Annotated in this window: 60 protein-coding genes and 2 pseudogenes (2 of these 62 only partly in view); 47 read left to right on the forward strand and 15 right to left on the reverse strand. The window is 60.5% G+C overall.

Annotated elements, in window-relative coordinates:
* The 3 genes from mutS to QF045_RS08615 all read right to left on the reverse strand — a co-directional run.
* Positions 1-1,118, reverse strand: partial view of a DNA mismatch repair protein MutS gene (gene mutS / locus QF045_RS08605; protein WP_306491838.1) — the 5' portion only. 1,474 nt of this gene lie to the left of the window's left edge; 1,118 of the gene's 2,592 nt are visible here — the first part of the coding sequence; it begins with the start codon at positions 1,116-1,118; its stop codon lies beyond the left edge, outside the window.
* Positions 1,119-1,299: 181 nt separating this feature from the next.
* Positions 1,300-1,671, reverse strand: a complete 372-nt coding sequence (locus QF045_RS08610; RefSeq protein ID WP_306491839.1) for a hypothetical protein — start codon at positions 1,669-1,671, stop codon at positions 1,300-1,302.
* Positions 1,664-2,158, reverse strand: a complete 495-nt coding sequence (locus QF045_RS08615; protein WP_306491840.1) for a Panacea domain-containing protein — start codon at positions 2,156-2,158, stop codon at positions 1,664-1,666. Before QF045_RS08615 ends, QF045_RS08610 begins: the two co-directional genes overlap by 8 nt.
* Positions 2,159-2,422: 264 nt before the next feature.
* Between QF045_RS08615 and QF045_RS08620 the strand changes: the two genes are divergently transcribed.
* The 24 genes and pseudogenes from QF045_RS08620 (at position 2,423) to recX (ending at position 18,568) form a co-directional block, all read left to right on the forward strand.
* Positions 2,423-3,157 carry an XRE family transcriptional regulator gene (locus QF045_RS08620; protein WP_306491841.1) on the forward strand — a complete coding sequence of 245 codons (735 nt, stop codon included), beginning with the start codon at positions 2,423-2,425 and terminating at the stop codon, positions 3,155-3,157.
* A 590-nt stretch (positions 3,158-3,747) separates the two neighbouring features.
* Positions 3,748-4,086 carry a phage holin family protein gene (locus QF045_RS08625; protein WP_124357270.1) on the forward strand — a complete coding sequence of 113 codons (339 nt, stop codon included), beginning with the start codon at positions 3,748-3,750 and terminating at the stop codon, positions 4,084-4,086.
* 19 nt (positions 4,087-4,105) lie between these two features.
* Positions 4,106-4,621, forward strand: a complete 516-nt coding sequence (locus QF045_RS08630) for a hypothetical protein (protein ID WP_306491842.1) — start codon at positions 4,106-4,108, stop codon at positions 4,619-4,621.
* A 3-nt stretch (positions 4,622-4,624) separates the two neighbouring features.
* On the forward strand, positions 4,625-5,233 hold the full coding sequence (locus QF045_RS08635) for a phage baseplate assembly protein V (protein WP_306491843.1): 609 nt from the start codon (positions 4,625-4,627) through the stop codon (positions 5,231-5,233).
* A gap of 12 nt (positions 5,234-5,245) precedes the next feature.
* Positions 5,246-5,578 (forward strand): phage baseplate protein, encoded by a 333-nt coding sequence (locus QF045_RS08640; RefSeq protein ID WP_306491844.1) that lies wholly within the window; start codon positions 5,246-5,248, stop codon positions 5,576-5,578.
* Positions 5,575-6,571: pseudogene (locus QF045_RS08645) on the forward strand (baseplate J/gp47 family protein). Before QF045_RS08640 ends, QF045_RS08645 begins: the two are co-directional and overlap by 4 nt.
* The gene (locus tag QF045_RS08650) at positions 6,568-7,296 is read left to right on the forward strand and encodes a phage tail protein I (RefSeq protein WP_306491845.1); all 729 of its coding nucleotides are present in this window, start codon (positions 6,568-6,570) and stop codon (positions 7,294-7,296) included. The pseudogene QF045_RS08645 and the gene QF045_RS08650 overlap by 4 nt, the downstream one beginning before the upstream one ends.
* Complete coding sequence (locus QF045_RS08655) at positions 7,293-7,823, forward strand: hypothetical protein (protein WP_306491846.1); 531 nt, start codon at positions 7,293-7,295, stop codon at positions 7,821-7,823. The genes QF045_RS08650 and QF045_RS08655 overlap by 4 nt, the downstream gene beginning before the upstream one ends.
* 31 nt (positions 7,824-7,854) lie before the next feature.
* Positions 7,855-8,523, forward strand: a complete 669-nt coding sequence (locus QF045_RS08660) for a hypothetical protein (protein WP_306491847.1) — start codon at positions 7,855-7,857, stop codon at positions 8,521-8,523.
* Positions 8,524-8,784 carry a tail fiber assembly protein gene (locus tag QF045_RS08665; protein WP_306491848.1) on the forward strand — a complete coding sequence of 87 codons (261 nt, stop codon included), beginning with the start codon at positions 8,524-8,526 and terminating at the stop codon, positions 8,782-8,784.
* 87 nt (positions 8,785-8,871) lie between these two features.
* Entirely contained in the window at positions 8,872-9,045 is a 174-nt protein-coding gene (locus tag QF045_RS08670) for a hypothetical protein (protein WP_164485557.1), read from the forward strand.
* A 2-nt stretch (positions 9,046-9,047) separates the two neighbouring features.
* Positions 9,048-10,214, forward strand: a complete 1,167-nt coding sequence (locus QF045_RS08675) for a phage tail protein (protein WP_306491849.1) — start codon at positions 9,048-9,050, stop codon at positions 10,212-10,214.
* Complete coding sequence (locus QF045_RS08680; protein ID WP_124385384.1) at positions 10,214-10,720, forward strand: phage major tail tube protein; 507 nt, start codon at positions 10,214-10,216, stop codon at positions 10,718-10,720. The genes QF045_RS08675 and QF045_RS08680 overlap by 1 nt, the downstream gene beginning before the upstream one ends.
* Before the next feature lie 51 nt (positions 10,721-10,771).
* Positions 10,772-11,353 (forward strand): phage tail assembly protein, encoded by a 582-nt coding sequence (locus QF045_RS08685; protein WP_306491850.1) that lies wholly within the window; start codon positions 10,772-10,774, stop codon positions 11,351-11,353.
* Positions 11,350-11,475: a hypothetical protein gene (locus tag QF045_RS08690; RefSeq protein WP_256657658.1), complete on the forward strand. Its 126-nt coding sequence runs from the start codon at positions 11,350-11,352 to the stop codon at positions 11,473-11,475. Before QF045_RS08685 ends, QF045_RS08690 begins: the two co-directional genes overlap by 4 nt.
* Before the next feature lie 6 nt (positions 11,476-11,481).
* Positions 11,482-13,701, forward strand: a complete 2,220-nt coding sequence (locus QF045_RS08695; protein WP_306491851.1) for a phage tail tape measure protein — start codon at positions 11,482-11,484, stop codon at positions 13,699-13,701.
* Positions 13,701-14,084 (forward strand): phage tail protein, encoded by a 384-nt coding sequence (locus tag QF045_RS08700; RefSeq protein ID WP_306491852.1) that lies wholly within the window; start codon positions 13,701-13,703, stop codon positions 14,082-14,084. Before QF045_RS08695 ends, QF045_RS08700 begins: the two co-directional genes overlap by 1 nt.
* Entirely contained in the window at positions 14,077-14,289 is a 213-nt protein-coding gene (locus QF045_RS08705) for a tail protein X (protein ID WP_306491853.1), read from the forward strand. Before QF045_RS08700 ends, QF045_RS08705 begins: the two co-directional genes overlap by 8 nt.
* A 9-nt stretch (positions 14,290-14,298) precedes the next feature.
* Positions 14,299-15,300: a contractile injection system protein, VgrG/Pvc8 family gene (locus QF045_RS08710; protein ID WP_306491854.1), complete on the forward strand. Its 1,002-nt coding sequence runs from the start codon at positions 14,299-14,301 to the stop codon at positions 15,298-15,300.
* 22 nt (positions 15,301-15,322) lie between these two features.
* Complete coding sequence (locus QF045_RS08715) at positions 15,323-15,880, forward strand: glycoside hydrolase family 19 protein (protein ID WP_306491855.1); 558 nt, start codon at positions 15,323-15,325, stop codon at positions 15,878-15,880.
* Positions 15,868-16,368, forward strand: a complete 501-nt coding sequence (locus tag QF045_RS08720) for a lysis system i-spanin subunit Rz (protein ID WP_306491856.1) — start codon at positions 15,868-15,870, stop codon at positions 16,366-16,368. The genes QF045_RS08715 and QF045_RS08720 overlap by 13 nt, the downstream gene beginning before the upstream one ends.
* 81 nt (positions 16,369-16,449) lie before the next feature.
* Positions 16,450-16,950 carry a CinA family protein gene (locus QF045_RS08725; RefSeq protein WP_306491857.1) on the forward strand — a complete coding sequence of 167 codons (501 nt, stop codon included), beginning with the start codon at positions 16,450-16,452 and terminating at the stop codon, positions 16,948-16,950.
* Between the two features lie 83 nt (positions 16,951-17,033).
* Entirely contained in the window at positions 17,034-18,092 is a 1,059-nt protein-coding gene (gene recA, locus QF045_RS08730) for a recombinase RecA (RefSeq protein WP_306491858.1), read from the forward strand.
* Between the two features lie 8 nt (positions 18,093-18,100).
* Positions 18,101-18,568: a recombination regulator RecX gene (gene recX, locus QF045_RS08735; protein ID WP_306491859.1), complete on the forward strand. Its 468-nt coding sequence runs from the start codon at positions 18,101-18,103 to the stop codon at positions 18,566-18,568.
* 61 nt (positions 18,569-18,629) lie between these two features.
* Here the strand turns inward: recX and QF045_RS08740 are convergent, their stop codons facing one another.
* Together QF045_RS08740 and QF045_RS08745 are read right to left on the reverse strand one after the other, a co-directional pair.
* Positions 18,630-19,742, reverse strand: coding sequence for a TIGR00730 family Rossman fold protein (locus tag QF045_RS08740; protein ID WP_306491860.1), 1,113 nt, complete (start codon positions 19,740-19,742; stop codon positions 18,630-18,632).
* Between the two features lie 286 nt (positions 19,743-20,028).
* On the reverse strand, positions 20,029-20,463 hold the full coding sequence (locus QF045_RS08745) for a PA3611 family quorum-sensing-regulated virulence factor (protein WP_306491861.1): 435 nt from the start codon (positions 20,461-20,463) through the stop codon (positions 20,029-20,031).
* A 177-nt stretch (positions 20,464-20,640) separates the two neighbouring features.
* On the opposite strand from QF045_RS08745, the gene QF045_RS08750 reads away from it, so the two are divergent.
* The 3 genes from QF045_RS08750 to QF045_RS08760 all read left to right on the forward strand — a co-directional run bounded on the left by QF045_RS08750 (position 20,641) and on the right by QF045_RS08760 (position 22,701).
* Positions 20,641-21,360 carry a tRNA-uridine aminocarboxypropyltransferase gene (locus QF045_RS08750; protein ID WP_306491862.1) on the forward strand — a complete coding sequence of 240 codons (720 nt, stop codon included), beginning with the start codon at positions 20,641-20,643 and terminating at the stop codon, positions 21,358-21,360.
* A gap of 252 nt (positions 21,361-21,612) precedes the next feature.
* Positions 21,613-22,263 (forward strand): response regulator transcription factor ErdR, encoded by a 651-nt coding sequence (gene erdR / locus QF045_RS08755; RefSeq protein WP_306491863.1) that lies wholly within the window; start codon positions 21,613-21,615, stop codon positions 22,261-22,263.
* Positions 22,264-22,338: 75 nt separating this feature from the next.
* Positions 22,339-22,701 carry a diacylglycerol kinase gene (locus QF045_RS08760; protein WP_003189051.1) on the forward strand — a complete coding sequence of 121 codons (363 nt, stop codon included), beginning with the start codon at positions 22,339-22,341 and terminating at the stop codon, positions 22,699-22,701.
* Between the two features lie 3 nt (positions 22,702-22,704).
* Here QF045_RS08760 and QF045_RS08765 read toward each other — a convergent pair whose 3' ends face one another.
* A complete protein-coding gene (locus QF045_RS08765) occupies positions 22,705-23,631 on the reverse strand; it encodes a LysR family transcriptional regulator (RefSeq protein ID WP_093512263.1) in 927 nt (308 codons plus the stop codon).
* Between the two features lie 124 nt (positions 23,632-23,755).
* Between QF045_RS08765 and fpr the strand changes: the two genes are divergently transcribed.
* A complete protein-coding gene (gene fpr / locus QF045_RS08770; protein WP_003189055.1) occupies positions 23,756-24,535 on the forward strand; it encodes a ferredoxin-NADP reductase in 780 nt (259 codons plus the stop codon).
* Between the two features lie 129 nt (positions 24,536-24,664).
* Here fpr and tsaA read toward each other — a convergent pair whose 3' ends face one another.
* The 5 genes from tsaA to rimO form a co-directional block, all read right to left on the reverse strand.
* Positions 24,665-25,360, reverse strand: coding sequence for a tRNA (N6-threonylcarbamoyladenosine(37)-N6)-methyltransferase TrmO (gene tsaA / locus QF045_RS08775; RefSeq protein WP_306491864.1), 696 nt, complete (start codon positions 25,358-25,360; stop codon positions 24,665-24,667).
* Between the two features lie 68 nt (positions 25,361-25,428).
* The gene (locus tag QF045_RS08780) at positions 25,429-25,890 is read right to left on the reverse strand and encodes a DUF1456 family protein (protein ID WP_005785469.1); all 462 of its coding nucleotides are present in this window, start codon (positions 25,888-25,890) and stop codon (positions 25,429-25,431) included.
* Positions 25,891-25,958: 68 nt separating this feature from the next.
* Positions 25,959-26,669: an rRNA pseudouridine synthase gene (locus QF045_RS08785; protein ID WP_306491865.1), complete on the reverse strand. Its 711-nt coding sequence runs from the start codon at positions 26,667-26,669 to the stop codon at positions 25,959-25,961.
* A 102-nt stretch (positions 26,670-26,771) separates the two neighbouring features.
* Complete coding sequence (locus QF045_RS08790) at positions 26,772-27,239, reverse strand: GNAT family N-acetyltransferase (protein WP_306491866.1); 468 nt, start codon at positions 27,237-27,239, stop codon at positions 26,772-26,774.
* Positions 27,240-27,337: 98 nt separating this feature from the next.
* Positions 27,338-28,678, reverse strand: coding sequence for a 30S ribosomal protein S12 methylthiotransferase RimO (rimO, locus tag QF045_RS08795; protein WP_373424424.1), 1,341 nt, complete (start codon positions 28,676-28,678; stop codon positions 27,338-27,340).
* 287 nt (positions 28,679-28,965) lie between these two features.
* On the opposite strand from rimO, the gene QF045_RS08800 reads away from it, so the two are divergent.
* The 3 genes from QF045_RS08800 to QF045_RS08810 all read left to right on the forward strand — a co-directional run bounded on the left by QF045_RS08800 (position 28,966) and on the right by QF045_RS08810 (position 32,597).
* Positions 28,966-30,867 (forward strand): potassium transporter Kup, encoded by a 1,902-nt coding sequence (locus QF045_RS08800; protein WP_306491867.1) that lies wholly within the window; start codon positions 28,966-28,968, stop codon positions 30,865-30,867.
* A 136-nt stretch (positions 30,868-31,003) separates the two neighbouring features.
* Positions 31,004-32,110 (forward strand): NADH:flavin oxidoreductase/NADH oxidase, encoded by a 1,107-nt coding sequence (locus tag QF045_RS08805; protein ID WP_306491868.1) that lies wholly within the window; start codon positions 31,004-31,006, stop codon positions 32,108-32,110.
* Positions 32,111-32,411: 301 nt separating this feature from the next.
* Positions 32,412-32,597: a hypothetical protein gene (locus QF045_RS08810; RefSeq protein WP_306491869.1), complete on the forward strand. Its 186-nt coding sequence runs from the start codon at positions 32,412-32,414 to the stop codon at positions 32,595-32,597.
* A gap of 125 nt (positions 32,598-32,722) precedes the next feature.
* Here QF045_RS08810 and QF045_RS08815 read toward each other — a convergent pair whose 3' ends face one another.
* Entirely contained in the window at positions 32,723-34,348 is a 1,626-nt protein-coding gene (locus QF045_RS08815; protein ID WP_306491870.1) for a glucan biosynthesis protein D, read from the reverse strand.
* Between the two features lie 302 nt (positions 34,349-34,650).
* Between QF045_RS08815 and QF045_RS08820 the strand changes: the two genes are divergently transcribed.
* The 15 genes and pseudogenes from QF045_RS08820 (at position 34,651) to QF045_RS08890 (ending at position 50,592) form a co-directional block, all read left to right on the forward strand.
* Entirely contained in the window at positions 34,651-35,358 is a 708-nt protein-coding gene (locus QF045_RS08820) for a tellurite resistance TerB family protein (protein WP_306491871.1), read from the forward strand.
* 147 nt (positions 35,359-35,505) lie between these two features.
* Positions 35,506-37,128, forward strand: coding sequence for a methyl-accepting chemotaxis protein (locus QF045_RS08825; RefSeq protein ID WP_306491872.1), 1,623 nt, complete (start codon positions 35,506-35,508; stop codon positions 37,126-37,128).
* Positions 37,128-37,640 carry a chemotaxis protein CheW gene (locus QF045_RS08830; protein ID WP_306491873.1) on the forward strand — a complete coding sequence of 171 codons (513 nt, stop codon included), beginning with the start codon at positions 37,128-37,130 and terminating at the stop codon, positions 37,638-37,640. Before QF045_RS08825 ends, QF045_RS08830 begins: the two co-directional genes overlap by 1 nt.
* Complete coding sequence (locus tag QF045_RS08835; RefSeq protein ID WP_306491874.1) at positions 37,637-38,896, forward strand: CheR family methyltransferase; 1,260 nt, start codon at positions 37,637-37,639, stop codon at positions 38,894-38,896. Before QF045_RS08830 ends, QF045_RS08835 begins: the two co-directional genes overlap by 4 nt.
* Positions 38,893-39,594, forward strand: a complete 702-nt coding sequence (locus QF045_RS08840) for a chemotaxis protein CheW (protein ID WP_306491875.1) — start codon at positions 38,893-38,895, stop codon at positions 39,592-39,594. The genes QF045_RS08835 and QF045_RS08840 overlap by 4 nt, the downstream gene beginning before the upstream one ends.
* Entirely contained in the window at positions 39,591-41,864 is a 2,274-nt protein-coding gene (locus tag QF045_RS08845; protein WP_306491876.1) for a hybrid sensor histidine kinase/response regulator, read from the forward strand. Before QF045_RS08840 ends, QF045_RS08845 begins: the two co-directional genes overlap by 4 nt.
* Complete coding sequence (locus QF045_RS08850) at positions 41,861-42,871, forward strand: chemotaxis response regulator protein-glutamate methylesterase (RefSeq protein ID WP_306491877.1); 1,011 nt, start codon at positions 41,861-41,863, stop codon at positions 42,869-42,871. The genes QF045_RS08845 and QF045_RS08850 overlap by 4 nt, the downstream gene beginning before the upstream one ends.
* A gap of 52 nt (positions 42,872-42,923) precedes the next feature.
* Positions 42,924-43,925 (forward strand): PleD family two-component system response regulator, encoded by a 1,002-nt coding sequence (locus tag QF045_RS08855; RefSeq protein ID WP_306491878.1) that lies wholly within the window; start codon positions 42,924-42,926, stop codon positions 43,923-43,925.
* Positions 43,926-44,065: 140 nt separating this feature from the next.
* Positions 44,066-45,161 (forward strand): peptide chain release factor 2 gene (gene prfB / locus QF045_RS08860; protein ID WP_100226016.1). Its coding sequence is split into 2 segments (ribosomal slippage): positions 44,066-44,137 and positions 44,139-45,161, totalling 1,095 coding nucleotides; the frame shifts between segments, so codons are not numbered across the junction.
* 96 nt (positions 45,162-45,257) lie between these two features.
* Positions 45,258-46,762, forward strand: a pseudogene (gene lysS / locus QF045_RS08865) (lysine--tRNA ligase).
* A 105-nt stretch (positions 46,763-46,867) separates the two neighbouring features.
* Positions 46,868-47,584 (forward strand): TetR/AcrR family transcriptional regulator, encoded by a 717-nt coding sequence (locus QF045_RS08870; RefSeq protein ID WP_306491879.1) that lies wholly within the window; start codon positions 46,868-46,870, stop codon positions 47,582-47,584.
* Positions 47,585-47,631: 47 nt separating this feature from the next.
* Positions 47,632-48,909, forward strand: coding sequence for a flavohemoglobin expression-modulating QEGLA motif protein (locus QF045_RS08875; protein ID WP_306491880.1), 1,278 nt, complete (start codon positions 47,632-47,634; stop codon positions 48,907-48,909).
* Positions 48,910-48,942: 33 nt separating this feature from the next.
* Positions 48,943-49,848 carry an alpha/beta hydrolase gene (locus QF045_RS08880; RefSeq protein ID WP_306491881.1) on the forward strand — a complete coding sequence of 302 codons (906 nt, stop codon included), beginning with the start codon at positions 48,943-48,945 and terminating at the stop codon, positions 49,846-49,848.
* Complete coding sequence (locus QF045_RS08885; protein ID WP_306491882.1) at positions 49,845-50,171, forward strand: hypothetical protein; 327 nt, start codon at positions 49,845-49,847, stop codon at positions 50,169-50,171. The genes QF045_RS08880 and QF045_RS08885 overlap by 4 nt, the downstream gene beginning before the upstream one ends.
* A 244-nt stretch (positions 50,172-50,415) precedes the next feature.
* Positions 50,416-50,592 (forward strand): hypothetical protein, encoded by a 177-nt coding sequence (locus tag QF045_RS08890; RefSeq protein ID WP_306491883.1) that lies wholly within the window; start codon positions 50,416-50,418, stop codon positions 50,590-50,592.
* 29 nt (positions 50,593-50,621) lie between these two features.
* Here the strand turns inward: QF045_RS08890 and QF045_RS08895 are convergent, their stop codons facing one another.
* The 3 genes from QF045_RS08895 to QF045_RS08905 form a co-directional block, all read right to left on the reverse strand.
* Positions 50,622-51,407, reverse strand: a complete 786-nt coding sequence (locus QF045_RS08895; RefSeq protein ID WP_306491884.1) for an OmpA family protein — start codon at positions 51,405-51,407, stop codon at positions 50,622-50,624.
* A 57-nt stretch (positions 51,408-51,464) separates the two neighbouring features.
* Complete coding sequence (locus QF045_RS08900) at positions 51,465-51,890, reverse strand: DUF4398 domain-containing protein (protein WP_124385418.1); 426 nt, start codon at positions 51,888-51,890, stop codon at positions 51,465-51,467.
* 280 nt (positions 51,891-52,170) lie between these two features.
* Positions 52,171-52,515: a pilin assembly protein gene (locus QF045_RS08905; protein WP_306491885.1), complete on the reverse strand. Its 345-nt coding sequence runs from the start codon at positions 52,513-52,515 to the stop codon at positions 52,171-52,173.
* Between the two features lie 164 nt (positions 52,516-52,679).
* Between QF045_RS08905 and ppc the strand changes: the two genes are divergently transcribed.
* Positions 52,680-54,922: the 5' portion of a phosphoenolpyruvate carboxylase gene (ppc, locus tag QF045_RS08910; protein ID WP_306491886.1), read on the forward strand. Its footprint extends 385 nt past the window's final position; only the first 2,243 of its 2,628 coding nucleotides appear in the window; the start codon lies at positions 52,680-52,682; its stop codon lies beyond the right edge, outside the window.

Consider the following 54,922-nt stretch of genomic DNA (forward strand, 5'->3'; position numbering starts at 1 on the left):
TCACGCAAACGCGCCAAATCACGCGGGCGCGCATTGCGCAGGCCGATTCGCGCCAGGATGCGCTCTATGTCGCCGATTTCTTTCAACTGCGGCTGCAGCTTTTCAAAGCGATAGCTGTCCAGCAGGCAGGTAATGGACGACTGGCGCGCTTGCAGCACGCTTAAATCGCGCAACGGGCGGTTCAGCCAGCGGGTCAGCAGGCGGCTGCCCATGGCGGTCTGGCAGCGGTCGACCACCGACTGCAGGGTATTGTCACGCCCGCCCGCCAGGTTGGTATCCAGTTCCAGGTTGCGACGACTGGCGCCATCCAGTACCACGGTGTCGTCCAGACGCTCATGGCGCAGGCTGCGCAAGTGCGGCAAGGCAGTGCGCTGGGTTTCCTTGGCATAACTGAGCAAGCAACCGGCCGCGCCAATGGCCAGGGTCAAGGTCTCACAGCCGAAGCCCTTGAGGTCCTGCACGGAAAATTGCTGACACAGGCTTTTCAGTGCCGAATCGCGTTCGAAATCCCACGGTGCGCGCCGCTTGGTCCCACGCCGTTTCTCCGCCGGCAAGTCCTTCGGCCAGTCGTCCGGGATCAACAGCTCCACCGGATTGATACGCTCCAGCTCCGCCAGCAGGTTCTCCCAGCCCTTGATCTCCAGCACGCTGAAATTGCCGCTGGTGATATCCAGTACCGACAGGCCGAACAAACGCTCATCACCCAGAACCGCCGCGATCAAGTTATCGCGCCGCTCATCCAGCAGCGCCTCGTCGCTCACGGTCCCCGGCGTAATAATACGCACCACCTGGCGTTCCACCGGCCCCTTGCTGGTTGCCGGGTCGCCGATCTGCTCACAAATCACCACCGACTCGCCCAGCTTCACCAGTTTGACCAGATAACCTTCCAGCGAGTGGTGAGGAATCCCACACATCGGAATCGACTGACCCGCCGACTGCCCACGGGCAGTCAGGGTGATGTCCAGCAACTTGGCGGCCTTCTTCGCATCCTCATAGAAGATCTCGTAGAAGTCGCCCATGCGATAGAACATCAACTGATCAGGGTGCTGGTTCTTCAGGCGCCAGTACTGCTGCATCATCGGGGTGTGGGAGGACAGATCGGAGGTGTTTTTACTCATTGGGTAATAGGCAAATTCGTTGAAAGTGATGGGGCAAAGGGGGCGCTTGGCCCAGCATTTTTTGCGATGGCGGCAAGGTTAACATGCGAGGTCGGGGGTTCGCAGGTTGCAAAAGGGGGGGAGTACGCAGTAGGAAAGCGGTTATGCGTAAAAGGCGCCCGAAGTGGGTTCTGTAGTACCGTTACTTGGACCGGCGCCCACTGGCAGGAAACAAACCTCTGATGACCCCTAGAAAAGCGGCAAACAGATTGATGGACGTTGCCGTGGTGATGGCAATCAATACGTTATCCGAGAACGGCGCTTTCCCGGAGTAGTAGGTAGACCAGCCATTCCACACCAGAAGAACCGCCCAGAAGATCACGCCACAGGCAGCAAACCAAAAGGCCCGGCCTGCATATTTCTTGCGCAGTTGCCTTTCGGCCTTTTGGTCTTTCAGGTTCTGGCTTCTTTCATCGTCCATGCCTACCGCGTGCTCGCCGCCAGGTTGGGAGTCCTGGTCGGGTCCTGTCGCCAGGGGCAGGGTGAGCCTGAGGTTGTCGAGCTCCTCACTCACGGTTGCGGCTCTGCGGGTGAATGAGTTCGGCCATTTCTTTCCAGTCCATTGCGGATCCGTCGGCACCCCGGAGCGCCCAGGCTGTGCCGTCTTCGTGCGACAGGTTGGACAGCTGGGTTCCCGACCATTTGCCGTATTTGGCGATGATTCGGTCGATCAGGCGATGGGCATAGGTGTCGCTGTCGGGAATCCTCGGTGTAACGAAGACAATGTCTTCATCTTCGGCGTCAGGCTTCAAGTTGCTGAGCAGCGAAGTCACCGGACGGCTGCCGTAGGATTTCAACTCATGGTACAGCGATGGAATGACCGGGCCGTATTGCCAGCGGGCAAAGTGGTCATCCATAAGCGGTTTATCACGCTCGCGCAGGTGCCACGACTGCGTATAAAACAGCAGTTTCTGCAGCTTCATCGGCGTCAGGTCGGAAAGTTTGCCTTCCTTCGCACGTTCAATGAAGGCGTTAGCGACAGCTAGCGCTGAATAAGCCATGAGCACCTCCGTCTTTGCTAGCTAGGTTGTTACAGAGTTTTATACATAGGCCCGAAATTGTCGACAAGCAAGGGTGACTCTCAATCTGCGGCGTGTTACAGCCGGTTGTCCTGCGCGTAACTTGAACTGCACGCAATAGTAAAGACTGTATGACTGTTCGTATATACAGTAATTTGTTTCTTTTTCGTCTCACTCGATGGTTAAATGCATAGATATGCAAATTAGCATTTGCCAACCTCAGAAACTCCCGTCACTATCCACTTTATGCAAAAACGCAACGTTTCTATCGTCTTGAAAGAGCTGCTGGATCGCGACCGAATCTCTCCTACAGAGCTTCATCGGCGCACTGGCGTGCCTCAATCCACACTGTCCCGGATCCTCAGCGGCAAGATCGTTGATCCGTCGGACAAACACATCTCTCGAATCGCCGAGTACTTTCGCGTCAGCACCGATCACCTGCGCGGGCGCGCAGCGGTGGGGGCTTTGCGCGATGATGGGCGCGACCCGATGCATTCGGAACTCAAGGACATAAGCCTGTGGGACGACGACACGCCCGTTAATGATGACGAGGTGTCGATCCCCTTTCTGCGCGAGGTTGAATTGGCTGCTGGATCAGGAAGATTCGTCATCGAGGAAAGCGAGAAGGCCAGCCTGCGCTTTGGAAAGCGCAGCCTGCGGCATAACGGTGTGCAGTTCGACCAGGCCAAGTGCGTGACGGTGCGCGGCAACAGCATGTTGCCGGTGCTGCGCGATGGCGCGACGGTGGGGGTCAATGCCGGCAAGAGCGGGATTGGCGACATCGTCGATGGTGACCTCTACGCCATCAATCACAATGGCCAGCTGCGGGTTAAACAGCTCTATCGCCTGCCTACCGGTATTCGCCTGCGCAGCTTCAATCGTGATGAGCACCCGGATGAAGACTACAGCTTCCAGGATATTCAGGATGAGCAGATCAGCATCCTTGGCCATGTGTTCTGGTGGGGCATGTACGCCCGTTAACCTCACCGCGTAAGACAGAGCCCGCCATCGAGCGGGCTTTTTTTCGGCCGCAGAAAACCGGCAAACCCTGTGCCTGCGCGGCATTGCATGCGGTGGTGCATTTGTACGGTGAAAATAAATGCATTTGTGCATTGACTGTATATGCATACATGCATATTCTTCACCTCAAGCCAGCCAATAAGGCCTGGTGGAGGCGGCAAGGATGCTGCCAAGGAAGACAAGGACGGCACGCAACATCGGCAAGGACGCCATCGAAGCGATGGCAGGGATGCCAGGCAACACCGGCAAGGATGCCGACGCTCTTTAGTGGTACCGCTTCAAAAACAGGCAGCGATGAACCGGCCTTAACGGTTCAGAGGGTTGGCAACTGACCCGGGTGTGCAGCGTAAAGCACCAGAAGCAGTTATCCGGCAGACAGGGATCGTGGTCGGAAAAACATTGAGGAAAGGACCGTACCGCGCCAGTAGCGCCGACAGTCCGAGGACATCATTACTGAAAAGCCCGGGCAACCGGGCTTTTTGGAATGCCTACCTATCGAAGTATGTGTAAGTGAAAAACGGACTATCCAATGTTCAGCCAGGAGGCGTGACATGACAAACGAACAACAAGCGTTAGCGGAAATGCCTATCTGGCTGGTGATCATATTGGCCTTGATTGGCGGGGTTTCCGGCGAAATGTGGCGCGCCGACAAGGAGGGCGCCCGCGGCTGGTCGCTGATCCGGCGCCTGGCACTGCGCTCCGGGGCGTGCATGGTGTGTGGGGTTTCGGCATTAATGCTGTGCTACGCCGCCGGTATGTCGATCTGGACGGCCGGCGCCATTGGTTGCCTCACCGCCATGGCCGGTGCCGATGTGGCCATCGGCCTTTATGAGCGCTGGGCGGCCAAGCGCATCGGGATCAACGAAGGTTCCCGTCAGGACCCGCAGTAACTGCAAGGACGCTACTCACATGACCCTTATCGAAAAGCCATCCCAACTCCCCCAAGCCATCGGCGTGGCGCTGCATGCGGCCTTCCCTGACCTCAGGATCGGCAGTCACCGGGATTTCCTCGGCGGCGAGGACAACACCGGTGTGATGGTCATGGTTGAAGGCAACGGCCCGGGCATTCGTTCTCGCGAAGGCCGCAAGGCGCACGTCCTGTCTATTTCGCTCAAGGCCATGGTTGCCCCCGGTGCACTGCCGTTCGATGCCTGCGACCTGGCCAGCCAGTTGATGGATCTGGTGCTGGATAACCGTTGGAACCTGCCGCAGTCCCAGTGCGATGTGCCAGCGAACATTGTCGCTGCGCCCTCTATGCGCACTGCGGCGGCAACGGACTACGACACCTGGACTGTGTCCTTCACCCAAACCCTCTACCTGGGACCTGCGTTGCTCAACGATCCTATAGGCCAACCGCTGTTCGCCTGCACCTGGGACGTCTTGAACATCGACGACCCCGACCAATACAAGCCACTGGCGGAGTAACCCATGTTCGACGCGCTGTTACGCATGCAACTGGGGCCTATCGTCGAGCGCCTGGCGGAGATGGAAGCCCAGCTCGAAGACCTCTACCGGCGCGCTGAAAGCTTCTGCCGGATTGGTGTTTGCCAACAGGTCGATGCCGCCAGCAATACCTGCCGGGTCAGCCACGGTGACTTGCTCACACCGGCCATCCGCTTTTTCAACCCCAGCGCCGGTGCGCAAACCGAAACCCGTATCCCTTCAGTGGGCGAACAATGCCTGCTGCTCAACTACGGTGGTGGGGAAGGGGGCTCGCAGTCCGTGGCTTTGTTCGGCCTCAACAGTAGTCTCTTTCCGCCAGTCTCCACGGTTGCCTCCTTGACCCGACGACGTCATCAAGACGGCACGCAGAGCGATTACGACGACGCCAGCCACACCTTCAACTGGGCCAACGGGCCAACCACGTTCAGCGGTTCCCGCGAACAGGTCGACCTCAAGGTCGGCGCCGCCAGCCTGACCCTCAACCCGCAGGGCATTACCCTGCAGATCGGCGGCACCGCACTGCTGCTGGATGTTGGCGGTGCTCACTTCAGCGGCCCGGTAATAGACCACCAGGGTCGGGTCATCAGCCCGTGATAAGGACCTCCAATGATCGGCATTGATCGCAACACGGGGGCAGCCGTCGATGACTGGCTGCAGTTCGTGCAGCGCGCCACCCGAGCGCTGACCACACCCGTGGGCACGCGGCAGAAGCGTCCGCTGTATGGCTCGCTGATCCCGCAACTGCTCGGGCAAAACCTTAGCGATGACTTGCTGCTGCTCGCCCAGAGCCATGCCGCCCAGGCGTTCTATAACGCGCAGAACGGCATCGGCGACTTTCAGCCCCAGGTCATCGTTGCCACCCGCCAGGGCGCCGGGCTGCTGCTGCGCTTTGCCGGCACTTGGAAAAACCGCCAACAATCCTTCGAGGTCGTGACATGAGCATGCTGATCCCTGGCCAGAACCAACTGGCCGAGCCGGCGATTATCGCGGTCGATGAGTTCGAGCCGCTGCTCGCCGAATTCAAGGCATTCGTGGTCGACTACGTCGCCACCCGTGCCCCGCAAAGCGCTGCAAAACTCAAGGTCAGCCTCGACAACGAAAGTGAACTGCTGACGTTGGTGCTTGAAGCGTTTTGCGTGCGCCTGCAAACCCATGAGCGCAAATACAATGCGCGTATCAAGCAGATGCTGGCGTGGTGGGCTACCGGCAGCAACCTGGACGCACGCCTGGCTGACATGGGCCTGGAGCGCCAAGTGCTCGACCCCGGCGACCCGGCGGCTTTCCCGCCCGTGCCGCCGACGCTGGAAAGCGACGACGACGCCCGCTTGCGTTACTACCTTGCACCCCACGCTCCAGCAGCGGGCTCGCGGATGCAGTATCGCCGCGAAGTGTTCACCCTCGGCGAGCGACCCACCGTAAAGGTTCAGAGCGCATCGCCGGGCGTGGTGACCGTCAACTATACCTTCGACCCGGACGGCTATGCGGCGCAGGTCAAGGACGGCAACGGCCGCCGCACTGCGCCCGGCGAGGTGATGGTCACTGTGCTGTCTCGTGAGGGCGACGGTACCCCATCTGCGGATTTGCTTGACGGTGTACGCCGACATTTCGCACGGCCCGATGTACGGCCGGAAACCGATCTGGTCACAGTCCAGGGCGCACAGATTCAGCCCTACAAGATCCGCGTCATCGCCAAGATCAACGCCGGGCCGGACTCGGGCCCTCACCCAGGTGGCGGCGCAGCAGTTGCTGCAAAACTACGCGGACTCCTGTCATCGCCTGGAAGGGCGCGTCGACCCCAGTTGGATCGACTACGCCATCCACAGTGCAGGGGCGGCGCAGCTGCAAATCCTTGAACCACTGGCGCCGATCGTCAGCAACGCGTTCCAGGCACCGTATTGCACGGGTGTCGAGGTGGAGGTGCGTACGCTATGAGTGAATCCGACGCGAGTTTGTTGCCAGCCAACAGTTCACCGCTGGAAAAGGCTCTGGACCTGGGCTTCGGCAAATTGCTTGAGCGAGTCACGCCACCTTTTCCAGCGTTGATGAACCCACTGCAAACCCCCAGCGAATTTCTGCCTTACCTGGCCGCTGATCGGGGTGTCAGCGAATGGGATGCCGACGCCAGCGAATCGGAAAAGCGCCTGACCGTGGCCTTGTCCTGGCAGATCCAGCGTCAGGCCGGCACACCCAAGGCCTTGAGCTATGCCGTGGAGTCACTGGGCTTCACTCCCAATATCAGCGCCTGGTATCAACAGCGACCAATCGGCACGCCCTATACCTTCGACGTGCAGGCGATCATTGGGCGCAGTTGGTCCAGTGGCGATCACAACCGGCTGATCCGTCGCATCAACGCGGCCAAGAGCGAGCGAGACCAGGCCACGATCACCGTCGTGCATGAGACCACCCAAGGCCTGCGACTGGCCGGCGCGGCGGATCCTGGGTTGAGCATCGGCGAAGACAGCCCTCCCGGCGCCTTGCCCGAAGTGAAGCTACACGGTGCGTTCTCCCTCAACAGCGCCGCTCATACCCCCCTGAGCGATGGCGAGCTGCTGCTTGAAGGCGTGCTGCCGGAACTCGGGCTTGGCGCCCGGCTAAACAGTGCCGGGGTTGCCCGGCACTACACCATTAACGACTACGACCTCAGGGCGCAGCCATGACAGATGACATCACGCGCCTGGTGCGCTTCACCTCCAAGGGTTTGGATGAAGTGCTGCAGGCAAAGAATCAGGGCCTCAAAGGCGAAATCACCCACATCGGCGCCGGTACCGGCCGCTACAACCCCGACGGCACGGAAGAGGCCTTGCGCGATGAGCGCCAACGGGTCGCCATTGTGGATTACGAAGACTTGGGCGAACGCCAACTCCGCATGGCCGCGCTGTTTGACGGCGACGATGAGTACGAGATTGGCGAGTTCGGCTTTTACCTCGCCAGCGGGACCTTGCTGGCGGTGTATTCCGTGGCAGGGAAGTTGCTGACGTATAAAGCGGCGGCGGCTCGGGTACTGCAGAAGTTTACGCTGAATATTTCGCCGTTGCCGGTGGATAGCGTGACGGTAGTTGTAGGGTCGGAAAATCTGAATATTCTGATAGCTGAAGAGTTGGCGTCTGTGGCGTCGGCAAATATTGATAATATGGCTCGGCATCTTAGCGTGCTGTTTCGCGTCATGAAGCTTGAGTCTAAATAGGCCTTAGCGTTAATCAATAGGTAGCTGTGCTATGGCTTTCTATGACGCTATGTCCTTGAGTAAAACAAGGGGAGTAAATATTTTGAGCACGGAAACGCAAATTGCAAGTCTTGTCCAGGCTTCTAATAACCTGACAAACGCTGTAAACGGTAAAATTGGTTCTATCGATGCACGAATGGATCAGGCGCGTGCAGAGTTTGATCAGTTTCGCTCTCTCAAAGATGTTGTAGGCGAGGCTGGCGCGCCCGGCACGTTGCTAATGAGCGTCTTCCAAGGCCTTATTTGGGGAACAGGCGCTCCTTATGACGTTGGCGCAACGGGCGGGATGGTTGCGACAGACTTGGGATCGTCGATGAATGTTTATGCACATTTTAAATTGCCATTCTCTATTAATACCGATGATCAGATGTTTTGGCTGAATGTTCGTGGCTACAGTTACGGTAGTTCGTTGGTGCTTGATGAAACGTTCGCAGGTTATGTGTATTCGCCCCAGCGGGCAGTGCTTAATCAGTCATGTTTCGGGAAGTTTGATCCTGCTATTTATGCTGACGCTGCTGGTAATGCTGTTTGTAGGATCAAAATCCCTAATGTATATGTGACGTCGCTACGAATTGATACGATGCAGATCGGCCGCTACCGCTCGATTAAACTTGGGGATATCAGGTCAAAACTTTCTCTTTCTCCGACGGTGGAATTTTAAATGAGCGACGTTTCTATGGATGTTTTTCCGTCTCTTTTGATTAGTAAAGAAGGGTTGGAGCTTTTGGAGTGGTCTTCCATTCGAGTTCGTCGTGATCGACTGTTGCGCGAAACTGATCACACCCAAGTTCAAGACAGCCCACTGACTGAGGCCCAGCGTGCTGAGGCCGCTACATATCGCAAATTGTTGCGAAACGTCCCGCAAGATGTAGGAGATCCCTTCATCGTTGTATGGCCAGATAAGCCAAGTTTTCTTAAATAAAAATAACCGCGAAAGCGGTTTTTTTTCGCCTCCCCGAAGCCCCTCCCCGCAGGGGCTTTGGCGTTTCTCACCCGGAGAATCCTACCCATGCCCACCCGCCAAACCTACACCGTCCTCATCCCGTTCCCCATCGGTAACGGCCATTGGTCTACCGCTGGCGAGGAGCTGGAACTGCTGGACGTCGAAGCATCCGCCCTGCGCATCGCTGGCCGTCTGGAACTGACCAGCGTCCTCAACTCCACCCCCAAGAAGGCTGACTAATCATGGCTGAGGTTTTGAACTTCGAGCACAACGGCATCACTGTGAATGCCACCGAATCTCCCGAGGCCATGGGTGGCCTGGGCGATAACGTCATTGGCCTGGTGGGTACCGCCCCCAACGCCCATGCCTCGATCCCCAAAAACGCCCCGTTCCGCATCAACAGCTTCACCACCCAGGCCTTGCTGGACCCTACCGGTACCGAGTCGGGCACGCTGTTCCAGGCGGTGTACCAGATCCTCAAGGTGGTGAAGGTGCCGGTTTATGTGGTCATCGTCGAAGAAGGCGCCACCCCGGCTGATACGATCAACAACGTGATCGGCGGCAACGACCCCGTCACCGGTCGCAAACTCGGCCTGGCGGCCCTGAGCAGTGTGCCTGAAGACCTGACCATCATCGGCGCCCCAGGCTTCACCGGCACCAAGGCCGTGGCCGGCGAGTTCGCCTCCTTCGGCAAGCGCATCAAGGCCCGTGTGGTGCTGGATGGCAAGGACGCTTCGGTCGCCGATCAGGTTACGTACAGCGGCGAACTGGGCGGTGCCGACCTCGGCTTCGACCGTTGCCTGCTGGTGCACAACATGCCGTCGGTGTATTCCAAGGCGGCGAAGAAGAATGTGTTCCTGTCGCCGTCCTCGTTGGCCATCGCCGCGCTTGCCAAGGTCAAGCAATGGGAAAGCCCAGGTAATCAGGTGACCTTCGCCGAAGACGTTTCCCGCGTCGTCGAGTACAACATCCTCGACACCTCCACCGAAGGCGACCTGCTCAACCGTTACGGTGTGAGTTACTACGCCCGCACGGTTTTTGGCGGTTTCTCGCTGCTGGGCAACCGCTCCATCACCGGCAAATTCCTCAGCTACGTCGGCCTGGAAGACGCCATCAGCCGCAAACTGGTCAAGGCCGGTCAGAAGGCCATGGCCAAGAACCTCACCAAGTCCTTCATGGACCAGGAGGTCAAGCGCATCAACGACTGGCTGCAAACCCTGGTCGCCGACGAAACCATCCCTGGCGGCAGCGTGTACCTGCACCCAGAGCTGAACAGCGTCGAAAAGTACAAGAACGGCACCTGGTTCATCGTCATCGACTACGGCCGCTACGCGCCGAACGAACACATGGTTTATCAACTCAACGCCCGCGATGAAATCATCGAGCAGTTCCTGGAGGACGTTCTCTAATGTTTACCAACCGAGTCAGACAGGCCATTGCGGCCACCCTTCAAGGCCTGCCGTTGTCGGCCACGGTCGATTCCTTTACGCCGCCGAAAATCGAGTTCGAAATGGACGCGATGACCGGCGGGCGCTTTATCGCCGAAGAGGTGGCCAAAAGCGCCAAGGTGCTGGGCGCAACCTTGGTGCTGCAAGGAGTTGGCGCACAAGTGCTGCTGGCGCTCGGCGTCACGCAGGGTGATGACATCCTGTTGAACGTGCGAGAAGCCGGTCAGGACCAGGACGGCAAGACCTACTTCACCTACCATACCGTAGGCGGCAAGTTGAAGTCACTGACCGAGACTGCGCTGACGATGAATGCCAAGCCCGTCACCACCCTGGAACTGTCCTGCCGCACTTACAACCGTCTGGAAAACGGTATTCCGGTGATCGACATCGACGTGCGCACCCAGAAGTTCGTGCTCAACGGTGTCGACATTCTCGGCGACGCCCGCCGCGCCGTGCTGATGCCGTAAAACCCCGGGGGCGGGTCAGCTCGCCCCCATACCTGATCAAGGAATCACTCCATGGCCTGGATGCCTGCGCTACACGTCCTGCTGTCCCCGATCACCGCCGACACCGGTGCAGTGATCGAGCAGATTCAACTCAAACCCTTGTTCTACGCGCCACAGAAGGAAGCCCTGGCACGCGCCGGTGACGACGAGGATGACCAGTTCTTCGAACTGGCGAAACTCGCCACCGGCCTGTCGGAAAAAGAACTGGACCAGCTCAAGCGTCCGGACTACGTCAGCATTGCGCAATACGTACATGAGATGTCGACGCAGCCTGCATCGTTCTTTCTCAATCAAGCTGCTGTGCCACGAGGATCGTTGACGGCCGAGCAGGTCGCGCTGCTGCTTCCCCTTCAAGCGAGCGGTCGCACGCTGACCCACATCACCCTGGAAATGCCTGCGCTGCGCGCCACCAAAGTGATGAAAAAACTGCCCACCAACAAAGAGCGTGCCGAGTTCATCACCGCTCATTGCGCCGGCCTGATGATTCCTGACCTTGCCGGGCTGACCGTGCCCGACTGGACCGAACTGCAGGGGCGCATCGACGATTTTTTAAACAAACCGGCGGACTTCTTTCGGAGCGCGACATCGAAGTGATCCTCGATGTAGTGCCGCTGGTTTACTCGGTAAACGAAGCGGAAATTCTCGATTGGGACGCCGGGAAAGCCTTGCGCCGCTACGACATCGCGATCAGTCGCCTTGGCGTCAAACAGGAGTAGAGCGGGATGGCAGACAGTAATCATGCGGCTGAGTCAGCCATCGTCACGGAAGGCCCGCTGACTCACGGTCCACTGGAAAAAAGTAGTGCGCAGGCCAGCCTCAAACCTATCGCACAAACGCTGGCGAGCCCGTCCGAGGCTGTGCCGGGCAGTGCTGGCAACCTGGCGTTGGCATTGGCTGATGCCAGCCTGGAGATCAACCTTTTGGCCACCGGCCAGGCGCGGCTGGTGGACACGCTCGAGCTGTTCAACGCCTCGTTGCTCAAGCTGATGGACGCCCGGCAAATCGACGCCGCCGATGCGGCGGGGGCGAGCGATACGCCTGCCCAAAAGGCGGCCGACTCGGTCACACCGTCGCAGGCATTGGACGCCGCGATGACCGACCTGGACCAGCTGTTGCAGTTCGCCGTGCGCGAGCGCAAGACGATGCGCGAAGCCAACCTCGCCATGGCATCCGAGCCGATGGTGGCGGCCAGTGGCGCGAGCGCCGTTGACCTTGCGAAGGTCGAGTATGTGGCCGCCAAGTCGGGTATCGGCAGCGACCGGGTTGACGCCTCTGGCAATATTGACAAGGCCGGGCGCCAGGCAGACTTGCAACAGTTCGCCCGCGACGCCGCAATAATGGCGACGGCCTTCAAGATCGATATTAAGAGCGCCGGCGAACTCATGGGGGGCTGGCGCGAGTCGATGCACCTCGACCGTGCACAAACCTTGGATTTGGCCGACGCCACAAACGTGTTGGGCAACGTGGTCGCGCTCAAGGCCGAGTCGGCGGATATCGCGGCGATCGTACAACACCAGGGCGCTGCCGCGACGCAGGCGGGCATGAGCCCCGCGCAGGCGGCGGCGCTGTCGGCGGCGTTGCTGAGCGCGGGTAACAGCAAAGGTGCTGCTGGCCTCGGCCTGGAAAAAATCAGTACCGCCCTGGCTAAAGGCGACAGCGCCTCCCCTGCGCAGCGCACTGCCTGGGCAGCGCTCAAACTTGATCCCGAAGCCTTGGCCGTCGGGATGAAACACGATGCTGCACAGACCCTGGTGACCGTGCTGCAAGCGCTCAAGTCGCAACCGGCCGAAAGGCAGGCGGCGCTGGCGACGCAAGTGTTCGACGGTAACCAAGCGGTTCTGAGCCTGGTACCAACTATCGACCGCGTGAAGCAGGCTTTTTCGCTGGTGGCCGAACCCTCCAGCTACGCCACCTCGGCGCTGGGGGATCAAAGCTCTGTTGCTCGCCTGGCAGCGGTTCGCGCCGATTCCACCCAGGCACGCCGGCAGGCTTACGAGGCCAGCACCACTCGCCTGGATACCGCCACCGACGCCGCCCTGGCGCCCCTTGTGGATACCTCGCTGACGGCGATGACCGGTTTGGTCAACGCTGTGAGCTGGTTGGCCGAAGCCCTGCCTCAGGCCACCGCCGCGGTCACGTTGGCGGGCGCTGCGCTGGGGCCTTTGATTGCCGGCGTGTTCGATGCCGTGAAAGACAAGGTATTTGAAAAGGTCGCGGGGAAAATTTTTGGCGAGGGCGCTGCCGGCGGCAACTCGTCCACCCGCTCGCAGCCCTCCGGGGGTAACGACGCACCTACAGGCAAACGCACGCCGGGTTCGGCGCCCCAGAGCCCGCGTAAAGCGGGGAGGGCCAGCAAAATCACCAGACAGGTTTCGTCGGGGTTGTTGCTGGCAAACGCCGCAGTCGATGTCGTCCAGGGCGCGCGGTCGGGGAATCTGGGCGAAGCGGTTGGCACCAGCGTGGGCTCGATAGGCGGCGGTGTCGCCGGTGGTTTTGCCGGTGAATTCGCCGGCATGGCGCTGGGCCGAGCGGTGGGTACGCTTGCGGGAGCCGTGGTCGGTTCGGTGGTGCCGGGTGCCGGCACCGTGCTGGGTGGTGTCATGGGCGGCGTTGCTGGCGGTGCCATCGGCAAAGTGGTTGGCGGTGCCGTGGGGACGTTCGTCGGCAGCGACGTGGGCGCCTGGCTGGCTGAAAAAGTCATGGGCTCCGAGGATCGCTTGCCGCCTCCGTCGCAGGTCAGCGACACCCTCACCAACCCTCAAGCCGATAACCGCCAAATCAACTTCGCCCCGCAAATCACTATCAACGCGCCGGAACAAGCCAGCTATGAACAATTGGCGACGCTCGTGGTGCAACAGATCGAAGCGCAATTTACGCCGCTGTCGATGGATAACCTGCTGGCGACGCGACGTGGTTCGGCACTCACCGATGGAGCTGTGTGATGCGACAACAGATGGTGCTGGGCACTTTTATTTTCGGGCTGTCACGCGGGTTCGCCTACGACACCCTTGACCGTGGAAGCAGTGGAGGCTGGGTCAACCTGGGCATCATCGCCGGCAAACCCAAGTCCAGCCAAGTGGGGCAGGACCTGGAAACGTTGACCTTGGGCGGCAAGGCGGCGCGTGCCAAGGGCATGCAGCGCCTGGATGAGTTGCGTGCCCTGCAAGATCTGCGGGCACCGTTGCCGCTGGTGGACGGCTTAGGACGTAACTGGGGATTGTGGACGATCAAATTGGTCACCGAAAAACAAGCCGGCGTGATCGACGACGGTACGGCAATGGCGATCGCTTGGTCGCTGGTATTGGAGGAGTTCGTCAATGCGTAGGGTCCGAAGTATTGCTGGCGACTCGGTGAACCTGCTGCTCTATCGAGAGCTGGGGCGTTGTGATGATGCCGCGGAGGAAGCGCTGTGGCGCTTGAATCCGGAACTGGCGGAAAAAGGCGCGGTATTGCCCGCAGGCGTCAGCGTGCTGGTGCCTGAACTGGCGGCGCAACCGGTCGCGAGCCGGCCGGTTTCAGCCTGGGATTAAGGAGCGATCATGGCACTTGGATTCACACCCGCAGTGGAGCTTTATGGCGCCAATGCCGCGTTGTTCAACGAGCGGCTGGTGGAATGGGAACATACTGACGTAGCCGGATTCGTATCCGACCAACTCACGTTGACCCTGGATATCGAGGGCCTTGAAGGCTTGCCCGATCTGGGCGGTAAGATCGGCTTGCGCGTGGGTTACCTTGAGTCCGGCCTGGTGGATAAGGGCGTCTTCACGATCACTCAGCGTACACCGTCACTCTTCCCGATGCGGCTGGTGCTGGTGGCCACCGCGGCTCCGTTCGATGAGCCATCCTTCAAGCAGCGCCGCACCGCCAGCCATGGGCCGATAACCTTGGGCGCACTGTTTCGCCAATTGACCAGCCGCTACGGGTTTTCCCCGCGTGTGGCGCCTGAACTTGAGGGCGAGCAGATCGCGCATATCGATCAGACCAATGAAAGCGACATGGCCTTTCTGACCCGGCTGGCCAAACGCTTCGATGCGGTGGCCAAGCCTGTCGACGAGCTGTATGTGCTGGGGCGCAAAGGCCAGGTCAAGTCGTTGTCGGGCAAGGCGCTGCCGGATGTGCGGTTGTCCGTAACCCATGACAATCGCCCGGGTGACCGCGCGTTCATCAGCGCCAAGCTTACCGACGCCAGCCGCGCCAAATACGGCGGCGCGCAAGCGTCCTGGTGGGATGCGGCGGCCGGCAAGAAGCAGGTCGTGGAAGTGGGCATTGCACCCTTCAAGACAATCACTCAGCGCTACCAGAGCGAAGACGAAGCGCGCTCAGCGGCGCAGGGCGAGATGCGGCGCGTGTGGCGAGAAGGGCTGCTGATCGATGTGGTATGTCCCGGTAATCCGTCGTTGGCCGCTGAAGGGTTGCTGCTGCTGGACGAGTCATGGCCGGGCTTTATGCAGGGGCGCTGGTCGATCAAGAAGGTGACGGCCAGCGGTAAACGAGCAGACGGCTATCGGTGCACGATCCAGGCCAGCGGTTTGTCGGTGTAGCCACTTATTCAGAGTAAAGCCAATGCTGATGACACTTGCCCAGCTTCTGGGTGTGATGCCTGGGGCCCGCCTTCGAGCGGGCATTTTTTTGTCCCCTTTAAATGCAGCCTTCGTTCGGTACGAGATTAACACTGCCAAACGCATCGCCGCCTTCCTCGCCCAAGTCGGCCATGAATCCGCCGAGCTGCGCTATGTGCGTGAACTGGGCAGCGATCAATACCTCAGCAAGTACGACACCGGCACCCTGGCGGCACGCTTGGGCAATACCCCCGAGGCGGATGGCGATGGCCAGAAATACCGGGGGAGGGGGCTGATTCAGGTCACCGGTCGCCGTAACTACCTGTCCTGCAGCCAGGCATTGTTTGGCGATGATCGCCTGCTGCAACAACCGCAGCTGCTGGAGCAGCCCGAATGGGCCTGCGAGTCCGCCGCCTGGTTCTGGCAAACCAACGGCCTCAACGAATTGGCTGATAAGGATCAGTTCACCACCATCACCCGGCGTATCAACGGCGGCTTGAACGGGCTGCAGGACCGATTGCAACTTTGGGAACGGGCGAAGGCGGTGTTATGCGTTTCCTAGACTGGTGGCGTTGGGTTGGCGTTTGTCTGCTGCTTGCGTTGGTCTGGCAGGTGCAGGCCTGGCGCTATGGTGCGCAGCTTGAGCGTCAGGCGGCCGGGCATGCGCTGGCGCTCAGCCAGCAGAGCCAGGCCGCGCTCGCACAGCAGCAGGCAGACCAGCAAAAGCGTCTTGCCTTGGAACAGCAACTTAACGCCAACGATCAACACCATGCTCAGGAGTTGAGCGATGCCCAACGTAACCAAGCTGCTCTGCGCGACCGCCTGGCCACTGCTGATGTGCGGTTGTCAGTCCTTCTCGACGCCACCGACCCCGCCAGCTGCGTTGCGCTGTCCACCGCCGCCACCCCCGGCGGCGTGGTTCATGCAGCCCCACGAGCCCGACTTGACCCGGCGCATGCTCAACGAATTATCCGCATCACCGACGACGGCGATAACGCCTTGATCGCCTTGCGTGCCTGCCAGGCCTACGTGCAGGCCGTCGCGCGTTAGTCTTTTGATGCACTCTGCAACTTGCATGGCCGATGGGCTGCTGTAGGGTAGGCGAACCCCCGCCCATTCCTGGAGACGACCGTGAAGGAAATCACTCAACTGGCTGCTGAACTGGGGCGCCGCTTGCAGGTGCTCAATGCCCATGTCACCACCGCCGAGTCCTGCACCGGCGGCGGGATTGCCGAAGCCATTACACGGATACCAGGCAGTTCGGCGTGGTTCGAGGCGGGTTATGTCACCTACTCCAACCGGCAGAAGACCCGGCAGTTGAATGTGCCGGAAAAGCTGTTTGCCAAAGTGGGCGCCGTCAGCCAGGAGGTGGTTGAAGCGATGGTGCGGGGCGCACAGGAAAAAAGCCTGGCGCGCTTTGCCGTGGCGGTCAGCGGCGTGGCGGGTCCGGACGGCGGTTCGCCGGACAAGCCGGTGGGCACGGTGTGGCTGGCATTTGGCGTGGGCGACGAGGTCACGGCCGAGCTTGCGCACTTTTCCGGCAACCGCGATGAGGTTCGTCGACAAACGGTAAAGGCTGCGCTGGAGGGCTTGTTGCGACGAGCTGCAGCAGAAATAGACAATCAGGGGTAGGCGATCTTCGATCTTTGTGGAACAATACTGTCTACTTATACAGGTGTTGGCCGTCAGGCCTTATTGATTACGTGAGGACTTTAATGGACGACAACAAGAAGAAAGCCTTGGCTGCGGCCCTGGGTCAGATCGAACGTCAATTCGGCAAGGGTGCCGTAATGCGTATGGGCGATCACGACCGTCAGGCGATCCCGGCTATCTCCACTGGCTCTCTGGGTCTGGACATCGCGCTCGGCATTGGCGGCCTGCCAAAAGGCCGTATCGTTGAAATCTACGGTCCTGAATCTTCCGGTAAAACTACCCTGACCCTGTCGGTGATCGCCCAGGCTCAGAAAATGGGCGCCACCTGCGCGTTCGTCGACGCCGAGCACGCCCTGGATCCTGAATACGCCGGCAAACTGGGCGTCAACGTTGACGACCTGCTGGTTTCCCAGCCGGACACTGGCGAGCAAGCCCTGGAAATCACCGACATGCTGGTGCGCTCCAACGCCATCGACGTGATCGTGGTCGACTCCGTGGCGGCACTGGTACCGAAGGCAGAAATCGAAGGCGAAATGGGCGACATGCACGTGGGCCTGCAAGCCCGTCTGATGTCCCAGGCGCTGCGTAAAATCACCGGTAACATCAAGAACGCGAACTGCCTGGTGATCTTCATCAACCAGATCCGTATGAAGATCGGTGTCATGTTCGGTAGCCCGGAAACCACCACTGGTGGTAACGCCCTGAAGTTCTACGCTTCGGTCCGTCTGGATATCCGCCGTACTGGCGCGGTAAAGGAAGGTGACGAGGTTGTCGGTAGCGAAACCCGCGTTAAAGTCGTGAAGAACAAGGTAGCTCCACCTTTCCGTCAAGCAGAGTTCCAGATTCTGTATGGCAAAGGCATTTACCTGAATGGCGAGATGATCGACCTGGGCGTGCTGCACGGTTTCGTTGAGAAGTCCGGTGCCTGGTATGCCTACAACGGCAGCAAGATCGGTCAGGGCAAGGCCAACTCGGCCAAGTTCCTGGCGGACAACCCGGATATCGCCGCCACGCTTGAGAAGCAGATTCGCGACAAGCTGCTGACCGCAGCGCCAGACGTCAAGGCAGCGGCAAACCGCGCGCCAGTTGACGAGATGGAAGAAGCCGACACTGACGTCTGAAGCAAACGATGACTGTTGTACTGGATACACTCGTCGCCGTTCGGCGCACTGCGATGGACCTGCTCGCACGCCGCGAGCATGGTCGAGTCGAGCTGACACGCAAATTACGTCAGCGCGGCGCAGAGCCTGAAATGATCGAAACAGCCCTCGACCGCTTGACGGAAGAGGGTTTGCTGTCGGAATCCCGATACCTCGAAAGCTTTGTGTCCTACCGCGCCCGCTCCGGTTATGGCCCTGCGCGAATTCGCGAAGAGTTGAGCCAGCGTGGCCTGCAACGTGCCGATATCGACCTCGCCTTGCGTGAGTGCGGTATCAGTTGGCAGTCGCAGTTGGAAGATACATGGCGCCGCAAGTTTTCAGGTCATCTCCCTATAGATGCTAAAGAGCGCGCCAAGCAAGGGCGCTTCCTGAGCTATCGCGGGTTTTCGATGGACATGATCAGTCGCTTGTTAAGCGGCCGAGCCATGGATGATTGAACGCCACAAAACCAAAGGCCCACTATGAAAATAGTGGGCCTTTTTTTTGCTCGCAGAAAACTCACGCGGGCTGTGGCACCACCCGCTGCTGCGCTTCACCTTGGGCCTGAACCCAGTTTTCCGGCAAGTTGATGTAGTCCACCAACTCGCGTAACCGCCCCTGATCGCGGCCGTTGAAGTTGAATACCAGCCGGGTCAAATGACTGAACTTTGGTTCGTCATGGTCTTCACCGGTGTAGGCAAGCTGCTGGAAATCTCCGCTCAGGCGCAGGCTGGCGAACTCCTCCTGCAAATGCGCGAGGGCTCGATCACTGAGCGCATGATTCATGCGCACGACAAACTCGCGTTTGAGCCAGCGCGTTGAATGGAAGTTGGCATAGAACCGGTTGATCTCATCCACTGCTTCTTCTGCGCTGTACACCAGGCGTATGAGCTTGAGATCGGTCGGCAGGATGTAGCGATTAGCCTCCAACTGGCTGCGGATAAAGTCCAGGGCGCCTTGCCAGAACCCGCCACCTGGTGCGTCCAGCAGCACCACCGGTACCAGCGGGCTTTTGCCGGTCTGGATCAGGGTCAGCACCTCCAGGGCTTCGTCCAGGGTGCCAAAACCGCCTGGGCACAGGATCAATGCGTCGGCTTCCTTGACGAAGAACAGTTTGCGGGTAAAGAAGAAGTGGAACGACAGCAGGTTATCGGTGCCATCGATGGTTGGATTCGCATGCTGTTCAAACGGCAGGGTGATGTTGAATCCCAGGCTGTGTTCCAGGCCCGCGCCTTCATGCGCCGCAGCCATGATGCCGCCGCCACCGCCGGTGATGACCATCATGTCGGAGCGCGCCAACGTCGCGCCGACTTCTCGAGCCAATGCATACAGCGGGCTTTCTATTGGCGTACGTGCCGAGCCGAATACCGTGACTTTGCGTCGTCCCTTGAACTGTTCGAGTACACGAAAAGCGTGATCAAGCTCACGGATGGCGCGCAGTGTGATCTTGGCGTTCCAGCGATCGCGATCGTCTCGGGCCATACGCAGAACGGTGAGAATCATGTCGCGATACAAGGGAATATTGACGCTGTCGGGGGCGATCAGCTGGAGTTGCGCGTCAATCTGCTGTGTGAGGTCGGTGCCGCTTCGTTCAAAAAGGTCGAGCAGCGGGTCATTCGATTCATAAGGCATTCAACTTCTCCTTCTTCACAGGGCCTGGGTAGCCGACGGGAGTCGGCAGGGGCCACGACACTGCATGTGTCGCTGCTTGCCGCGGGAGGGCAGGCCTCTTTTGCCCTGAAAGTGTTACAGAACAGCATTGGATACTGCTGCGGGCGGGCGGATGGAATGATGCGATCATGGGCCGAAAAACCCATGGCTGGCAACCGCTTATTGGTCGCTCGTCATGGTGTAGGCACGGGGTGGAGCGGGGGAGTGCGCGCCGCAAGGCAGCGACGCGCGAAAGGCAAGCCAGGGGTTACTTTTTCTTCTTGGCTGGAGCCGGGCAGTCGGCTTCGGCGAATTTTACCGAGGCTACAGGGCGGTTGGTTTTGTTCTCGGTAATTTCGTAGCGCATAACTGCGCCCTTCGCCATCAGTTCGCGGTAGCCAGGGTTGGTGCATACGCTGCGGCCCAGCTGGAAATACACCGCCTTGGGGTTGGCACGCATCTGTTCGGCGCGGTCAGGTTGCACGCTCAGATGATCGATCAACTGCATGCCTTCAACCGTGTAGGCCACTTCCAGGGTTTTTTCATCGATTTCCCGTGGCAGGTCCTTGTTGCTTTCGGTCGCGACGCTTTGCAGCTTCCGGTTCATTTGAGCCTCCAGCAGCGAGGCTGCGTGGGCGCCCATAGGCAAGGCCAGCGCGATAGCGACGGATGGGGCAACGAGGCGCAGCATGGAACGCAGCATCAAACTCTCCTGATTCGGTTACTGGTGCATAGACCAGCCACTGCGCTGTGCGTTCAGTGGCGCGCAATTATAGGTGAGCGCTGGCCACTACAGCCAGGCGTATCGCTGTAAACTGCGGCCACTTCAATTGCTCTCGAGTTACCCCGTGTCGATCTACCCGTTTCCATGGCGCATCCAATGAGCCACGCTGTCTCCCGCTTGCGTGCCCAGCGCCTGGCCCGAGCCGTCAGGCCTTTCCTCAATCGTGGGTCGCGTGCCGAGCGGTGCGCAGGTTGCCGAGTGATTCCCGAGTATTGCCTGTGCGCCTGGCGACCAAAGGTCGAGGCCAAGTCAGCAATGTGCCTGTTGATGCACGACGTCGAGCCGATGAAGCCCAGCAACACCGGCTGGTTGATTGCCGATGTGATCGACGACACCACCGCGTTCGCCTGGTCGCGGACCGAAGTCGATCCGGACCTGCTCGCCTTGCTGGCCGATCCGCAGTGGCAGCCCTACATCGTGTTTCCTGGCGAATTCGGGGCGCCTGAGCGAGTGGTCAGCGCAGTGAGCGCAGAGGAGGGCAGGCGCCCGCTGTTCATCCTGCTCGACGGTACGTGGAGCGAAGCGCGCAAGATGTTTCGCAAGAGCCCGTATCTGGAGCATTTGCCGGTGCTGAGTCTGGCGCCGGAGCAATTGTCACGTTACAAGTTGCGCCGCTCCAAGCGTGATGATCACTTTTGCACCGCCGAGGTTGCCGCGCTGTGTCTGGAGTTGGCCGATGATCAGCTCGCCAGCGAAGTCCTGGATGCTTACCTCGATGTATTCAGCACGCACTACCTGGCCGCCAAGTTTCAGCTGCCTTTGAATGAGACGGACAGTGTCCACTCCCGTTTGGCGCCCTTTATTCCAGCGGTATGACCAGACGACGTTTGCATGATGGCACCTTAATCGTGCAACCCGCTAAAATCCCCTTGGGCGTAGTGCTTGACCCCCCAGGCCGCGCTGGGCATGCTGAGCGCCGATTGGGGCGCAAGCTTGGTTTTTCGACGTTGTTTGGCGTGTTTTTGACGTTGAGCGTGCTCCGTGGCGATGGCTGCCTAGCCGTTGCCTTGTGTACTGGCGAACCCTGAACCCATCAGGGCTCCCCTAAAAAACAGGATCATTTAATCAATGGCCACATACGAAATCCTGATAGCCGATGACCATCCGCTGTTTCGCAGTGCGCTGCATCAGGCCGTAACCCTGGGTCTGGGCCCTGACGTCCGACTGGTCGAAGTCGCCAGCATTGCCGAGCTGGAAGCCCGCTTGACCGAAAAATCCGACTGGGACCTGGTGCTGCTCGACCTGAACATGCCCGGTGCCTATGGTTTTTCCGGATTGGTGTTGCTGCGCGGGCAATATCCGCAGATCCCGGTGGTGATGGTTTCGGCCCAGGAAGAAGCTGATGTGGTGGTGCGCTCCAAGGAGTTCGGCGCCAGCGGCTTCATTCCCAAGTCCAGTGCGATGCAAGACATCCAGAAGGCTGTGCGTGCTGTATTGGACGGCGATGTGTCCTGGCCACCGCAAGCGTTTGAAGAAATCAACGTGTCCGACGAAGCCAAGGCGGCACGTGATGGCCTGGCCAGTTTGACGCCTCAGCAGTTCCGCGTGTTGACCATGGTCTGTGAAGGTTTGTTGAACAAGCAGATTGCCTACGAGTTGAGCGTGTCGGAAGCCACTATCAAGGCGCATGTCACCGCGATTTTCCGCAAATTGGGGGTACGCACGCGCACCCAGGCGGCGCTGCTCCTGCAACAACTTGAGTCAATTTCGCAGCATTAAGCTGTCACCGATTCACGCTTTTTTGACTTTGCGTGCTCTAGCTTCCCCACTCCTTTGGTTCAGTTGCCTACATCTATGTCGCCTTTCAAGGGTCAAACCGGTATCAAACGTATCTTCAACGCAGGGGGCTATTCCCTGGATGGCCTGCGCGCGGCTTTCACTGGCGAGGCGGCGTTCCGTCAGTTGGTACTGCTGAACGTCATCCTGATTCCGTTGAGTTTTTTCCTGCAGGTCAGCCGCGTCGAGCGGGCCTTGCTGATTGCTGTGTGCCTGCTGGCCCTGATCGTTGAATTGCTCAATTCTGCGGTGGAAGCGGCGATCGACCGCATTTCCCTGGACCGCCACCCGCTGTCGAAAAACGCCAAGGACATGGGCAGCGCCGCGCAATTCGTGGCCTTGACCATGATCACGCTGGTCTGGGCGGTCATCCTGATCTAGCGATCAGGCAATGCTCGGCAGCACGATTTCGTCGCTGCGCTGAACGCCGGCGGTAAACGCGCGGCACAGCTCCAGGAACTCGCGCATCGCCGAAGTCTGGTACTTCTGTTTGTGCCAGATAAAGTAGAACTGCCGGGCCAGGTCCAGGTCCGGGGTCTCTACCGGCACCAGGCTGCCGCGACGGAACGCATCGCGCAGCGCCAACCGCGAAATACACCCAATCCCCAAGCCTGACTCCACTGCCCGTTTGATGGCCTCGGTGTGTTCCAGCTCCAGGCGGATATTCAGTGCGCTGCGGTGATGGCGCATGGCCTGGTCAAACGTCAGGCGTGTACCCGAGCCTTGTTCCCGCAGGATCCACGCCTCATGGGTCAACTCGTCCATGCTCGCCATGCCGCGCTTGGCCAAATGGTGCTGGGGCGCGCAAAACACCACCAGTTCATCCTCTACCCAGGTTTGCACCTCGATGTCCGGATGGCTGCAGTCGCCTTCGATTAGACCCAGGTCAATTTCGTAGTGCGCCACCTGATGCACGATATGCGCAGTGTTTTGCACATGCAGTTTCACCTGGCTTTCCGGGTGCTGCTGCATGAAGCTGCCGATCAGCAGGGTTGCCAGGTAATTGCCGATGGTCAAGGTGGCGCCCACTGCCAGTGAGCCAAAGCCGGATTTGCCATTGAGCAGGTCCTCGATCTCCTTGGCCTGGTCCAGCAGTGCCACCGCTTGAGGCAACAATTGATGCCCGAGCGCATTGAGGCTCAGGCGTTTGCCGGCGCGGTCGAATAATTGGCAGCTGGATTGACGCTCCAGCTCGGTAATCGACGTGCTGGCGGCGGATTGAGATAAGGCCAGCAGGCCAGCAGCGCGGGAGACGCTTTCCTGCTGGGCGACGGCGACGAAGACTTGCAGTTGACGGAGAGTGAATCGCATATCGATATAACCGATAACCCTTATCTTAATAATCCAGTTAACAGATATTGTCGCCGCCATTAGAATACTGTGCAATTGCGCACTTCACATTTGGCGCAGGCCCATTTCCAGGAGTCCCCCGTACATGAGCAACATGAACCACGAGCGTGTCCTCAGTGTTCATCACTGGAACGACACTCTGTTCAGCTTCAAGTGCACCCGCGATCCGGGTTTGCGCTTCGAGAACGGTCAGTTCGTGATGATCGGCCTGCAACAGCCCAACGGCCGCCCGCTCATGCGCGCCTACTCCATTGCCAGCCCGAACTGGGAAGAGCATCTGGAATTCTTCAGCATCAAGGTGCCGGATGGCCCGCTGACTTCCCAGTTGCAGCACTTGAAGGAAGGCGACGAGATCATCATCAGCAAAAAACCGACGGGCACCCTGGTGCTTGACGATCTGAAGCCTGGCAAACACCTTTACCTGCTCAGCACCGGTACGGGGCTGGCGCCATTCATGAGCGTGATCCAGGACCCGGAGACCTACGAGCGCTTCGAAAAAGTGATCCTGTGCCACGGCGTGCGTTACGTCAACGAAGTCGCCTACCGCGAATTCATCACCGAGCACCTGCCGCAGAACGAATTCTTCGGCGAGGCCCTGCGTGACAAGTTGATCTACTACCCCACCGTGACCCGCGAGCCGTTCGAAAATGAAGGCCGCCTGACGGACCTGATGCGCAGCGGCAAGCTGTTCAGCGACATCGGCCTGCCGCCGATCAACCCCGAGGACGACCGCGCCATGCTGTGCGGTAGCCCGAGCATGCTGGATGAGACCAGCGAAGTGCTGAACAGCTTCGGCCTGAAAGTTTCGCCGCGCATGCGTGAGCCGGGCGATTACCTGATCGAGCGCGCGTTCGTCGAGAAGTAATCAGCCAATACACAGATGCAAAAAAAGTGGGAGGGGGCTTGCCCCCGATTGCAGCGTGTCAGTACCACATACAGTGGCTGATACACCGCTATCGGGAGCAAGCCCCCTCCCACATTTCTGTGTTCCGGTTTATCTGGCCGGTACCACTTCAAGCACGCAAATCAGCCCAGCCTCGGGATAGTGCCAACGCACATCCACATCCCAGAACTGTGCGCCGTACTCACGCTCAGGCCCGGGTGTCTGGTAGGCCGGGCGCGGATCCTGCGCCAGGCACTGATCAATCAATTCCACCAGCGGTTCACCCAGACGCTGTGCATGGTCCTGCGCCTGTTGCAGTGCGGTCTTGAGCCACTGCACGTCAATCAGCTGCGGCGCGCCGCTGGCGATGTGGTTGGTCGCGGTATCAACGCTATCGGCATAGGGTACATACGGCTTGATATCCAGCACTGGCGTACCGTCGAGCAAGTCGATCCCGGAAATCCACAGTCGCCCCGGTTCCACCTTGTCCAGCTTCACCACCGATTGGCCGATGCCGTTTGGACGATGTGTCGCGCGCGTGGCAAACACCCCCATGGAGGTGTTGCCCCCCAGGCGGGGCGGGCGCACTTTAAGGCGTGGCTTGTCTTCCAGCGCCTGGTGGAACAGAAACAGCAGCCACACATGGCTGACCTGCTCCAGCCCCTGCACCGCATCGCCGCCATCGAACGGCGCCACCAACTCCAGCACACCACGGGCGGCCGGCGCCAGGTGCGGCTGACGCGGGATAGCGAACTTCTCCTTGAAGCAGGAGCGTACGAAGCCGACGGGCGCGACGGAGTAAGCCATTTCTGAGCCTCAAGTGGCGAGCTGCAAGCCGCAAGCTTTAACTTGCCGCTCGAAGCTCATAGCTGTTCTTAGGCTCTGACGCGCAGCGTCAGCCCCTTAAGGAAGTTGCGCAGCAACTGGTCACCACACGTGCGGTAGTTGGTGTGGCCGAACTTGCGGAACAGCGCGCTCAGCTCAGGCTTGGACACCGGGAACTCGGCAGCCTTGAGGATGGCGTGCATGTCGTCTTCCTTCAATTCGAAGGCGACGCGCAGTTTTTTCAGAATGATGTTGTTGGTCACCGGCGTTTCAATCGGCTGCGGCGGACGGCTCTCATCCTTGCCGCGCTTGAAAATGACCAGGCCATCGAGAAAATGTGCCATGACCTCATCCGGGCAGAACACAAAGCCTTCTTCCTCATCTTTCTTGAGGTAAGTCAGCAAATCTTCCTTGGTCACGTCCATGCCGCCGAGCTTGATGATCTCGACCATCTTGTTGTCGCTGATGTCGAGCATGTAGCGCACGCTGCGCAGTACGTCGTTGTGAATCATGGTGGGCAATCCTGGTTTTCAACGGGGTAGACACCGCCATCAGGCAGTGTCGGGAAAAGGGTAACGGCCTAGAACTTCTCTTTGCCGGACAGATAACGCCATTGGCCCACCGGCACCTTGCCAATGGAGACGCCGCCGATGCGGATGCGACGGATGGCGATGACTTTCAGGCCAACGGCTTCGCAGAAGAGCGCGATCACCCCCGGCTGCGGGTTTTTCAGCGCAAAACGCAGGCGGTTTTCGTTCTGCCAGCTGGCTTTCACGGCTGGCAGCTCCTTGCCTTTGTAGGTCAGGCCGTGGTTCAGGCGGTTGAGGCCGTGGGCCACCATGTCGCCTTCGACTTCAACCACGTATTCCTGCTCGATCTTGGCGGCATCGGCGGTCAACTTGCGCAGGATTTTCCAGTCCTGGGTGAACACCAGCAGGCCGCTGGCCTTGGCTTGCAGGTCGGCGCTGGCGGTCAGGCGCAGGAAGTGGCCCTTGAGCGGGCGCTTGCTGAAGCGGTGTTCTTCCGACAGGGTCTCGGCGCTGATCGACGCCATGGCGGTCTCGGCATCCATGCCAGCCGGGGCGTGCAGCAGGATGGTCACCGGTTCCGGCGGGGTGGCTTTGGCGTCGGGGTCGAGCTCGACCTTCTGGGTCGTCACCTTGAACTGCGGTTCGTCGATCACTTCACCGTCCACCGAGACCCAGCCGCCTTCGATAAACAGCTCAGCCTCCCGACGGGAGCAACCGACCAGCTCGATGAGGCGTTTGGAGAGGCGTATGGGGTCAGTCATGACAAGGGCCGTAACAAAATGGGGCAGCTATTGTACCTGTGTAAGGCCGGTTAATCCCGGCCCCATTTCAGTGCTGGCGCTTTTTGTGGAAGCTGCATTGCGTCAGCCACTGTGCGCCTGCTGCTGGCGCAGACGCATGTGGAGCAGCGGGTAGGGCTGGCCCAGGCCATCATGTTCCGTGCGTCCGATCACCTCGAAGCCCAGCTTGAGGTAAAAGCCCAGTGCCTGCGGGTTCTGCTCGTTGACTTCAAGCTCATCGGCATTCAGATGCTCGATCGCATAGTGCAGCAATTGCCGTCCAAGCCCCTGGCCTCGGTAGTGCGGGTCGATGAACAGCATTTCGACCTTGCCTGCGGCCACACCGGCAAACCCGGTGATGCGTTGGTTCGTGTCCCTGGTGCAGATCAGCATGACCTTGTCCAGGTAATGCGTCAGCACCAGGTTCCTCAGCAGCTCTATGTAGCTGTCCGGCAAGAAATCGTGGGTGGCCCGGACAGAGGACTCCCAGATGTCCGTCAATCGTTGATAATCACTGGTTTTTGGTGTGTGGATAACCGAATGCCGACGCATGCTCGCTGCCCCTGCCGATGAATGGCGATTTGGCAAACGATAGACGTAAAAAAGCCCCGCATCTTGATCAGGTGCAGGGCTTTTTACGTTATCGGCAATCAGTCTCGCTTTTCAGCCCACAAGTCGTACTCGTCGGCATCGGTGACGGTGCACCACACCTTGTCGCCCGGCTTCAAACCACTGGCATCGTCGATAAACACGTTACCGTCGATTTCCGGCGCATCGAAGAAGCAACGGCCAACGGCGCCTTGTTCGTCGACTTCGTCGATCAGCACTTCGATTTCCTTGCCGATGCGCAGTTGCAGGCGTGCCGAGCTGATCGCCTGCTGGTGCGCCATGAAACGCTCCCAACGGTCCTGCTTGACGTCATCCGGCACCACGGCCAGGTCCAGCAGGTTGGCCGGAGCACCTTCCACCGGCGAGTACTGGAAGCAGCCGACGCGGTCCAACTGGGCCTCGGTCAGCCAGTCCAGCAGGTACTGGAAGTCTTCTTCGGTTTCGCCGGGGAAGCCGACGATGAAGGTCGAGCGGATAATCAGTTCCGGGCAGATTTCGCGCCAGTTCTTGATGCGCGCCAGGGTCTTGTCTTCGAAGGCCGGACGTTTCATGGCCTTGAGCACTTTAGGGCTGGCGTGCTGGAACGGGATGTCCAGGTACGGCAGGATTTTACCGGCGGCCATCAGCGGGATCAGCTCGTCCACGTGCGGGTACGGGTAGACGTAGTGCAGGCGCACCCACACGCCCAGGCTGCTGAGGGCTTCGCAGAGTTCGGTCATGCGGGTTTTCACCGGCGCGCCATTCCAGAAGCCAGTGCGATATTTCACGTCGACGCCATAGGCGCTGGTGTCCTGGGAAATCACCAGCAGCTCTTTCACGCCGGATTTGACCAGGCGCTGGGCTTCGTCCAGCACGTCGCCGACCGGGCGACTGACCAGCTTGCCGCGCATCGACGGAATGATGCAGAAGCTGCAGCTGTGGTTGCAGCCTTCGGAAATCTTCAGGTAGGCGTAGTGGCGCGGCGTCAGCTTGATGCCCTGCGGCGGCACCAGGTCGATCAGCGGGTTGTGGTCCTGACGTGGCGGCACCACTTCGTGCACGGCATTGACCACTTGCTCGTACTGCTGCGGGCCGGTCACGGCGAGTACGCTTGGGTGAACCTTGCGGATATTGCCTTCTTCCACGCCCATGCAGCCGGTCACGATGACCTTGCCGTTTTCCTTGATGGCTTCGCCGATCACTTCCAGGGACTCAGCCTTGGCCGAGTCGATGAAACCACAGGTGTTGACCACCACCACGTCAGCGTCCTGGTAGGTGGACACGACGTCATACCCTTCCATGCGCAGTTGCGTGAGAATGCGCTCGGAGTCGACCAGAGCCTTCGGGCAACCCAGGGAAACAAAGCCAACCTTGGGGTTGGCTTTTGCGATGGTGGTGGACATGTCTAACCTCGGTATCGAATGACGCCGCCACCGTGAAGGGCAGGCAGCGGACGGGCGCTCGGTGCGCCTCTGATCAAAAAGTGCGCAATTCTAGCGGCGGGCAACGCGCTTGACCAGCTTTATGCAGGGAAATGCGACGAGTGCTGCGCTATGCTTCGCGCCGTTGCGCGCAGGTAAAATCCTAACGTCAACAAAACGTCTGTTACGAGAAGTAAAACAGCGCATGCTAGGGTCAGTTTGAGCACGTTGTTTATAAGAGACCTCAGGTCAAAGGGCAGGAGTGGTTGATGGGTCAGGCAAGCAGTCAGGCAGCGGGTGCCGAGCATTCGAACGCTAAACCGATTGGCATGCTGGTAGCAGCTGTCGGGGTGGTATATGGCGATATCGGGACCAGCCCGCTCTACACCCTTAAAGAGGTGTTCAACGGCGGTTATGGGGTGCAGGTCAACCATGACGGCGTATTGGGGATCCTGGCGCTGATCTTCTGGTCGCTGATCTGGGTCGTATCGATCAAATACATGCTGTTCGTGCTGCGCGCCGATAACCAGGGCGAGGGCGGCATCATGGCGTTGACCGCCCTGGCACGCCGCGCGGCAGGCACGCGCAGGAAATTGCGCAGCTTTCTGGTGGTGTGCGGCCTGTGCGGCGCGGCGCTGTTTTACGGCGACAGCATGATCACTCCGGCGATCTCCGTGTTGTCGGCAATCGAAGGCCTGGAGCTGGCATTCGACGGCCTGGAAAAATGGGTCGTGCCCATGGCGCTGGTGGTGCTGGTGGCGCTGTTCCTGATCCAGAAACACGGCACCGACCGTATCGGCAAGCTGTTCGGGCCGGTGATGGTCACCTGGTTCCTGGTGCTGGGGGGCCTGGGCGTGTATGGCATCACCTTGCACCCCGAAGTGCTCAGCGCGTTGAACCCGATGTGGGCGGTGCGCTTCTTCGAGGCTCACCCTGGCATCGGCGTGGCCATCCTTGGCGCGGTGGTGCTGGCACTGACCGGTGCCGAAGCGCTGTACGCCGACATGGGCCACTTCGGCCGCAAACCCATCGCCCGCGCCTGGTTCATCCTGGTGTTGCCGGCGCTGGTGCTCAACTATTTCGGTCAGGGCGCCATGCTGCTGGGCGATCCGGAAGCGGCTCGCAACCCGTTCTACCTGCTGGCGCCGAGCTGGGCGCTGATCCCGCTGGTGGTGCTGTCGACCCTGGCCACGGTGATCGCCTCCCAGGCGGTGATTTCCGGTGCGTTCTCGTTGACGCGCCAGGCGATCCAGCTGGGTTATATCCCACGTATGCACATCCAGCACACCTCCAGCGCCGAACAGGGCCAGATCTACATTGGCGCGGTGAACTGGTCGCTGATGGTCGGCGTGATTCTGCTGGTGCTGGGCTTCGAATCCTCCGGTGCGCTGGCCTCAGCCTATGGCGTGGCGGTGACCGGCACCATGCTGATGACCACCATCCTGGTGTCCGCGGTGATGCTGCTGCTATGGAAGTGGCCACCGATACTGGCGGTGCCGGTGTTGCTCTGCTGCCTGTTGGTGGACGGGCTGTACTTTGCCGCCAACGTGCCGAAGATCATCCAGGGCGGCGCCTTCCCGGTATTAGCGGGGATCGTGCTGTTCGTGCTGATGACCACCTGGAAGCGCGGCAAGCAACTGCTTGTCGAGCGCCTCGACGAAGGCGGCCTGCCGCTGCCGATATTCATCAGCAGTATCCGCGTGCAGCCGCCCCACCGCGTGCAGGGCACGGCGGTGTTCCTCACCGCGCGGCCCGACGCCGTGCCCCATGCGCTGTTGCACAACCTGCTGCACAACCAGGTGCTGCACGAGCAAGTGGTGCTGCTGACGGTGGTTTACGAAGACATCCCGCGTGTGCCCGCGACGCGGCGTTTTGAAGTGGATGCCCATGGTGAAGGTTTCTTCCGCGTGATCCTGCACTTCGGCTTTACCGATGAGCCGGATGTGCCCGAGGCGCTGAAGCTGTGCCACCTGGATGAACTGGATTTCAGCCCGATGCGCACCACCTACTTCCTCAGCCGTGAAACCGTGATCGCTTCGCGCATCAAAGGCATGGCCCGTTGGCGCGAAGCGTTGTTCGCCTTCATGTTGAAAAATGCCAACGGCAACCTGCGCTTCTTCAAACTCCCGGTCAACCGGGTGATCGAGCTGGGCACCCAGGTCGAAATGTAACGCGCTGCACTGCGGGAGCCGGCAATCGGCTCCCGGTTTACTTCTGAACCCTGTGCAATCGGTTGTTGTCGACTAGGCTCTAAGCACCATGCAAGAGAGCCTTGGAGCTTGCCCACAGAACCCGAAGAGGTGCGCCATGAGTCAGCTGCTGGAACCCTATACCCTACGTCAACTCACCCTGCTCAACCGCATCGCGGTGTCTCCGATGTGCCAATACTCAAGCGATGACGGCCTGGCCAACGACTGGCATCTGGTGCATCTGGGCAGCCGCGCCGTCGGTGGTGCCGGGCTGATTTTCACCGAAGCCACCGCCGTGACCGCCGATGGCCGCATCACTGCCCAGGACCTCGGGTTGTGGAAAGACGAACAGATCGAACCGTTGCAACGCATTACCCGCTTCATTGCGGCGCAAGGCGCGGTGGCCGGTATCCAGTTGGCGCACGCCGGGCGCAAGGCCAGTACTTATCGGCCGTGGCTCGGCAAGCATGGCAGCGTCAAGCCACAAGACGGCGGCTGGGTGCCGGTAGGCCCATCGCCCATCGCATTCGACCCGCAGCACACCCAACCCCTACCGTTGGACGAAGGGCAGATCCAGCAAGTGATCGCCGATTTTGTCGCCGCCGCCAAGCGTGCATTGACGGCCGGCTTCGAAGTGGTGGAGATCCATGCCGCCCACGGCTACCTGCTGCATCAGTTCCTGTCGCCCATCAGCAACCAGCGTCAGGACCAGTACGGCGGCTCGTTCGAAAACCGCATCCGCCTGGTGCTGGAGGTGACCCGCGCGGTACGCGAAGTCTGGCCTCAGGACCTGCCGCTGTTTGTGCGCGTATCAGCCACCGACTGGGTGGAAGATGGCTGGAACCCGGATGAAACCGTCGAACTGGCGCGCCGCCTGAAAGACCTCGGCGTGGACCTGATTGACGTGTCCTCCGGGGGCACCGCCGCCAACGCCGAAATCCCCACCGGCCCCGGCTACCAGACGCGCTTTGCCGAGCGTGTGCGCAAAGAGTCGGGTATCGCCACCGGCACGGTTGGCATGATCACCGAACCGGCCCAGGCCGAACACATCCTGCGCACCTGTCAGGCCGACATCATCTTCCTCGCCCGCGAGCTGTTGCGCGACCCGTACTGGCCGCTGCATGCCGACGATGACCTGGGCGGACGCAAGGCGACCTGGCCGGCGCAATATCAGCGGGCAACGCACCGCGACCAGCCAATTCATGAGTCGGATCTCAGGGATTGACCCCACGCTTTTTCGTACAGAGCCCACTTTGATCCGGTGGGTTTTTTTTGCTCGTGTAGATGAAGAAGGCTGATTTAAGCCGCGAATGCGTGGGAATCGACTGTAGGTATTTATTACCAAAGTAATTATTTAAGTGAATACTCTAAAAAAATCCCACACGTAACCAGATTGTTTCTACGCTTTAAGGTAAGCCTGACTTCCAGCCCAGGAAGTCAGTCGGTTCGCCCATGGAGCAGTGCGCTTCACGGCAGGCGGGTATGGGCAGCAGGAGTATTGGGATCGATATCAGGAGAAGCAGTCCATGGCCAAGTCCTATGGTGTAGCGGGTGTGGTGGTATCTTTTCTGACCCGCAGGATGTCCTTGCGTGGCCGCAGGTTGAGTTCGGATGAGGTGGAATTGCTGGCGCATTATCGCGCCCTGACCGAGAACGACCAGGTAGCGATGCGCTATCTGATCGGGGCGATGAAAACCGTGTCGCGGTTCTGAATGACGAAGCGGGCTCACCACGATGCCCGTCAGTCAAGGGAACACCGTATCTGTGGCGAGGGAGCAAGCTCCCTCGCCACAGATGATTGCTCGCTTTTGCTGCTTCTTAACTGACTGGCAGGATGTCAGGTGTACTTGCGCTTGTCCGGCGCGGGCGGGAAGTACTGATACAGCCAGGTTTCACTCAAGGTGCGGTCCTGGGTACGGATAAACAGGCGCAGCTCCACCGGCTCGACGCTGTCGCTGGTGGGGTACCAGTCGAACAGAATGCGATAGCCCTTGATGTTATCGAGCACCAGCACGCTGAAATCCTTGACCTCGCCGTGGGAGCAGGTGACCACCGGCTCGATGCCCGTGCCGGCTGGCAAACGGTCCAGGCCGCCGCCCTTGAAGTCCACGGCAAAGCGGCGTGCCCAAACCTCTGGGTAATGCTCGCCCGGGGCCCAACCTTCGGTGAATCCGCCCATCCCTGAACGGGTCGCGTCGACTTGGGCCAGCGGTGTGCTCACCGGCGGCAGGGCGCTCCAGTAGAGCTTATAGCCGTAGTTGAGCGAATCACCGGCCGCCACGGGTTTTTTCGGGGTCCAGAAGGCCACGATGTTATCCAGGGTTTCGCCGGTGGTCGGGATTTCCAGCAAGTCGATCGAGCCTTCGCCCCAGGCGGTGGTGGGTTCTACCCACAGGCTTGGGCGCTTGCTGTACCAGTCCACGGTGTCCTGGTAGCTGGCGAACTCATGGTCGGTCTGCACCAGGCCAAACCCCTTGGGGTTGGTGTCGGCGAAGGCGTTGAATTGCAGTTTGGCCGGGTTATTCAGTGGACGGCAGATCCACTCGCCATTGCCGCGCCACATGGCCAGGCGGTCCGAGTCATGGATTTGTGGGTGGATGGTGTCGCACATGCGGCGTTCGTGGGTACCGCAACTGAACATGCTGGTCATTGGCGCGATACCCAGTTGTTCGATGGCGGTGCGCGCGTTGATATGCGCGTCGATGGCCATCACCACTTGATTGGCCTGACAGTCGATGTCGAAGCGGTAGGCGCCGGTTGCGCTGGGCGAGTCGAGCAGGGCGTAGACCACGAAGTGGGTGGCGTCCTTGTCTGGGGTTTCGAACCAGAACTGCGTGAAGTCAGGAAACTCTTCACGTTTTTTCGCGTAGGTATCAATCGCCAAGCCGCGCGCCGACAGGCCGTACTGGCCGGTGGAATCCACGGCACGGAAGTAACTGGCACCCAGAAACGACAACACGTCATGACGGTCCAGTTCGGGCGCCTTGAACAGTTTGAATCCGGAAAAACCCAGATCGCCGGTCAGCTGTTGGGTGTCGACCGTGGTTTTTTCATAGTTGAACAGCGAAGGGCGGAAATGCACCTCGCGGGCCTCGCGGGTCTTGGGGTCGACGCTGTGCATGCGCACCGGCGTCTTGAAACCCATGCCGACGTGGAAGAACTGAACGTCCAGTTGGCCCTTCAGCTCCTTCCACAGCGAGTGGTTGCCGTCGTAGCCAATGGCGTTGAAATTTTGCGGCGTCATGGTCGCCAAGGTCGGCGGCAGCACCTGTTTGGTGTCTTTGTACGCGGTGCCGGCGAGCTGCTTGGCCTGGGCTTTGAGCGCTTCGAAATCGAATGCCACCGCCTTGCCATCGGCGGCACGGTTCCCGGCCCAGGCCTGCGCGGCCAGCAGGCCACTGGCCGACAAACCGGTGTAAGCCGCAATGGCCATGGATGCTTTGAGCAAATTCCTGCGATGCATAGAGACAACCTGTCGTGAGCAAATCCCGCGCCGTTCCTGGCACGTAATGGATCAGAAATAACGGTTCGGACATGCCTTCGGCCAAACGCAACGGACAATAAACAGACGCCGGATAGCTTAAGCGGTTCGATGATGAAGGAAAAATCATTGATGGCGGGATGATGGCGTCGCAGTGCAACAAGACATTTCAGATGCAGGGTAGGACGTTACATCTGGAAGCACTCTAGATAGGGGCTTTTTGGCACTTAGTTTTACGCTGGGGGCCTATTGGTCCTACGAACCCAAGTGTCTGGAGGTTGTGAATGAACACCCGTGGATTGCTCGATCAGTTGCTCAAATCTGGTCAGGACATGTTGCAGAACAAGGCTGGCGGCCAACGCCCATCAACCGACAAAGGTGCGCTCGGCGGGCTGCTTGGCAGCGGTGGGCTTGGTAGTTTGCTCGGTGGCGCGGGCGGTGGTGCGCTGGCGGCGGGCGCCATGGGTTTGCTGCTGGGCAATAAAAAAGCGCGAAAATTCGGCGGTAAGGCCCTGACCTACGGAGGCCTGGCCGCCTTGGGGGTGATTGCCTACAAGGCTTACGGCAATTGGCAGGCGCAGCAGGCCAGCGCACCCCAAGGCGAGCCACAAACCATCGACCGCCTGCCGCCAGCCCAGGTCGAGCAACACAGCCAGGGCATTCTCAAGGCGCTGGTCGCTGCCGCCAAGGCCGACGGGCATGTGGATGAGCGTGAGCGTGCCTTGATCGAAGGCGAGTTCACCAAACTCGACAACGACCGCGAACTGCAAACCTGGCTGCACGCCGAATTGAACAAACCCCTCGACCCGGCCGACGTAGCCCGTGCCGCCAGCACGCCGGAAATGGCCGCCGAGATGTACATCGCCAGCGTGATGTTGGTGGACGAGGAAAACTTCATGGAGAAGGCCTACCTGGACGAACTGGCGCGCCAACTGAAGCTGGAGCCGGGCTTGAAGGTAGAACTGGAGAAGCAGGTGCGTCTGAGCATATAACCCGTTTTCGCACGTGGGTCAGGGGCGTCTGCTGCAATGGCGGCGCTACTGCCCACAATGTTCTCCACGGCCCGAAAACCATTGATTAATAGACGCCACTGCTCAGCTATACTCTCCTCCATTTGAACGGCCCTGCGAGGAATTACTGTGAAGAACTGGACCCTGCGCCAACGGATTTTGGCGAGCTTTGCGGTAATTATCGCGATCATGCTGTTGATGGTCGTGCTCTCGTATTCGCGGCTGTTGAAAATCGAAACCAGCGAGAACCTGGTCCGCGACGACGCCGTGCCTGGCGTGTTTTTCAGCTCGATGATTCGCAGCGCCTGGGTCGACAGCTACCTGCAAACCCAGGAGTTGGTAGGGATTCACAGGAATCAGGGCATTTCCGACGACGACAAACAGGACTACAAAGCGTTCGAAGAGCGCCTTGAGCAATACATGGTGAGCTACACCAAGACGGTCAGTTTGGGGCAGGACCGTACCCAGTTCGATGCCTTCGAAAAAATGCACCAGAGCTATAATCAGGCCCTCGCCAAAGTGCTTGAGGCGCAGCAGAGCAACAACGCCGCCGAAGCACTCAGGTTGTTCAACGAGCAGTTGACGCCCGTCTGGGTCGCAGGCCGCACCAAGCTCAATGACATTATCCGGGAAAACAAACAGGTCGCCGACGACGCCACTGCGGCCATCGACAATGCCGTCGAGGCGGCAAAGATCAGCATGGGCGTCTCGCTGCTGCTGGCGATTCTCGCCGCTGCGCTGTGTGGCCTGTTGTTGATGCGCGCGATCATGGCGCCGATGAAGCGCATCGTCGACATCCTCGAAACCATGCGCACCGGCGACCTGAGCAAGCGCCTGAACCTGGAGCGCAAGGATGAATTCAACGCGGTCGAAACCGGCTTCAACGACATGATGACCGAGCTGACCGCCCTGGTGTCCCAGGCGCAGCGCTCGTCGGTGCAGGTCACTACGTCGGTGACCGAGATTGCCGCCACCTCCAAGCAGCAACAAGCCACCGCCACCGAAACCGCCGCCACCACCACCGAGATCGGCGCCACGTCCCGTGAAATTGCCGCCACCTCCAAGGACCTGGTGCGCACCATGACCGAGGTGTCTACCGCCGCCGACCAGGCTTCGGTTGCCGCCGGTTCCGGCCAGCAAGGCCTGGCACGCATGGAAGAAACCATGCACTCGGTCATGGGCGCGGCCGACCTGGTCAACGCCAAGCTGGCGATCCTTAATGAAAAGGCCGGCAACATCAACCAAGTGGTGGTGACCATCGTCAAGGTGGCTGACCAGACCAACCTGTTGTCCCTCAACGCTGCTATCGAGGCCGAGAAGGCCGGTGAATACGGGCGCGGTTTTGCCGTGGTCGCCACCGAAGTACGCCGCCTGGCCGACCAGACCGCCGTGGCGACCTACGACATCGAGCAGATGGTGCGTGAGATCCAGTCGGCGGTGTCGGCGGGTGTGATGGGCATGGACAAATTTTCCGAAGAAGTGCGCCGAGGCATGTTCGAAGTGCAGCAGGTGGGCGAACAACTGTCGCAAATCATCCATCAGGTGCAGGCCCTCGCGCCGCGCGTGCTGATGGTCAACGAAGGCATGCAGGCCCAGGCCACCGGCGCCGAGCAGATCAACCACGCTCTGGTGCAACTGGGCGATGCCAGCAGCCAGACCGTGGAGTCCCTGCGCCAGGCCAGCTTTGCCATCGATGAACTGAGCCAGGTTGCGGTCGGTCTGCGCAGCGGCGTGTCGCGTTTCAAAGTCTGATGAGCGACCTCGCGGCTAAACGCGGCGCCGTCCCGGCAGCGAAAAAGGCGTTGTTCCTGGTGTTCCACATCGCCAGTGAACGCTTTGCCCTCAAGGCGACCGAAGTGGTCGAAGTGCTGCCGCGCCTGCCGCTCAAACCCATCGCCCATGCCCCTGTGTGGGTGGCGGGCATCTTTGCCCACCGCGGCGCGCTGGTGCCGGTCATCGACCTGAGCGCCCTGACATTCGGCGCCGCGGCCCAAGCCCGCACCAGCACGCGGCTGGTGCTGGTCAATTATCAGCCACAGCCCTGGAGCGATCCGCGTTGGCTGGGGCTGATCCTGGAGCAGGCCACCGACACCCTGCGTTGCGACCCCGCCGAATTTCAGCCTTATGGCCTGGATAACCGCCAGGCGCCCTACCTGGGGCCGGTGCGAGAGGATGCGCTGGGCTTGATGCAATGGATTGGCGTGGCCGAGCTGTTGACCGATGACGTGCGCGCCTTGCTGTTTTCCAATGAGTTGAGCCTATGAGCAGTGATCCGCGCTTCTCGGCCTTCCTGAAGGAACGCATCGGCCTGGACGTCGCCTCGGTGGGCGAGGCGATCATCGAGCGCGCGGTACGCCAGCGTTGCCAGTTGTCTCAGGCGCAGACGGCGGATGCCTACTGGCAGCTCTTGCACAGCTCCCATGACGAGCAGCAGGCGCTGATCGAAGCGGTGATCGTTCCCGAAACCTGGTTTTTCCGCTACCCCGAGTCCTTCGCCACCTTGGCCCGCCTGGCGCAAGCGCGGTTGGCCGAGATCAAGCAGATGCGTGCCTTGCGCATTCTGAGTCTGCCGTGTTCCACCGGCGAAGAACCGTATTCGATCGCCATGGCCTTGCTCGACGCCGGGCTGGCGCCGCACCAATTCAAGGTGCAGGGAATGGACGTCAGTCCGCTGTCCGTGGAACGCGCCCGCCGCGGCGTGTACGGCAAGAACTCGTTTCGCGGCGCCGATATCGAGTTTCGCGGCCGCCATTTCACTGAGGACGGCGGTGCTTACCGCATCAATGACCGGGTGCGTGAACAGGTGCGCCTGCAAGTCGGCAACCTGCTCGACCCGGCCCTGCTGGCCAACGAGCCCACCTACGACTTCGTGTTTTGTCGCAACCTGCTGATCTACTTCGACCAGCCCACCCAGAAGCAAGTCTTCGATGTGCTCAAGGAACTGACCCATGTCGACGGCGTGCTGTTTATCGGCCCGGCCGAAGGCAGTTTGCTGGGGCGCCACGGCATGCGCTCGATTGGGGTGCCGCAGTCCTTTGCCTTCAGTCGGCATGTGGAGCCGGTCGCCCCCGCCCCGGTGTTTGTACCGACGCCGGTCCCCAGGCCGCAGCGCAGTTCGGCGCCGGTAGCGCTCAAGTCGCGCCCGTTCAGTACGCTCAGCGCCCAGCCGACGCCGGTCAAGGCGCCGCACACGGAGGCCGGCGAGTTACTCGACCAGATCGCCAGCCTGGCCAATGAAGGCAAAAGCGCCGAGGCCCGTGCTGCCTGCGAGCGCTATTTGAGCAGCCATCCGCCGGCTGCACAGGTGTTCTACTGGCTGGGCTTGCTCAGCGATGTAGCCGGCAGCGCACAAGAAGCCCAGAGTTATTACCGCAAAGCCTTATACCTGGAACCGCAGCATCCGCAGGCCTTGATGCACCTGGCCGCGTTGCTCGACTCCCAGGGCGACAGTGCGGGGGCGCGCCGTTTGCAGGCGCGCGCCGCGCGTAGCGAGCGAGCTGACAGTGAGTCCAAACGATGAGTAGCCCTGACGCGCTCGATACCTCAGGTCTTGACCTGACCCTGGCCGAAACCCAAGCCATTGACGACTGCTGGAACCGCATCGGCATTCATGGCGATAAATCCTGCCCGCTGCTGGCGGACCACATCCATTGCCGTAACTGCTCGGTGTATTCCGCCGCCGCCACGCGCCTGCTCGACCGCTATGCGCTGCAACAGGATGACCGTCGTGCGCAGGCGGCTGAAGCCGTCGATAACCAGGTGGTCACCCGCTCGTTGCTGATGTTCCGCCTCGGCGAAGAGTGGCTTGGCATCGCCACCCGCTGCCTGGTGGAAGTGGCGCCATTGCAACCGATCCACTCGTTGCCGCACCAGCGCTCCCGGGCATTGCTGGGGGTGGCCAACGTTCGCGGGGCATTGGTGGCCTGCCTGTCGCTGGTGGAGTTGCTCGGGCTGGACAGCAGCGGTACCGGCGCCACTGGCGGGCGCATCATGCCGCGCATGCTGATCATCGCCGCGCAGGATGGCCCGGTGGTCGTGCCGGTGGATGAAGTGGATGGCATCCATGCCATCGATGAGCGCACCTTGAACGCCGCGTCGGCCTCCGGTACCCAGGCCAGCGCGCGCTTCACTCAAGGCGTCTTGCAGTGGAAAGGCCGCAGCCTGCGCTGGTTGGACGAGGCCCAATTGCTGTCCGCCGTGACCCGGAGCCTCGCATGACCCCCGACCAGATGCGCGATGCCTCGCTGTTGGAATTGTTCAGCCTGGAAGCCGATGCGCAAACCCAGGTATTGAGCGCAGGCTTGCTGGCCCTGGAGCGCAACCCGACCCAGGCCGACCAGCTCGAGGCCTGCATGCGCGCCGCGCATTCGCTCAAGGGCGCGGCGCGGATTGTTGGCGTGGACGCAGGCGTCAGCGTGGCCCATGTCATGGAGGATTGCCTGGTCAGCGCCCAGGAAGGCCGGTTGTACCTGCAGCCCGAGCATATTGACGCGCTGCTGCAGGGCACGGACCTGCTGATGCGTATCGCCACCCCGGGCAATGACGTTGGGGCGGCGGATATCCAGGCCTATGTGGCGCTGATGGAGCGCTTGCTCGACCCGTCGCAGCCTGCCGCCATGGTCGCGCCGAAACCCGAGCCAGCGCCGGCGCCGGAGATCGAAGCACTGCCGCCGGAACCTCAGCCTGCGCCTGCCGTGATGAGCGAGCCGCCGCGCCAGGGCAAGCGTATGACCGAGGGCGGTGAGCGCGTGCTGCGGGTCACGGCCGAGCGCTTGAACAGCCTGCTGGATCTGTCGAGCAAGTCGCTGGTGGAAACCCAGCGACTCAAGCCTTACCTGGCCAGCATGCAGCGCCTCAAACGTCTTCAAAGCAACAGCCTGCGCGCCTTGGACGTCCTGGATGGCCACCTCAAGGTCGTCGATTTGAGCCTCGAGGCCCAGGAAGCGCTGGCCGATACCCGCCGCCTGTTGAGCGAAGCCCAGGCGCTGCTGGCGGAAAAGAACGCCGAGCTCGACGAATATGGTTGGCAGGCCGGCCAGCGGGCCCAGGTGCTTTACGACACCGCATTGGCCTGCCGCATGCGCCCGTTTGCCGATGTGCTGGCCGGGCAGGTGCGCATGGTGCGCGACCTGGGTCGCAGCCTGGGCAAGCAAGTGCGCCTGGAAATCGAAGGGGAGAAGACTCAGGTCGACCGCGACGTGCTGGAAAAGCTTGAGGCGCCACTGACGCACTTGCTACGCAATGCCGTCGACCATGGCATCGAAATGCCCGAGCAGCGACTGCTGGCGGGCAAACCGGCGGAAGGCTTGATTCGCCTGCGTGCGTCGCACCAGGCCGGCCTGCTGGTGCTGGAATTGAGTGATGACGGTAACGGCGTCGACCTCGAGCGGCTGCGCGGCACGATTGTCGACCGGCATTTGTCCCCGGTGGAAACCGCGCTGCGCCTGAGCGAGGAGGAACTGCTGACGTTCCTGTTCCTGCCCGGTTTCAGCTTGCGCGACAAGGTCACCGAGGTATCCGGTCGCGGCGTGGGCCTGGATGCGGTGCAGCACATGGTGCGTCAACTGCGCGGCGCAGTGGTGCTGGAGCAGACGGCGGGGCAGGGCAGTCGCTTTCATCTGGAGGTGCCGCTGACCTTGTCGGTGGTGCGCAGCCTGGTGGTGGAAGTCGGCGAAGAGGCTTATGCCTTCCCGCTGGCGCACATTGAGCGCATGTGCGACCTGGCGCCTGAAGACATTGTGCAACTGGAAGGTCGCCAGCATTTCTGGCACGAGGGCCGACATGTTGGCCTGGTCGCCGCCAGTCAGCTGTTGCAGCGCCCACCGGGACAAACCCCTTCGGATACTTTGAAAGTGGTGGTGATCCGCGAGCGCGATGCGGTGTACGGAATTGCCGTGGAACGCTTCATTGGCGAGCGCACGCTGGTGGTGTTGCCGCTGGATGATCGCCTGGGCAAGGTCCAGGACATTTCCGCCGGAGCCTTGCTCGACGACGGCTCGGTGGTGTTGATCGTCGACGTGGAAGACATGCTGCGCTCGGTGGACAAACTGCTCAACACCGGCCGCCTGGAACGTATCGCCCGGCGCAGCCAGCAGGCCGCCGAGGCACCACGCAAGCGGGTGCTGGTGGTGGATGACTCGCTGACCGTGCGTGAGCTGCAGCGCAAGTTATTGCTCAATCGCGGTTATGAAGTGGCGGTCGCGGTCGATGGCATGGATGGCTGGAACGCATTGCGTTCCGAAGATTTCGACCTGCTTATCACTGACATTGATATGCCTCGCATGGATGGTATTGAATTGGTCACACTTTTGCGCCGTGACAGTCGCCTGCAATCGTTGCCGGTGATGGTGGTTTCCTACAAGGATCGTGAAGAAGACCGACGCCGTGGGCTCGACGCCGGCGCCGACTATTACCTGGCCAAAGCCAGCTTCCATGACGACGCCTTGCTCGACGCGGTGGTGGAGTTGATTGGGGGCGCCCGGGCATGAGGATTGCGATCGTCAATGACATGCCCTTGGCCGTCGAGGCGTTGCGTCGCGCCTTGAGTTTCGAACCGGCCCATCAAGTGGTGTGGGTGGCCGGTAATGGCCTGGAGGCGGTGCAGCGGTGCGCCGAGGTGACCCCCGACTTGATCCTGATGGACCTGATCATGCCGGTGATGGACGGTGTGGAAGCCACCCGTCAGATCATGGCCGACACGCCTTGCCCGATTGTGATCGTCACCGTGGACCGTCAGGCCAATGTCAGCCGTGTCTTTGAAGCCATGGGACATGGCGCATTGGATGTGGTCGACACGCCGGCGCTGGGCGTGGGAAACCCCAGGGATGCGGCAGCGCCGTTGTTGCGCAAGATCCTCAACATTGGCTGGCTGGTCGGCCAGCGTGGCAGTCGCGTGCGCGCCGAAACCGCACCGCAGCGCAGTACCAGCAAGCGGCAAAGCCTGGTGGCCATTGGCTCGTCTGCGGGTGGCCCGGCCGCCCTGGAAATGCTGCTGAAGGGTTTGCCGCGTGACTTTCCCGCCGCCATCGTACTGGTGCAGCACGTGGATCAGGTGTTCGCCGCCGGTATGGCCGAGTGGTTGAGCAGTGCATCCGGCCTGCCTGTGCGCCTGGCCCGTGAAGGGGAGCCGCCGCAAAGTGGCGTGGTGTTGCTGGCCGGTACCAACCACCATATTCGCTTGTTGAAAAATGGCACGCTAGCCTATACCGCAGAGCCAGTGAACGAAATCTACCGGCCTTCGATCGATGTGTTTTTTGAAAGTGTCGCCAGCCATTGGAACGGTGACGCCGTCGGCGTATTGCTGACCGGCATGGGGCGCGACGGGGCCCAAGGCCTCAAGTTGATGCGGGAACAAGGATATTTGACCATCGCCCAGGACCAGCTCAGCTCGGCGGTGTATGGCATGCCCAAAGCAGCGGCGGCGATTGATGCCGCTGTTGAAATTCGCCCATTGGATAGAATTGCGCCCCGATTGCTGGAGGTCTTTGCAAAATGATCGACAACCTCCCGCCGTGCTGGTTTGCAGGTAGTAATTCAGGTGACTGCACATGAATGATTTACAGCTCGACGACTTCAAGACCGACGAAAACGCCGCCATGGTGTTGTTGGTCGACGACCAGGCCATGATCGGCGAAGCCGTGCGGCGCGGCCTGGCCCACGAAGAAAACATCGACTTCCACTTTTGCGCCGACCCGCACCAGGCGATCGCCCAGGCGATTCGCATCAAGCCGACGGTTATTCTGCAAGACCTGGTCATGCCCGGCCTCGACGGCCTGACCCTGGTGCGTGAGTACCGCAATCACCCGGCAACGGCCAACATCCCGATCATCGTGCTGTCCACCAAAGAAGACCCGCTGATCAAGAGTGCAGCGTTTGCGGCAGGGGCCAACGATTACCTGGTCAAGCTGCCGGACAATATCGAATTGGTGGCGCGTATTCGCTATCACTCGCGCTCCTACATGACCCTCCTGCAGCGGGACGCGGCGTACCGCGCGCTGCGGGTCAGCCAACAGCAATTGCTGGACACCAACCTGGTGCTGCAACGGCTGATGAACTCTGACGGCTTGACCGGGCTGTCCAACCGCCGGCACTTCGATGAATACCTGGAGCTGGAATGGCGTCGTGCCATGCGCGATCAGACCCAGCTCTCCTTGCTGATGATCGACGTGGATTTCTTCAAGACATTCAACGACAGCTTCGGTCACGTCGAAGGCGACGAAGCCCTGCGCAAGGTCGCCGCCACCATCCGCGAAGCCAGCAGCCGTCCCTCGGACCTGCCGGCACGCTACGGCGGCGAAGAATTCGCGCTGGTGCTGCCCAATACCTCGCCGGGCGGTGCGCGACTGGTCGCCGAGAAACTGCGCATGGCCGTGGCCGCGCTGAAAATCCCGCATATCGCGCCGGCTGAAGGGGCGAGCCTGACCATCAGTATTGGCTTGTCGACCCTGACGCCGGTGCAAGGCACCGATTGCCGACAATTGATCATGGCGGCGGACAAGGGGTTGTATACGGCCAAGCACAATGGGCGCAATCAGGTGGGTATCGAATAACTCAAGGCCGGCTCAAAGCCAAATGTGGGCTTGGGATTGTGTACAAATCCCTGCCTTTTCGACCAGGCGGACTGCCGTTTCCAGCCGTTTGCCGGTATACTCGCCGGCTTTCAAAAGTTCGCCAACGAGTGCTGCCCGCCATGGAAATCAACCCGATCCTTAACACCATCAAGGACCTGTCCGAGCGCTCCGAAACTATTCGGGGGTATCTTTGACTACGATCAAAAGCATGAGCGTCTGACCGAAGTCAATCGCGAGCTTGAAGATCCGAGCGTCTGGAACAAACCTGAATATGCCCAGGAACTGGGCCGCGAGCGCGCTGCGCTGGCGCAGATCGTCGACACGCTCGACGAACTGAACACCGGCCTGGCCGACTGCCGCGACTTGCTGGACATGGCCGTCGAAGAAGATGACGAAGGCGCAGTGGGCGATGTCGTCGCCGAGCTGGCCCGTCTCGAGGAAAACCTCGCCAAGCTCGAATTCCGCCGCATGTTCAGTCACGAAATGGACCCGAACAACGCCTACCTGGACATCCAGGCCGGCTCCGGTGGTACCGAGGCCCAGGACTGGGCCAACATCCTGCTGCGCATGTACCTGCGCTGGGCTGACAAACGCGGTTTCGACGCGACCATCATGGAATTGTCGGCCGGCGAAGTTGCTGGCATCAAGGGCGCGACCGTACATATCAAGGGTGAATACGCCTTTGGCTGGTTGCGTACCGAGATCGGCGTACACCGCCTGGTGCGCAAGAGCCCGTTCGACTCCGGCAACCGTCGCCATACCTCCTTTTCCGCTGTTTTCGTTTCGCCAGAGATCGACGACAAGGTGGAAATCGAGATCAACCCGGCCGACCTGCGTATTGACACCTACCGCTCCTCCGGTGCTGGTGGTCAGCACGTAAACACCACCGACTCGGCCGTGCGTATCACCCACGTACCGACCAACACCGTGGTCAGCTGCCAGAACGAGCGTTCCCAGCACGCGAACAAGGACACCGCCATGAAAATGCTGCGGGCCAAGTTGTACGAGCAGGAAATGCAGAAGCGCAACGCCGCTTCCCAGGCGCTGGAAGACACCAAGTCGGACATCGGCTGGGGTCATCAAATCCGTTCTTATGTGCTCGATGCGTCGCGCATCAAGGATTTGCGCACTAACATCGAACGCAGCGACTGCGACAAGGTGCTCGACGGCGATATCGACGAATACCTGGAAGCCAGCCTGAAATCGGGCCTCTAAAGAACCCTGTAGGAGCGGGGGGGACGCCTAGTCCTTACCTCGCGATCCCCAGCCGAAGGCTGGGGAAAACGTATCTGTGATGGAATTTCAAACGACATGAGCGACCAACAACTCGACCCGCAAGCCCTGCAACAGGAAGAAAACTCCCTGATCGCCCTGCGCAAGGAAAAGCTTGCTGCCGAGCGCGCCAAGGGTAACGCCTTCCCCAACGACTTCCGCCGCGACAACTACTGCGATGCCCTGCAGAAGCAGTACGCGGACAAGACCAAGGAAGAGCTGGCGGAACTGGCGATCCCGGTCAAGGTGGCGGGTCGAATCATGCTCAACCGTGGCTCGTTCATGGTGATCCAGGACATGACCGGACGTATCCAGGTCTACGTCAACCGCAAGACCCTTTCCGAAGAAACCCTGGCCTCGGTGAAAACCTGGGACATGGGCGACATCATCGCAGCTGAAGGCACCCTGGCCCGTTCCGGCAAGGGCGACCTGTACGTCGAGATGACCAACGTGCGCCTGCTGACCAAGTCGCTGCGCCCGCTGCCGGACAAGCACCACGGCCTGACCGACACCGAACAGCGCTACCGCCAGCGCTACGTTGACCTGATCGTCAACGAAGACGTGCGTCAGACCTTCCGCGTGCGCTCGCAGGTCATCGCTCACATCCGCAGCTTCCTGATGCAGCGTGACTTCCTCGAAGTGTGGAAACGCCGATGCTGCAAACCATCCCCGGTGGCGCCGCGGCCAAGCCATTCGAAACCCATCACAACGCGCTGGACATGGAAATGTTCCTGCGTATCGCGCCTGAGTTGTACCTCAAGCGCCTGGTGGTGGGTGGTTTCGAGAAAGTCTTCGAGATCAACCGCAACTTCCGTAACGAAGGCGTCTCGACCCGTCACAACCCTGAATTCACCATGTTGGAGTTCTACCAGGCCTACGCCGACTACGAAGACAACATGGACCTCACCGAAGAACTGTTCCGTGAGCTGGCGCAGCTGGTGCTGGGCAGCACCGACGTGCCGTACGGCGACAAAGTGTTCCACTTCGGCGAGCCGTTCGTGCGCCTGTCGGTGTTCGACTCGATCCTCAAGTACAACCCCGAGCTGACCGCCGATGACCTCAACGACATCGACAAGGCGCGTGCCATTGCCAAGAAAGCCGGCGCCAAGGTGCTGGGCTTCGAAGGCCTGGGCAAGCTGCAGGTGATGATTTTCGAGGAACTGGTGGAGCACAAGCTGGAACAGCCGCACTTCATTACCCAGTACCCGTTCGAAGTGTCGCCGCTGGCGCGTCGCAACGATGACAACCCGAACGTCACCGACCGTTTCGAGCTGTTCATCGGTGGCCGAGAAATCGCCAACGCCTACTCCGAGCTCAACGACGCGGAAGACCAGGCCGAGCGCTTCATGGCCCAGGTGGCCGACAAGGACGCGGGTGATGACGAGGCCATGCACTACGACGCCGACTTCGTACGTGCCCTGGAATACGGCATGCCGCCAACCGCCGGTGAAGGTATCGGCATCGACCGCCTGGTGATGCTGCTGACCAATTCGCCGTCGATCCGCGATGTGATCCTGTTCCCGCATATGCGGCCACAAGCGTAACCGTAGCGAAATCTGAAGCCGCCTTTTATAAGGCGGCTTTTTTATGTGGCGTGAACTCGCGTCAAGCAAACAGCGCCAGTTTTTTTCCAGTCAAGGATGTGTGTGGTGAACCGCGTAATGGCTCAAGAAGGCGCCGCCGGCATTGCCGCTGCCGTGGCTGAAAGCGTCCAGTACCAAGGCCGCAAGGCCAGCCGCCGGGGCAGTGAACAGCGCCGGCAAGACATTCTCGATGCGGCCATGCGCATCGTGGTCCGCGATGGCGTGCGGGCCGTGCGCCATCGTGCCGTGGCGGCGGAGGCCGGCGTACCGTTGTCGGCGACCACCTACTACTTCAAAGACATCGACGACCTGCTCACCGACACCTTCGCCCAATACGTCGAACGCAGCGCGGCCTTCATGGGCAAGCTGTGGGTGCGCAACGAAGGCCTGCTGCGCGAGATGGTTGCCTACGGGGACGGCAGCCCGGCGTCGCGCTCGCAGCTGGCCGATGACATTGCGCGGCTGACCGCCGACTACGTACAGCGGCAACTGACCAACCGTCGCGACTACCTGATGGCCGAGCAGGCCTTTCGCCAGGAAGCCTTGTTGAATCCGCGTCTTGCCGAACTGGTACGCTCCCACCAACAGATTCTGTTGCAGGGCACCGGGCAGTTTTTCCAGGTACTGGGCTCCCGCGAGCCGCAACAGGATGCCAAGGTGTTGACGGCGATTATCGGTCGGATGGAATATCAGGGCCTGTTGGGCGGCGCAGAGCCTCTGACCGGTGACGAGATGCTGGAAATACTCAAGCGCTACATGCACCTGGTGCTGGCCTCGGTCTGATCACCAGGGATGTTCGATAAAGGCCACGTTGAAAGAGGAAGCACCGGGTGGACGATTACCAGCAGACGATACGCAGCTTGTCCGATCGCATTGTGCTGGCGCAAACGCCGATCCGCGTCCTTGACGCCGTGAAGTGGGACGAGAATATCCGCCAGGGCTTTCTCAAGGCCAAGGGCAAGGCCATGCCTGCCGTAGACCGCGATTACTACCTGAACCGACCGTTGTCGTTTGACTCCAGCGCGGTCAAGCTGGAGTTTCAGAACATCGAGCGCGACATTACCCGTCGCCTCGGCCAGTTCAGCCCGGTGGGGCAGATCATGCGCCGCATGTGCCGTGAGTACCGCATGGTGGTGCGCATGCTCGAAGCCCGAGGCACCGAGGATTTCGGCCTGATCTCCCAGGAACTCTACGGCGCCGCTTCCGACGCCTTCCATGCCGGCGACCCGACCCTGGCCGACCTGGGCCTGATGCTTTCGGACTATCTGAACAACATCGACGGCCGTGGCGACCTCAAGGACGAAGCCAAGACCTTGACCGCCAAGGACGCCGTCGCCTTGCTGCAAACGCGCTTGAACAAGGTGTTCGGCGAGGCCGAGGAAACGATCCGTGTGTTCGAATCCGATGGCATCGTCGCCGACGCGGCGGCGGGCGCCGATTACATCAAGATCCGCGCCGATGCGATGTTCAACGACCGTGACGTGCGCGCGCTGGAAGTACACGAAGGCCTGGTGCATGTGGGGACCACCCTCAATGGGCAGAACCAGCCGATCTGCACGTTCCTGTCCAAGGGGCCGCCGTCGTCCACCGTGACCCAGGAAGGCCTGGCGATCCTGATGGAAATCATCACGTTCGCCTCCTACCCCAGCCGGCTGCGCAAACTGACCAACCGCACCCGCGCCATTCATATGGTGGAGGAGGGCGCTGACTTCCTGCAGGTATTTGAGTTCTTCCGCGAGCAGGGCTTTGAAATGGCGGAAAGCTATGGCAACGCCAGCCGGGTGTTCCGTGGCTCGGTGCCCAATGGCCTGCCGTTTACCAAGGATCTGTCCTACCTCAAGGGCTTCATCATGGTCTACAACTACATCCAACTGGCCGTGCGCAAGGGCAAGCTGGAACAAGTGCCGCTGTTGTTCTGCGGCAAGACCACGCTCGAAGATATGCGCACCTTGCGCCAACTGGTCGATGAAGGCCTGGTAGTGCCACCCAAATACCTGCCCGAACAGTTCCGCGACATGAACGCACTGGCGGCATGGATGTGCTTTTCCAACTTCCTCAATCATTTGAGCCTGGATCGCATCGAGGCGGATTACTCCAATATCCTCTGACCGAATTTCATCTCAATCACGAGGCTTCAACGGATGAGAATCCTCGGCATTCTTTGCCTGCTACTCACATTGAACGGCTGCAGCTCGTTATTGTTCTACCCCGAGCCCGGCCTGCCGTTCACGCCGGAAAAAGCCCACCTGGCTTACCGCGACGTCACCCTCACCACCGCCGACGGGGTGAAGCTGCACGCCTGGTGGTTGCCGGCCAAGCCCGGCGTACCCGTCAAAGGCACGGTGCTGCACCTGCACGGCAACGGCGGCAACCTGGCCTGGCATCTGGGCGGCAGTTGGTGGTTGCCGGAGCAGGGCTACCAGGTCCTGTTGTTGGATTATCGCGGCTATGGGCTCTCCGAAGGCACGCCGTCATTGCCGGCCATCTATCAGGACGTGGACGCCGCCTTCAGTTGGCTGGACAAGGCGCGCGAAGTCCGCGGCCAGCCACTGATCGTGCTTGGCCAGAGCCTGGGCGGCGCGTTGGCGGTGCATTATCTGGCGGCTCACCCCGAGCGCCAGTCCCAGCTCAAGGCGCTGGTGCTGGATGGCGTGCCTGCCAGTTATCGTGACGTAGGACAATTCGCCCTGAGCACTTCCTGGTTAACCTGGTCGTTCCAGGTGCCCCTGTCCTGGCTGGTGCCGGACGCCGACAGCGCGGTCAACGCCATGCCCCGACTGACGGGCGTGCCCAAGTTACTGTTTCACAGCCTGGATGATCCGATCGTGCCCATGTCCAACGGCATCCGTCTGTACCAGGCGGCGCCACCCCCCAGGGTGCTGCAACTGACCCGAGGCGGGCATGTGCAGACGTTCGCCGACAAGACCTGGCAAACCGTGATGCTGCGTTACCTGGATGACCCGCTGCACTTCAACGGCCTGCGTCGTCTCGGCGAGATTCCGAATTATCCCATTCCCAAAGCTGCACCATCAGAGAGCCCGCAATGAGTGAAGAGCGCAACATGATCCCGCTGATTCTCACTGGCATCGGCACCATCATTGGTACTGTCGGTTGCTTGTGGTACTACGGCTACCTGCACTTCGCCAAGCCTGAGGATGCACTGTTGCTCAGCGAGTTCACCCTGCTCAAGACCGTGCCAGGCGAGGATTACAAAATCTCACTGACCCCAGCCGCTCAAGTGGCGCAATGCGTAGATGGCGTATTGGTGATGTTCGATACCGACCAGAAAGGCCTGAGCGGCGTTCTGGTGAATGACAAGAAGCAGGCGGTGCGTTGCATCGGGCAGGAAACCCCGCAACTGCAGCAGTGAGCGCGGGCTTCCTGACGCGGGAAAGTGCCGTTATCCGCACAACGTATAAAAAGCTTGGTTGGCTGCTGACTGTGCCTTTAAAAAACCGCCTTCATTGGCGGTTTTTTCATGTTGCATCAAGCGATCCGTCAGCGCTGTGACGTGAATATCTGGAACCGTATTGCGTCAGGCGCCACACACAGCGATGTAATTTACACAAAGCGGGGCCAAGACTGTGGCGATAACTGTTGCTGCAATACGTAACATGCTGGACATGGCCAGGGGGCAACAGGCGCTGGAGCGCCGAGACGCTGAGGATGATGAACTCAAGCAACTGATGCATAAGCTGTCGCAAAATGCTTATGGCCCCAGAATCGAAATGCCTGCCGACGATACCCACCGCACCATCCACTTTGGTGAGCCGAAAAAAAACCCACCGTAAGGTGGGTTTTTTCATGCAGCCTCAATCGATCAGTTAGCGACGGAAGAACGTGGCTTGACCGGTTGGTTGTCGTTGGAGATGGTCACTTCAACGCGGCGGTTCATCGCGCGGCCCGATACGCTGCCGTTATCGGCAACCGGATATTCCTTGCCGTAGCCCTGGGTCACGATGCGCGAGATGTCCACGCCTTGCTGTGCCAGTGCGCGCTGTACGGAAGCCGCACGACGCTCGGACAGGCTCTGGTTGTAAGCGTCGGAACCGGTGCTGTCGGTGTAGCCTTCGACGATCACTTTACGGTCCGGGTTGTCGCGCAGGAACTGAGCCAGCTTGGTAATGTTGACCAGGCCGCTGGACTTCAGGTCGGACTTGTTGGTGGCGAACAGCACGTCACCGAAGGTCACCAGGGTGCCACGATCAGTTTGCTTGGCGTTCAAGCTGTCTTGCAGCTGCTTGATCTGTGCATCACGGGCGTCCAGCAGGGCGCGGGCGCGTTCGTCGCCAGCGTTTTTCAGCTTGGCTTCCGATTCACGCAGCGAAATGGTGTCTTTCGCTACTTCCACACGCTGGTTGGTCAGGTAGGCCAGTTGGTCGACTTTCTTCTCGTCTTCCTTGTCGCGGTAGGCTTTGTCTGCTTTGTCGAGCCACTCGCTGGCGTCTTTGGTTTCCAGCGCGGCCAGCTTGGTGGCCTGAGGGTTGGTTTGCAGGGCCGTGAAGTTGGTCCGTGCGTTTTCCAGGTTCGCGTTCGGCGGGGTGGAGCAGGCTGCCAAGGCAACGCTCATCGCCAACAGGGCCGGGATCATCAGTTGTTTACGCATAGTCGTGTCGTCCTTTCAATTCGATAGTCAGGTGCGATGCAATCAAGGGGCAGCGGCTTATTTCTGCTGGATAGCAGCCGGGCGCATGCCTTCCTTACGCAACTCGTCAACTGCTTTCTGGGAATCCTTTACTGCTTGCTCAGCTTTGGCAGCCTGGGCTTTACGCTCAGCAACGCGAGCGTCCCACTCGGCTTGTTCGGCCAGCTGACGAGCTTTGTCGTAGTTCTTGTCATGCATGGCGATTTCGGCTTCTTTGAGCTTGTCCTGAGCCGACTTCATTTCCACGGCTGCGAACTCGGTGCCGCCGGCGCTGACCGCGCTGTTGACCGCTGATTGGGTCACTGCGTATTGCTCGGTCGGCGGGTTGCCGGCGCAACCAGCCAGGATGAAGCTGGTGCCGATTGCCAGCGCGGCCAATTTAAGCCCGCGCAGGTGGTTAAACGAGGATTTGGCAGTGCTGGTCTTCATCGTCTTCAACTCCATTGGTTAACTCCTGAAATACATCAAAATCCATCTTGGTGTTCGTCTGCGGGCCCGGTGCTAAAGCACATGACGCCAGTTCAAACGACCGTTCCAAGTGATGGCTTACTGGCTGTGACCGGATGCTTTTTTCAAAAGTTCAGCGGAGATGGCGATTTGCCTAAAAAAATATCTGACTGAATGGTCAGGGTCGGAAAATTGGAACTTTCCCTGCGCGTGGAGGTACTCCGAGCCGCTCAAAGGCCCGGAATACGGGGGTTAGATTGACGTCAATGAGAGGTGATCAGTGCTTCTGTTCGTCAGCACTCGCTGACAAATCATGCAGATGGCGGCGGGACAACGTCAGAAATCGCGGGGTGGGCCCGACGTCTTCATACAGCGGATCGCCTTCTTCATCGGTGGCAATCACTTGCTGGCCCTTGATGTAGGGGAAGCTGGCTTCCAGCTCTTCAAGGGCAGCGCCAATCAGTTCACCGAGCAGCTCCTCGGGGTGGCGCTTGGGGTACATCTCGGCGAGGGCGGCCAGCCTGGCGGCGGCCTCTACGTCCAGATGGATCGCGTATTGGGTTTTGGTCAGCTGACCCTTGGCGGTTTCTTCCCAATGCTGGGGCAAGTCTCGAATCTTCATGGCAACCTCAATTAATGAGTGACCAGCCGCCGGTGTGGATGACGCGGCGGCTTGATGTTGAGACTAGCTGGAAGCGGCAAGGTTTAAAGTGTCTTGTCAGAAACCGACGCCGACGGCACTCTGGGACACGTTCGCGTCCCGGATTTCTGGCTGGAGAGTGGCTGATGAGTGATATCGATGCACGCTTGCGTGAGGATGTTCACCTGCTGGGTGAGCTGTTGGGCAATACGATTCGAGAGCAGTACGGCGATGATTTTCTCGGCAAGATCGAGCAGATCCGCAAGGGCGCCAAGGCTGACCGGCGCGGCGCGGGTGATGAGCTCAGCACGAGCCTCAATCAGCTGCAGGAAGAGCAACTGCTGCCCGTAGCGCGGGCGTTCAACCAGTTCCTCAACCTGGCCAATATTGCCGAGCAGTACCAGTTGATCCACCGGCGCGATGAGTCGCAATCGGCACCCTTCGAGTCCCGGGTGCTGCCGGAGCTGTTGGCCCGCCTGCAAAGCGAAGGCCACAGCGATGAATCCCTGGCCCGCCAATTGGCGCAACTGGAGATCGAGCTGGTGCTCACCGCGCACCCCACCGAAGTCGCACGCCGCACGCTGATCCAGAAATACGATGCGATCGCCGCGCAACTGGCGCTGCAGGACCACCGTGACCTCACCAGCGCCGAGCGCGATCAGATTCGCGAACGCTTGCAGCGACTGATCGCCGAGGCCTGGCACACCGAAGAAATCCGTCGCGTGCGGCCCACGCCGGTAGATGAAGCCAAATGGGGCTTTGCGGTGATCGAGCATTCACTGTGGCACGCCATTCCCAATTATCTGCGCAAGGCCGACCAGGCCCTGCATGCCGCCACCGGTTTGCGTCTGCCGTTGACGGCCGCGCCGATTCGCTTTGCCTCGTGGATGGGCGGCGACCGTGACGGCAACCCCAACGTCACGGCGCCGGTCACCCGCGAAGTGCTGCTGCTGGCGCGCTGGATGGCGGCGGACTTGTACCTGCGCGATGTCGACCAGCTCGCTTCCGAGCTGTCGATGCAACAGGCCAGCCCAGCGTTGCAAGCCCAGGTGGGGGACAGCGTCGAGCCCTACCGCGCCGTGCTCAAGCAACTGCGCGAACGCCTGCGCGCCACGCGCCAGTGGGCCCATGCCTCGTTGACGGTCAGTACCCCGGCCCCGGCGCAGGTGTTGCAGGACAATTGCGACCTGCTCGGCCCGCTGGAACTGTGCTATCAATCGCTGCATGAGTGCGGCATGGGCGTGATTGCCGATGGCCCGTTGCTTGACTGCCTGCGCCGCGCCGTGACCTTTGGCCTGTTCCTGGTGCGCCTGGATGTGCGCCAGGACTCCACCCGCCACGCCTCGGCCATGACCGAGATCACCGACTATCTGGGGCTGGGGCGTTATGAGGACTGGGACGAAGACACGCGCATCGGCTTCCTGACCGAAGAACTGACCAATCGCCGACCCTTGCTGCCGGCTTATTTCAAGCCTTCGGACGACACCGCGGAAGTCTTGAACACGTGCCGCGAAATCGCGGCTGCACCCGCCGCGTCGCTGGGCTCCTATGTCATTTCCATGGCCGGCGCCGCGTCGGATGTGCTGGCGGTGCAACTGCTGCTCAAAGAGTCAGGCGTACAGCGGCCCATGCGCGTGGTGCCGCTGTTCGAAACCCTGGCCGACCTGGACAACGCCGGGCCGGTAATGGAGCGACTGCTGCAACTGCCGGACTATCGCGCGCGGCTGCAGGGCCCGCAGGAAGTGATGATCGGTTATTCGGACTCGGCCAAGGACGCCGGCACCACCGCCGCCGCCTGGGCGCAGTACCGGGCGCAGGAACGCCTGGTGGAGATCTGCCGCGAGCAACAGGTGGAATTGCTGTTGTTCCACGGCCGTGGTGGCACGGTTGGCCGTGGCGGTGGCCCGGCGCATGCGGCGATCCTGTCGCAGCCGCCAGGCTCGGTGGCGGGGCGGTTCCGCACCACCGAACAAGGCGAGATGATCCGCTTCAAGTTCGGGCTGCCGGATATTGCCGAGCAGAACCTCAACCTTTACCTGGCGGCGGTACTCGAAGCCACGTTGTTGCCACCGCCGCCGCCTGAACCGGCCTGGCGTCATCTGATGGATGAATTGGCGGCCGACGGCGTCAGCGCCTACCGCGCGGTGGTGCGGGAAAATCCGCAGTTTGTCGAGTATTTCCGCCAGTCCACACCGGAGCAGGAGCTGGGACGTTTACCGCTGGGTAGTCGTCCAGCCAAGCGGCGCGCTGGTGGTATTGAAAGTCTGCGCGCCATTCCCTGGATCTTTGGTTGGACCCAGACCCGCCTGATGCTGCCCGCCTGGCTCGGCTGGGAAGCGGCATTGAGCAAGGCCCTGGAGCGCGGCGAGGGTGAGTTGCTGGGGCAGAT

The organism is Pseudomonas sp. W4I3, from assembly GCF_030816195.1.
Taxonomy (GTDB): domain Bacteria; phylum Pseudomonadota; class Gammaproteobacteria; order Pseudomonadales; family Pseudomonadaceae; genus Aquipseudomonas.

Bases quoted from the DNA above. Each gene is read 5' to 3' on its own strand.
- QF045_RS08615 (WP_306491840.1), bottom strand. From the start codon at position 2,158: ATGGCTTATTCAGCGCTAGCTGTCGCTAACGCCTTCATTGAACGTGCG.
- QF045_RS08620 (WP_306491841.1), top strand. From the start codon at position 2,423: ATGCAAAAACGCAACGTTTCTATCGTCTTGAAAGAGCTGCTGGATCGC.
- QF045_RS08625 (WP_124357270.1), top strand. From the start codon at position 3,748: ATGACAAACGAACAACAAGCGTTAGCGGAAATGCCTATCTGGCTGGTG.
- QF045_RS08630 (WP_306491842.1), top strand. From the start codon at position 4,106: ATGACCCTTATCGAAAAGCCATCCCAACTCCCCCAAGCCATCGGCGTG.
- QF045_RS08635 (WP_306491843.1), top strand. From the start codon at position 4,625: ATGTTCGACGCGCTGTTACGCATGCAACTGGGGCCTATCGTCGAGCGC.
- QF045_RS08640 (WP_306491844.1), top strand. From the start codon at position 5,246: ATGATCGGCATTGATCGCAACACGGGGGCAGCCGTCGATGACTGGCTG.
- QF045_RS08650 (WP_306491845.1), top strand. From the start codon at position 6,568: ATGAGTGAATCCGACGCGAGTTTGTTGCCAGCCAACAGTTCACCGCTG.
- QF045_RS08655 (WP_306491846.1), top strand. From the start codon at position 7,293: ATGACAGATGACATCACGCGCCTGGTGCGCTTCACCTCCAAGGGTTTG.
- QF045_RS08660 (WP_306491847.1), top strand. From the start codon at position 7,855: ATGGCTTTCTATGACGCTATGTCCTTGAGTAAAACAAGGGGAGTAAAT.
- QF045_RS08665 (WP_306491848.1), top strand. From the start codon at position 8,524: ATGAGCGACGTTTCTATGGATGTTTTTCCGTCTCTTTTGATTAGTAAA.
- QF045_RS08670 (WP_164485557.1), top strand. From the start codon at position 8,872: ATGCCCACCCGCCAAACCTACACCGTCCTCATCCCGTTCCCCATCGGT.
- QF045_RS08675 (WP_306491849.1), top strand. From the start codon at position 9,048: ATGGCTGAGGTTTTGAACTTCGAGCACAACGGCATCACTGTGAATGCC.
- QF045_RS08680 (WP_124385384.1), top strand. From the start codon at position 10,214: ATGTTTACCAACCGAGTCAGACAGGCCATTGCGGCCACCCTTCAAGGC.
- QF045_RS08685 (WP_306491850.1), top strand. From the start codon at position 10,772: ATGGCCTGGATGCCTGCGCTACACGTCCTGCTGTCCCCGATCACCGCC.
- QF045_RS08695 (WP_306491851.1), top strand. From the start codon at position 11,482: ATGGCAGACAGTAATCATGCGGCTGAGTCAGCCATCGTCACGGAAGGC.
- QF045_RS08700 (WP_306491852.1), top strand. From the start codon at position 13,701: ATGCGACAACAGATGGTGCTGGGCACTTTTATTTTCGGGCTGTCACGC.
- QF045_RS08705 (WP_306491853.1), top strand. From the start codon at position 14,077: ATGCGTAGGGTCCGAAGTATTGCTGGCGACTCGGTGAACCTGCTGCTC.
- QF045_RS08710 (WP_306491854.1), top strand. From the start codon at position 14,299: ATGGCACTTGGATTCACACCCGCAGTGGAGCTTTATGGCGCCAATGCC.
- QF045_RS08715 (WP_306491855.1), top strand. From the start codon at position 15,323: ATGCTGATGACACTTGCCCAGCTTCTGGGTGTGATGCCTGGGGCCCGC.
- QF045_RS08720 (WP_306491856.1), top strand. From the start codon at position 15,868: ATGCGTTTCCTAGACTGGTGGCGTTGGGTTGGCGTTTGTCTGCTGCTT.
- recA (WP_306491858.1), top strand. From the start codon at position 17,034: ATGGACGACAACAAGAAGAAAGCCTTGGCTGCGGCCCTGGGTCAGATC.
- recX (WP_306491859.1), top strand. From the start codon at position 18,101: ATGACTGTTGTACTGGATACACTCGTCGCCGTTCGGCGCACTGCGATG.
- QF045_RS08740 (WP_306491860.1), bottom strand. From the start codon at position 19,742: ATGCCTTATGAATCGAATGACCCGCTGCTCGACCTTTTTGAACGAAGC.
- QF045_RS08745 (WP_306491861.1), bottom strand. From the start codon at position 20,463: ATGCTGCGTTCCATGCTGCGCCTCGTTGCCCCATCCGTCGCTATCGCG.
- QF045_RS08750 (WP_306491862.1), top strand. From the start codon at position 20,641: ATGAGCCACGCTGTCTCCCGCTTGCGTGCCCAGCGCCTGGCCCGAGCC.
- erdR (WP_306491863.1), top strand. From the start codon at position 21,613: ATGGCCACATACGAAATCCTGATAGCCGATGACCATCCGCTGTTTCGC.
- QF045_RS08760 (WP_003189051.1), top strand. From the start codon at position 22,339: ATGTCGCCTTTCAAGGGTCAAACCGGTATCAAACGTATCTTCAACGCA.
- QF045_RS08765 (WP_093512263.1), bottom strand. From the start codon at position 23,631: ATGCGATTCACTCTCCGTCAACTGCAAGTCTTCGTCGCCGTCGCCCAG.
- fpr (WP_003189055.1), top strand. From the start codon at position 23,756: ATGAGCAACATGAACCACGAGCGTGTCCTCAGTGTTCATCACTGGAAC.
- tsaA (WP_306491864.1), bottom strand. From the start codon at position 25,360: ATGGCTTACTCCGTCGCGCCCGTCGGCTTCGTACGCTCCTGCTTCAAG.
- QF045_RS08780 (WP_005785469.1), bottom strand. From the start codon at position 25,890: ATGATTCACAACGACGTACTGCGCAGCGTGCGCTACATGCTCGACATC.
- QF045_RS08785 (WP_306491865.1), bottom strand. From the start codon at position 26,669: ATGACTGACCCCATACGCCTCTCCAAACGCCTCATCGAGCTGGTCGGT.
- QF045_RS08790 (WP_306491866.1), bottom strand. From the start codon at position 27,239: ATGCGTCGGCATTCGGTTATCCACACACCAAAAACCAGTGATTATCAA.
- rimO (WP_373424424.1), bottom strand. From the start codon at position 28,678: ATGTCCACCACCATCGCAAAAGCCAACCCCAAGGTTGGCTTTGTTTCC.
- QF045_RS08800 (WP_306491867.1), top strand. From the start codon at position 28,966: ATGGGTCAGGCAAGCAGTCAGGCAGCGGGTGCCGAGCATTCGAACGCT.
- QF045_RS08805 (WP_306491868.1), top strand. From the start codon at position 31,004: ATGAGTCAGCTGCTGGAACCCTATACCCTACGTCAACTCACCCTGCTC.
- QF045_RS08810 (WP_306491869.1), top strand. From the start codon at position 32,412: ATGGCCAAGTCCTATGGTGTAGCGGGTGTGGTGGTATCTTTTCTGACC.
- QF045_RS08815 (WP_306491870.1), bottom strand. From the start codon at position 34,348: ATGCATCGCAGGAATTTGCTCAAAGCATCCATGGCCATTGCGGCTTAC.
- QF045_RS08820 (WP_306491871.1), top strand. From the start codon at position 34,651: ATGAACACCCGTGGATTGCTCGATCAGTTGCTCAAATCTGGTCAGGAC.
- QF045_RS08830 (WP_306491873.1), top strand. From the start codon at position 37,128: ATGAGCGACCTCGCGGCTAAACGCGGCGCCGTCCCGGCAGCGAAAAAG.
- QF045_RS08835 (WP_306491874.1), top strand. From the start codon at position 37,637: ATGAGCAGTGATCCGCGCTTCTCGGCCTTCCTGAAGGAACGCATCGGC.
- QF045_RS08840 (WP_306491875.1), top strand. From the start codon at position 38,893: ATGAGTAGCCCTGACGCGCTCGATACCTCAGGTCTTGACCTGACCCTG.
- QF045_RS08845 (WP_306491876.1), top strand. From the start codon at position 39,591: ATGACCCCCGACCAGATGCGCGATGCCTCGCTGTTGGAATTGTTCAGC.
- QF045_RS08850 (WP_306491877.1), top strand. From the start codon at position 41,861: ATGAGGATTGCGATCGTCAATGACATGCCCTTGGCCGTCGAGGCGTTG.
- QF045_RS08855 (WP_306491878.1), top strand. From the start codon at position 42,924: ATGAATGATTTACAGCTCGACGACTTCAAGACCGACGAAAACGCCGCC.
- QF045_RS08880 (WP_306491881.1), top strand. From the start codon at position 48,943: ATGAGAATCCTCGGCATTCTTTGCCTGCTACTCACATTGAACGGCTGC.
- QF045_RS08885 (WP_306491882.1), top strand. From the start codon at position 49,845: ATGAGTGAAGAGCGCAACATGATCCCGCTGATTCTCACTGGCATCGGC.
- QF045_RS08890 (WP_306491883.1), top strand. From the start codon at position 50,416: ATGCTGGACATGGCCAGGGGGCAACAGGCGCTGGAGCGCCGAGACGCT.
- QF045_RS08895 (WP_306491884.1), bottom strand. From the start codon at position 51,407: ATGCGTAAACAACTGATGATCCCGGCCCTGTTGGCGATGAGCGTTGCC.
- QF045_RS08900 (WP_124385418.1), bottom strand. From the start codon at position 51,890: ATGGAGTTGAAGACGATGAAGACCAGCACTGCCAAATCCTCGTTTAAC.
- QF045_RS08905 (WP_306491885.1), bottom strand. From the start codon at position 52,515: ATGAAGATTCGAGACTTGCCCCAGCATTGGGAAGAAACCGCCAAGGGT.